The following is a 57,671-nucleotide window of genomic DNA, read 5'->3' on the forward strand; positions in this document are numbered from 1 at the left end:
TAAACAACGTCAGGAAGAATCCAATCGGCGTCCAGACACTATACCAGGTAGGCACCGTATCAATAGTGTTATATACGCGCACCATCATCCAGACAAAAACGACGCCCAGCACCATGGTGAGAACTAACCACAGATTGCGTAATGCTGGCGGCATTTTTTTCAACACCGCCAGTAGCCAGCCAAGACCACCAACGGCAAAGAAGAACGAGCCGCTGGCGATTTCGTTACTCAGCGCGGAAGAGCCGACACGGTTGAGGGAGTTAAACGCCCGCATCGGTGAGCCCAGGTGAAGCATGGAAGCAATAAAACCGATGCCCATCAATACCCACAGACCAAACATGCAGGCAATCACACGCTGTTGTGAATCAGGGCGTAAGTCCCCTTTCATCAGCGCCAGCGCCAGAACGATAAAGCCACCAACCACACACTGCCCGAAAACAGTGAAGATCATCAGCGGCCATTCATGCCATCCACTTCCCATCTTACACCTCCTTCGGATTAGCCAGATAACCCGTGGTGTCCCCGGTCGGGCGGCTATTGGCATTTGGTTTGATGACGATGCTCGGTTTGGTAAAGTGCGCGCCAGGTAATGGCGCAACCGCGGCCAGGGTGCCGTGTTTTTTACGCAGTTCCTCTATCGGGCCGAAGTCCAGCGCACGCAGCGGGCAGGATTCGACACAGATGGGTTTCTTACCCTCAGCAACGCGTTCATGACAGCCATCGCACTTGGTCATGTGCCCTTTGGCAGCATTGTATTGCGGTGCGCCATACGGGCAGGCCATGTGGCAATAGCGGCAACCAATGCACACATCTTCATCCACGACCACAAAACCATCTTCACGTTTGTGCATCGCGCCGCTTGGACACACCTTGGTACAGGCCGGGTCTTCACAGTGGTTACACGCAATGGAGAGGTAGTAGGCGAAAACGTTCTGGTGCCAGACACCGTTATCTTCCTGCCAGTCACCGCCGGCGTATTCGTAAATACGGCGGAAACTGACGTCCGGCGTTAAATTTTTGAAGTCTTTGCAGGCCAGTTCGCAAGTTTTGCAACCGGTGCAACGGCTGGAATCAATAAAAAATCCATACTGGGTTGTCATCGGTTACTCCTTACACCTTTTCAACCTGAACAAGGTTCGTATGTGATGGGTTCCCCTTAGCGAGAGGAGAAGGCCGCTGGGTGGTCAGCACGTTAATACAGCCGCCCTGATCCACACGTTTCACATCCGGGTCATACCAGGCGCCCTCACCCAGCGCTACAACGCCAGGCATCATACGCGGGGTAACTTTAGCCTCAATATGCACTTCGCCACGGTCGTTAAAGATACGTACCTTGTCACCGTTGTTAATACCGCGTCGTTGTGCATCCATCGGGTTAATCCACATTTCCTGGCGACAGGACGCTTTCAGAACGTCAACGTTGCCATAGGTCGAGTGGACACGAGATTTATAATGGAAGCCCGTTAATTGCAGAGGGAATTTTTCCACCAGTGGATCGTTTAAGCTTTCAAAGCCCGGTGTATAAATCGGTAATGGATCGATCACATCACCTTCCGGCAGTTCCCAGGTTGCGGCGATTTCTGCCAGCGCTTGAGAATAAATTTCAATCTTGCCTGACGGCGTGGTAAGCGGATTGGCTTTGGGGTCCTCACGAAACGCTTTATACGCCACGTGATGTCCTTCAGGATCACGCTGCTTAAAGATGCCCTGCTTACGGAACTCTTCAAATGTCGGCAGTTCCGGTATAGCCTTGCGCGACTGTTCATACAGATGACGCATCCACTCTTCCTGAGTACGGCCTTCCGTAAACTGTTGCTCGACGCCAAGGCGTTTCGCCAGCTCGCTGGTCATTTGGTAGATAGTCTTGCATTCAAAGCGCGGTTTGATCGCCTGATCGGTGAAAATCACGTAGGACATATTCCCGCAAGATGCATCCAGCGCGAAGTCCATCTGCTCAGAGGCCGTGCAGTCCGGCAGCAGAATATCGGCATATTTCGCCGAGGAGGTCATATGGCAGTCGATAACGACGATCATTTCACACTTCTTATCATCCTGCAGGATTTCATGCGTACGGTTGATATCAGAGTGCTGGTTAATCAGGCAGTTACCGGCATAGTTCCAGATCATCTTAATCGGAACATCGAGCTTATCCTTACCACGAACACCGTCGCGCAGCGCCGTCATTTCCGGACCACGCTCAATCGCATCCGTCCACATAAACATTGAGATGCTGGTTTCAACGGGGTTTTCCAGTGTTGGCATACGCTCAAACGGCAAATCGTATGATCCCTCACGTGCACCGCTATTGCCGCCGTTAATACCGACGTTGCCGGTCAGAATGGCCAACATCGAAATGGCACGGGTCGCAATCTCGCCGTTGGCGTGGCGCTGCGGTCCCCAGCCCTGGCTAATGTAGGCGGGTTTCGCGCTACCAATTTCACGCGCCAACTTAACAATTCGTTCAGCAGGAATACCGGTTATCTGCGCAGCCCATTCCGGGGTCTTCGCGATACCGTCTTTACCCTGACCGAGAATATACGCCTTATAGTGACCATTCTTCGGCGCTCCTGCCGGGAGGGTTTTTTCGTCATAGCCCACGCAGTACTTATCGAGGAACGGTTGATCAACCATATTCTCGCTGATCAGCACATAGGCAATACCGTTAACCAGTGCTGCATCTGTACCCGGTCGAATGGGGATCCATTCATCTTCGCGTCCCGCACCGGTATCCGTGTAGCGGGGATCGATGATGATCATGCGGGCATTCGATTTCTGCCGCGCCTGTTCAAGGTAATAGGTTACCCCACCACCGCTCATACGCGTTTCGCCAGGGTTATTACCAAACAAGACAACGAGCTTACTGTTTTCAATGTCAGACGGACTGTTACCGTCTGCCCATCCGCCATAGGTATAGTTCAGCCCAGCCGCGATTTGCGCAGAAGAATAATCCCCATAGTGGTTCAGGTAACCGCCGCAACAGTTCATTAAACGTGCTACCAGCGTTTTACCCGGCGGCCATGAGCGCGTCATCGTGCCGCCCAGCGTACCGGTCCCATAGTTAAGATAGATAGACTCGTTACCGTAGTCTTTAATCAGACGCTGCATATTGCTGGCGATGATATCGTAGGCTTCATCCCAACTGATGCGCTCAAATTTACCTTCACCACGTTTGCCGACACGCTTCATTGGGTATTTCAGACGATCGGGATTATAAACTCGACGACGCATGGACCGACCACGCAGGCAGGCACGAACCTGATGCAAGCCGTCATAGTTATCATCGCCCGTGTTGTCGGTCTCGACATATTTGATTTCACCGTCTACGACATGCATGCGCAGCGGACAACGGCTACCGCAGTTTACCGTACACGCACTCCAGATCACTTTCTCATTGACCGGTGACGGATTGATGGCATCTGCAGCGTTTGCAATACGGGTAAATGGCAGGGTAAACGCGCTACTGGCTACTGCCAGTCCGCCTATCGCCGTCGTTTTTACCAAACTGCGACGACTCACCTCAGCTGCCAGCACGGCATCGGGGATCTTAGTTTTCATAGTGGCTCACTCTGCTGCTCACAATAAACAAAAAGGGAATGTTCGTTGTATAGTCATTTATATATCGATACTATCGTTATACAGACCGTTATATAGCGAATTTATGCAAAGACAGAGATAAATACTGACTTTCATTCGAAGGCAGTATTACCACTAATGGAGTAAGGGTTATTGTCCGGCATCAAAGGGGCGTAAAAAAAGCGCCCTGAGGCGCTTTTTTAGCAAGGGAAAATGACTTAACCGATGAATTCCAGGCCATTCATGTACGGACGTAATACTTCCGGTACCTGAATACGGCCATCAGCTTGCTGGTAGTTTTCCATAACGGCAACCAGCGTACGTCCCACTGCCAGACCAGAACCGTTCAGCGTATGCACTAAACGTGTTTTCTTGTCAGATTTGCTACGGCAACGCGCCTGCATGCGGCGAGCCTGGAAATCCCACACGTTGGAGCAGGAGGAAATTTCACGATAGGTATTCTGTGCCGGGATCCACACTTCCAGATCGTAGGTTTTGCATGCGCCAAAGCCCATGTCACCAGTACACAGAACGATCTTACGGTACGGCAGGCCCAGCAGCTGAAGTACTTTTTCAGCATGACCGGTCATCTCTTCCAGCGCGTCCATAGAATCTTCAGGACGAACAATCTGCACCATCTCAACTTTGTCGAACTGGTGCATACGGATCAGACCGCGGGTATCACGACCGTAAGAACCGGCCTCAGAACGGAAGCATGGCGTATGCGCAGTCATTTTGATTGGCAACGCGTCTTCGTCAATGATTTCATCACGTACCAGGTTGGTCAGCGGAACTTCTGCCGTTGGGATCAGCGCATAGTTGCTGCTGTCGGCTTCTTCATCCAGCGGACGCGTATGGAACAGATCGCCAGCAAATTTCGGCAACTGACCGGTACCGTACAGCGTGTCATGGTTGACCAGATACGGAACGTAGTTTTCACTGTAGCCATGTTGTTCAGTATGCAGATCCAGCATGAACTGAGACAGCGCACGGTGCATACGCGCAATCTGCCCTTTCATGACAACAAAACGAGAGCCGGTCAGTTTAACCGCAGCGGCGAAATCAAGACCTGAGTGCATTTCACCCAGCGTCACGTGATCGCGCACGTCGAAATCGAACTCACGCGGGGTACCCCAGCGACTCACTTCAACGTTGTCATTCTCGTCTTTACCTACCGGAACGTCGTCCGCCGGCAGGTTAGGAATGGTCAGCGCAATGTCGCGGATCTCGGCCTGTAAGGTATCAAGTTCAGCTTTCGCGGCATCCAGCTCTTCGCCCAGTTTGTTCACTTCCAGACGTAAAGACTCGATATCTTCCCCGCGCGCTTTTGCCTGGCCGATGGATTTCGATCGAGAGTTACGCTCTGCCTGCAGGTTTTCAGTTTGTACCTGCAGAACTTTACGACGCTCTTCAAGAGCGCGCAGCTTATCTACATCCAGCTTAAAGCCCCGGCTTGCCAGTTTTTCTGCGACTGCGTCTGGCTCATTACGCAGCAGATTGGGATCGAGCATGCTTATCCTGTGCTTATCGAATTAAAATAGGAGAAAGTGACCACAGCCTGCGGTCACAGGGATACATTGACAACATTACCGCAACGATAACACTAACGGTAGCGTTTTATAGGGCTATTTTGATCCTGTCCGGCGAGCCAGGCGAGCTTTTCGCCAATCTTGCCTTCAAGACCTCTGTTTGTCGGGTGATAATAGCGCGTTTGTGCCATTTCCTGCGGGAAGTATTCTTCTCCGGCAGCGTAGGCATTTGGCTCATCATGGGCGTAGCGATATTCCTGGCCATAACCCATCTCTTTCATGAGCTTCGTCGGCGCGTTACGCAAGTGCACCGGTACGTCGTAATCGGGGCGTTCACGGGCATCAGCCAGGGCGGCTTTAAAGGCGGTGTATACCGCATTACTTTTCGGCGCGCAGGCCAGATAGACAATCGCCTGAGCAATAGCGCGTTCACCTTCCGCAGGACCTACGCGAGTAAAACAATCCCATGCAGAAATTGCCACTTGCATCGCACGAGGGTCGGCATTTCCCACATCTTCAGAGGCAATTGCCAAACAGCGACGGGCAACGTAGAGCGGGTCACCACCTGCGCTAATGATGCGCGCATACCAGTAAAGAGCCGCATCCGGTGCACTACCGCGGACCGACTTATGCAATGCTGAGATTAGGTCGTAAAAACGATCGCCTTTATTATCGAAACGCGCGCTACGTTCACCGGCAATCTCAGTCAGCAATGTCGCGTGTAAAACGCGTTTTCCGCTGTCATCCACTTCGGCCATGTCGGCCATCATTTCCAGCGTATTTAGCGCCCGCCGCGCATCACCGTTTACCAGTTCAGCAATCGCCCGACGCGTTTCGTTCGGCAAAACGATATCCTGACCGCCATAACCTCGAGCTTTATCTGACATCGCCTGATCCAGCACCAGCTCGATATCTTCGGTGGTCAATGATTTCAGTAAATAAACGCGCGCCCGCGACAGCAGCGCCGAGTTCAGCTCAAACGAGGGATTTTCGGTGGTCGCCCCAATAAACGTGATCGTGCCGTCTTCAATATGCGGAAGAAAAGCATCCTGCTGGCTTTTATTAAAGCGGTGAACTTCGTCCACGAACAGTATTGTGCGTCGGCCAGCATTACGGTTCTGACGCGCACGTTCAATCGCTTCGCGAATTTCCTTCACGCCCGAGGTGACGGCAGAAATACGTTCAACATCAGCGTTCGCATAACGGGCAATGACTTCGGCAAGGGTGGTTTTTCCCGTTCCTGGCGGACCCCATAAAATCATGGAGTGCAGGTGTCCGGCCTCGATGGCGCGCGGCAAGGGCTTACCCGCAGCCAGCAGATGTTGCTGGCCGATATACTGCGCTAAATTTTCTGGCCGCATACGTGCGGCCAGGGGTTGGAAGGTATTATCAGAAAAATCGAGCGACAGGTTGCCCACTCACGCGCCTCTACTTACGTTGATCGTCTACCGTTACGCCTTGTGGCGGGGTAAAGGTGAATTTTGATGGTTCGATCGCGCCGTTCTGCTGCGATTTCAGCTGGTAGCTACTACGCTGATCGTCCTGTTCAACGGCGCTAAACTGATGAATTGTTCCGTCGCGGCCAACATTGATGGTGAACTGCTTCAGGTTGCCGCTGCTGGTTTTGGGTGTCAGCACAAAATCATCGCCGTTTTGCTTAATATTGTACTGCTGCCAGTCGCTGGACTGGTTCCGCGCAATCAGCATAAACGGCGTGTTACCCGTGGCATCTTTCAGCCAGGTCGCCGTCGCCTGCTCAACAAATGGGTTGAAGAACCACAGTGTTTTACCATCAGAGACCAGAATGCTTTCGTCAGGCTGTGTCATATGCCAGTTAAACAGATTAGGACGTTTAACCCATAAATCCCCCTGGCCTTCCTGCACCGCTGCGCCGCTACCATCCGTTACCTTCTGGGTAAAACTGGCGTGGAAGCTGCTGACTTTATCCAGACGGCTTTTCAGGTCGCTGGCGGCGTCAGCCCAAACGCTGCTCACCACAAAGCTCGACAATAATGCACAGGTGATTGCGATTCTTTTCATCGTTATTCCTCAAAATACGTCACTCCCAACGGGGAGCTCCTTCTGCTATCCATTTCAGGCCAAAAATCAGCATGAGGAAAGTAGAAAATACTGAATTACTTAACTTTGCAATCAATCAAAGGGCGGTGGAGCCAGCACTTCACGATTGCCATTATGTCCCTGCTCGCTGACAATTCCCTGCGCTTCCATCTGTTCGATGATGCGCGCCGCACGGTTATAACCAATGCGGAACTGGCGCTGGACGCCGGAGATGGAAGCTTTGCGTTTCTGGGTAACAAAATTCACCGCCTGATCGAACAACGGATCCAGCTCTTCCCCACCGTCAAAACCACCGCCGCCACCTTCACTTTCGGTGTCCGAGGTGATGCCTTCCACGTACTGTGGACGGCCACGCGCTTTCCAGTCCTGGACGACCGCGTGAACCTCCTCATCGCGCACAAAAGCACCATGTACACGCACCGGAATCGTTGAGTTTGGCGCAGAATAGAGCATATCGCCCATGCCCAACAGGGATTCAGCACCACCCTGATCAAGAATGGTACGAGAGTCAATCTTACTCGAGACAGTAAACGCTATACGCGTCGGGATATTTGCTTTGATAAGCCCAGTGATAACATCAACCGACGGACGCTGGGTCGCCAGCACCAGGTGGATACCTGCCGCACGCGCTTTTTGCGCCAGACGGGCAATCAGTTCTTCCACTTTTTTACCGACAGTCATCATCAGATCAGCAAATTCATCGACCAGAACCACAATATACGGCTCTTTTTTCAGCACCGGATGAGTGACATCCATGCTATCGCCTGGTTTCCAGTACGGATCCGGGATTGGACGTCCCATACGATCTGCTTCCGCAATCTTCTCGTTGTAGCCCGCAAGGTTACGCACGCCCAGCGCCGACATCAGCTTATAGCGGCGTTCCATTTCATTAACGCTCCAGCGCAAGGCATTGGCTGCGTCTTTCATATCCGTAACAACTTCGGTCAACAGATGCGGGATACCTTCATAAACCGACAGCTCGAGCATTTTCGGGTCGATCATGATAAAGCGAACATCTTCCGGCTGCGCCTTGTAGAGCATGCTGAGGATCATGGCGTTGACCCCAACAGATTTACCTGACCCCGTAGTACCTGCCACCAACAGATGCGGCATCTTCGCCAAATCGGCAGTCACAGGTTCACCAGCAATGTCCTTGCCGAGAACGACAGTAAGCGGTGACGGATTATCACGGAATTTCGCGTTATCCAGTACTTCACGCAGATATACTGTCTGGCGTTTTTTGTTCGGCAACTCCAGTCCGACATACGGTTTACCCGGAATAACCTCCACCACACGAACTGCCGCGGTTGATAGCGAGCGCGCCAGATCTCGGGAAAGGTTAGAAATACGCGCAGCTTTAACACCCGGCGCCAGATTTAGCTCAAAACGGGTAATGACCGGTCCGGGCGAGTAGTTCACCACATCGGCTTTAATACGGAAATCGGCCAGACGCGCTTCCACCAGACGCGCCATTTGTTCCAACGCGAATGTATCTATTGGCTCAACTTCCACCGGTGGTGGGGTGAGCAGATCCAGCGATGGCAGCAGCGTCGTCGGACGCTGTACAGGGCGGCTGTCGCCATTACGCATCAACAACGGATGGATCAGGCTTTCCTGCGGCGGCGGTGTGACAGGCTGCGGCGGCTGCTGATAATGCTGCTGCGGCACGACAGGCTGCGGCGGCTGCTGGTAATGCTGCTGCGGCGCAACAGGCTGTGGCGGCTGCTGGTAATGCTGCTGCGGTGCGACAGGCTGTGGCGGCTGCTGGTAATGCTGCTGCGGTGCGACAGGCTGTGGCGGCTGCTGGTAATGCTGCTGCGGTGCAACAGGCTGTTGATACTGTGGCGCAGGTTCCGGCATCACGCTGGGGGTAAACAGCGGCTCATGCGGACCTTCATCCACTAACGCTTTCATTGGTGAGAATTCAAAATCATCAAGTGAGAATGGATTCGCCCCGGCAGGCTGTGCGCCGGAATAACGTTGCTGTTGGGAAGAAGCGAACTGACGCGCCAGTTCAGCTTCTGCAGCTGAATCTTCGTCATCAGCATGCGCTGTGTCATCCTGATACTCTTCACCATAGCGATGCTGCTGCGACTGGGCAAACTGACGCGCCAGTTCATCCTGCTGCATGGCATCAATTTCATCGTCACTGTATTGCACATCCGTATCAAGCTGCTCTTCGCGCGCTTTCTCTTCCGCCATACGTTGTGACGGCAACTTAATGCCATATGAAGCCAACTCCCGGCGTGTCGGGACACGCACACGATTAGGGCGCGGCAGTTGCGGGCCAATTCCCTCTTTCACCTGCGGACGCGACGCACCGCTCCCTGCAAGACTAAATACCGGTGCGGCAACGGCTGCACCAGCACCCAATGCAGCATTTTTCACCCCAGCAGCCAGCGGCGCTGCGGCAGCCACAGACTCAACGGGAGGTATGGATGCAGCGGGCATAGACGGTGCAACGGGTTTCACCCGCTCAGGCTCTTGTACGGGTTCTGGAATCGGTTGATACCAGGCAGCCAACTGCTCACGCTCACGCGCGCGTTTTTCTTCCACTTCTTCAAAATAGTAGAGCGGTGGACGTGCTGGTTTCACCTCTTCAACGACAGGTTCAGGCTCGGCAACCGGCGGCTGTTCCACCACGGGCTGCTGATGAACCACGGGTTGTTGCTGCACGATGTCTTGCTGATAGACAGGCTGCGGTTCAAGCGGCGCACCCTGCTGGTAAACCGGTTCTGGTTGCCAGGCGTGTTCCACCACCGGCTCAGGTGCTTGCCACGGCATTGCCGGTTGCGGCATCGTCGGCTGTTCATAGCCAGCTTCGGCAACTGGCGGTACAGAATATGGCATCTGCGGTTCAACCGGTGCAGATTGCTGCCAGGGTTCATAAGGCTGAACCGGAGGCTGCGCGTACTGAACGGGCTGTGGGTAACCTTCCGGCGCTGGCGCGATAACCGCTTCACCAGTTTGCGGAGCCGGTGCGGATTGCCATGCCACAGCGGGAGTGGGTTGCTCTAAAACGGTTCCCGGTACTGGCGCAGGTTGCAGCAGCGGGTCGACTGGCGCACTCCAGGCCTGAGTTGCCGCAGTGGCAGTGGCGGCCGCTGCCGCGGTGACCGGCTCAGTCACTGAATGGCCGTTTAATAGCGGATCGAATTCATCGTATTCAGGCAATGTGGCACGGTTGCCAGAGAACAACACATCGTCAGGATCGGCTACAACGCCACGCGCGCTGTATTCAATTTCGTCCTCATCATCCATGCGCTTGCCGGAGAACAGCGCGGCATCAGTGTGACGCCCAAGTGGATTGGTAAACTTCTCTGCCAGCCGTTTACGACGCGCTAACGCTCCGCGCAGAATACGTGCCCGTCGGGATTCATGCGGGGGACCATCACCGGCATCGACAGACTCTTCATCATCTTCATATTCTTCGTCATCGACCCAGGTATCATCGCGACGAGTACGATTGCTGGCAAATGTCAGGATATTCAGTAACCAACCACCCAGTTTCTCGGCAATGCTCACCCATGACCAGCCAGTAAACAGCGTTAAACCCGCAGCCCAGATACATAACAGCGCAAGCGTACCGCCACTGCTGTGCAGCAGGGGCTGCAGCGTAGTACTGAGCAGGCTGCCAATAACGCCGCCAGAGGCAAAATACCAGATGTCATCGGCATTGATTGCGGCAAGCCCGCAAGAGGTGAGGATCAGCGCCAGAACGCCAATAATACGCAGCGATACGGCGAAGTAATCGACGTATTCGTCGCTGGCCTGATGTCGCCAGGCAAACCAGCAGCCACCGACAATGATGACGGGAATGGTGTAGGCCATGACACCAAAAATGAAGAACAGCGTGTCCGCCAGCCATGCGCCGGGTATTCCACCCAGATTATGGATAGGCTCGTGCCATGCGGTTTGCGACCAACTGGGGTCCGAAGGGTTAAAACTGAGTAAGGCTGCCATCAACCAGACGGCAAAAAGGGCAATAAGAATCAGCAACGCTTCCAGAAGTCGGCGCCCGCTGCTTAACTTCGTCAATGTGACGTCTTTGTCTTCAGTGTATTCCTGGCTCAAAAACGGCTCTCCAGGTTTCAGGCTTTTCCTGCCCGATGCTAAAACGGACAACAGCACCGGGTTACCCCGGCACTGTTGCTGTATGGATTAACAGGAGTGTAATCAAACTGCGTCGATTTTGCACCTGTTCCGTGTTAGCGCGTCTTAATTACCAGACGATTGCTCTGTTTGACTTCTTCCATTACCACGTAAGTACGTGTGTCATTCACGCCAGGCAGACGCAGCAGGGTTTCCCCCAGCAGCTTACGGTATGCCGACATATCCGGTACGCGTGTTTTCAGCAGATAGTCGAAATCACCGGAAACCAAATGACACTCTTGAATTTCTTCAAGTTTTTGTACTGCAGTGTTAAATTGTTCAAACACATCCGGGGCGCCACGATTCAGAGTAATCTCAACAAAAACCAGAAGTGATGCATCCAGATAATGCGGGTTCAACAGCGCTGTATAGCCCTGAATAAAACCCTGTCTTTCCAACCGACGCACACGCTCAAGGCAGGGCGTTGGAGAAAGTCCCACTCGTTTTGAAAGCTCGACGTTAGAAATACGCCCATCCTTTTGCAGCTCATTAAGAATGTTACGATCGATACGGTCGAGATCTTTGCCAGGGCGCTTCTTACTATCTACCATTATTATTGTCTCTCTGTATTCCTTCCCTACTCCTGCCTGACTCTACTAACATCACTGTTCAGAGTCGCTACCCATCACAATAAACCGCAACCCAGAGGGATTTACGGTGCGCAATGCCTGGGTTTATGGTGAGAAGACCGTTGCCTGTCGGCGGCTATCGACATCACGAATGGCATCTGTCCACACCATGCGTAGATTTCACTAACCCGGTAAACATGGTATCTACATGCATGATTATGCAGCATATACATGACACAGTTTTTTTCTTCCTTGAATGTTTTCGCAAAACAGCAGGTGATTGTCAAAGCAAAACATCGATTTTTAGTACAACATGCCAGTTATTCATTGGGAGTGATGGAAAATCGTCATTTTATCACCTTATAACTGACCGATTTTAAGTAGAAATCATTATATCCCCGTCATAGTTCACGTCGCCTGTGCGTTGGCTTCACGCGGCCCCCCAACTCGAATAAATTAGGGAAGCGCGTTACCCTCAATTTTACCCATCATCGGTTTCCGCTATTACACATATTGTTAACAAAATCGCCATACTCTTTTTTTACGTCTGCAAATTCCCTACAATCCTGCCCATTGCCTACCAACAACTATGGGGATCTCATGGGCACGACCAAACACAGTAAACTTCTTATTCTGGGTTCAGGCCCTGCGGGCTACACCGCCGCCGTCTACGCTGCGCGCGCAAACCTGCAGCCGGTGCTGATTACCGGTATGGAAAAAGGCGGTCAGCTGACCACGACAACAGAAGTGGAGAACTGGCCTGGCGATCCAAACGATCTCACTGGCCCGCTGCTGATGGAGCGCATGCACGAGCACGCAACGAAATTTGAAACGGAGATCATCTTCGATCACATCAGTAAGGTTGATCTGCAAAACCGCCCTTTCCGTCTCACCGGAGACAGCGGCGAGTACACCTGTGACGCACTGATCATCGCCACTGGCGCTTCAGCACGTTATCTGGGCTTACCTTCAGAAGAAGCCTTCAAAGGCCGCGGCGTCTCCGCCTGCGCAACCTGCGACGGTTTCTTCTATCGTAACCAAAAAGTTGCGGTGATCGGCGGCGGCAACACCGCGGTGGAAGAAGCGTTGTACCTGGCGAATATCGCCTCCGAAGTTCACTTGATTCACCGCCGCGACAGTTTCCGTGCTGAGAAAATCCTCATCAAACGTTTGATGGATAAAGTTGAAAACGGCAACATCGTGCTGCACACGCATCGCACACTGGAAGAAGTGACTGGCGATCAAATGGGTGTCACCGGATTGCGTCTGCGCGATACGCAAAATACTGACAACGTTGAATCTCTCGACGTCGCCGGATTGTTTGTCGCCATCGGCCACAGCCCGAACACGGCTATTTTCGATGGTCAACTTGAACTGGAAAACGGCTATATCAAAGTTCAGTCCGGTATTCACGGCAATGCGACACAAACCAGCATTCCTGGTGTGTTCGCTGCCGGTGACGTGATGGACCATATTTATCGTCAGGCGATTACCTCAGCTGGCACAGGTTGTATGGCCGCCCTGGACGCTGAACGTTATCTCGACGGTCTGGCAGACGCCTGCAAATAGTTTTTACAAATCAGTAACAAAAGTAAAAAAGGCGACTATAAGTCGCCTTTATTTTTGCCCCGTTGTAACATTGTCCTGCCCAAAAATTCCAATAACTCACCTGCTAAGCGTGCAATGAATAAAACCCGTCAAAAAGAGCTTACCCGCTGGTTAAAACAGCAAAGTGTCATTTCTCAACGCTGGCTGAATATTTCACGCCTGTTGGGGTTCGTGAGTGGCCTGTTAATTGTCGCTCAGGCCTGGCTCATGGCTCGGATTCTGCAGCACATGATCATGGAAAATATTCCCCGTGAAGCGCTGCTGTTCCCTTTCGTCGTGCTGGTCTTGATTTTTATCCTGCGGGCGTGGGTTGTCTGGTTACGTGAGCGAATAGGGTTTCACGCGGGCCAACATATTCGTTTTGAGATTCGTCGTCAGGTTCTGGACCGTCTGCAACAGGCGGGGCCAGCATGGATACAGGGGAAGCCAGCCGGAAGCTGGGCCACGCTGATTCTGGAACAGATTGACGATATGCATGACTACTATGCGCGTTATTTGCCGCAAATGGCGCTTGCGGTATGCGTCCCGTTATTGATTGTGGCTGCCGTTTTCCCGTCAAACTGGGTTGCAGCCCTTATCCTGTTGGGAACCGCCCCACTGATCCCTCTGTTTATGGCGATGGTCGGTATGGGCGCTGCCGATGCCAACCGGCGTAACTTTCAGGCACTTGCCCGACTCAGCGGCCACTTCCTCGATCGCTTGCGCGGCATGGAAACACTGAGAATTTTCGGTCGCGGCGAAGCGGAGACGGAAAGCATTCGGGCTGCATCGCAGGATTTCCGTCAGCGCACAATGGAAGTGCTTCGCCTGGCATTCCTCTCTTCGGGCGTGCTGGAGTTTTTCACTTCGCTCTCCATTGCCCTGGTAGCCGTGTACTTCGGTTTTTCTTATCTTGGCGAGCTTGATTTCGGCCACTACGGAACCGGCGTCACGCTGGCGGCAGGTTTCCTGGCGCTGATTCTGGCACCGGAATTTTTCCAGCCGCTGCGCGATCTGGGGACGTTTTACCATGCCAAGGCGCAAGCGGTAGGCGCTGCCGACAGTCTGAAAACGTTCATGGAAACCCCGCTCGCGCATCCTGAGCGTGGCGATATTGAGCTGGCGACCAAAGACGCGGTTGCAATTGAAGCCGAAGATCTGATCATCACCTCACCCGAAGGCAAAATCCTGGCGGGTCCGCTTAACTTCTCCCTACCCGCAGGCCAGCGCGCGGTGTTGGTTGGGCGTAGTGGTTCCGGTAAGAGCTCGTTGCTGAATGTCCTGTCTGGTTTTCTCTCATATCAGGGCTCATTGCGAATTAATGGCTTTGAACTTCGTGACTTGTCGCCTGACGCCTGGCGTAAACAACTCTCATGGGTTGGGCAAAACCCGCAGCTTCCGGCAGCGACATTGCGCGAAAATGTGCTGCTGGCATGCCCTGATGCCAGCGAAGAACAGCTACAGGCCGCGCTCGATAGCGCCTGGGTCAGTGAATTTTTACCACTGCTTCCTCAGGGTGTGGATACCCCTGTGGGCGACCAGGCAGGTCGACTTTCTGTCGGGCAAGCGCAGCGTGTTGCCGTTGCCCGCGCCTTACTCAACCCGTGTCAGTTACTGCTGCTCGACGAACCCGCAGCCAGTCTGGATGCACACAGCGAACAACGTGTGATGCAGGCGTTAAATGCGGCATCGCGCCGCCAGACTACGCTGATGGTGACACACCAGCTGGAAGATCTTGCCGACTGGGACGCTATCTGGGTCATGCAAGACGGTCAGATTGTCGAACAAGGTACCTATGCGCAACTTAGCGCAGCCAACGGGGCTTTTGCGACATTACTGGCTCACCGTCAGGAGGACATCTAAATGCGCGCTTTGCTACCCTATCTGACGCTGTATAAACGTCATAAATGGATGTTAACACTGGGGATCGTTCTGGCGATCGTCACATTATTGGCAAGCATTGGTTTGCTGACGCTTTCAGGCTGGTTCCTGTCTGCTTCCGCCGTTGTCGGTGTCACCGGGATCTACAGTTTTAACTACATGCTCCCGGCAGCTGGCGTTCGCGGGGCGGCAATTACCCGAACCGCAGGTCGTTATTTCGAACGACTGGTCAGTCACGATGCGACGTTTCGTGTATTGCAGCATTTGCGTATTTACACCTTCAGCAAATTGCTGCCGCTCTCCCCTGCCGGGCTCGCCCGATACGGCCAGGGCGAACTGCTCAACCGCGTTGTGGCGGATGTCGACACGCTCGATCATCTCTATTTACGCGTGCTCTCCCCGCTGGTGGGTGCGTTTGTCGTTATTGTGGTGGTCACGCTAGGATTGAGCGTTCTCGATCTCACGCTCGCCATCACTCTTGGTGGTATTATGCTGCTGACTCTGTTCATCTTGCCCCCGTTGTTTTATCAGGCGGGTAAAAGCACCGGGCAGAACCTGACGCATTTGCGCGGACAATATCGTCAGCAGTTGACCTCCTGGTTACAGGGTCAGGCTGAGCTGACCATTTTTGGCGCCAGCGAACGCTATCGCACACAAATGGAAGCCACCGAATTACAGTGGCACGAAGCGCAGCGTCGTCAGTCCGAATTAACGGCCTTGTCTCAGGCTGTCATGCTACTGATTGGCGCTCTGGCTGTAGTGATGATGTTATGGATGGCTTCAGGTGGCGTAGGCGGAAACACACAACCTGGCGCACTGATAGCGTTGTTTGTGTTCTGCGCGCTGGCCGCTTTCGAAGCGCTGACCCCGGTTACCGGCGCATTTCAGCATCTCGGCCAGGTTATTGCCTCTGCGCTGCGCATCACCGAACTGACCGAACAGCAGCCGGAAGTCACCTTCCCGGATACGGAAGCTACTGTTTCAGAAAAGATTACTCTGACATTGCGTGAGGTGTCTTTCAGCTATCCTGGGCAAACGCAAAAAGCGCTGGACACCCTTTCTTTGCTCGCTAAACCCGGTGAACACATTGCGATTCTGGGTCGGACAGGCTGTGGGAAATCAACGTTACTGCAGTTATTGACCCGTGCATGGGATCCACAAAGCGGCGAAATTCTGATTAACGATCGTCCGATTTCAACGCTGAACGAAGCCGCATTGCGTCAATGCATCAGCGTCGTACCACAACGAGTGCATCTGTTCAGTGCGACATTGCGCGATAACCTGCTGCTGGCTGCGCCACACGCCAGCGATGAAGCGCTATCCGGGATGCTGGGTCGTGTCGGTCTGGAAAAACTGCTTGAAGGTGATGGTCTCAATGCCTGGCTGGGTGAAGGCGGTCGTCAGCTTTCAGGCGGAGAGCTACGCCGTTTGGCTATCGCGCGAGCCTTGCTGCACGATGCGCCGCTGATGCTTCTGGATGAACCGACTGAAGGTCTGGATGCGACAACGGAAAGCCAAATGCTTGAATTGATTAACGATGTGATGCGCAATAAAACCGTACTCATGGTCACACATCGCCTGCGCGGACTGTCGCGATTTAATCAAATAATAGTGATGGACAACGGACGCATAATTGAGCAAGGTAATCACGCAGATCTGTTAGCCAGGCAGGGGCGTTATTACCAGTTTAAGCAACGTCTGTAAGCTATTATTGAACGATCCAACTCGCGTAGTGGAGTTTCGCTGTCATGCGCCTGGTGCAACTGTCCCGCCATTCTATCGCCTTCCCCTCACCGGAAGGCGCTTTACGCGAGCCTAACGGTTTGTTGGCGCTGGGGGGCGATCTCAGCCCTGCGCGTCTGCTAATGGCCTACCAACGCGGTATTTTCCCGTGGTTTTCCCCTGGCGACCCTATCCTCTGGTGGTCGCCCGACCCACGCGCCATTCTTTGGCCTGACAAATTTCACGTAAGTCGCAGCATGAAGCGCTTTCATAAACACTCACCGTATCGCGTGACGCTTAATTACGCGTTTGGTCAGGTCATTGAAGGATGTGCAAACGACCGGGAAGAAGGCACCTGGATAACGCATGATGTCGTGGATGCCTATCATCGGCTGCATGAACTTGGACACGCGCACTCTATTGAAGTATGGCGGCAAAATGAATTAGTCGGCGGGATGTACGGCGTTGCGCAAGGTACCCTTTTTTGCGGTGAATCGATGTTCAGTCGCCAGGAAAATGCCTCCAAAACCGCACTGCTTGTTTTTTGCGCCGAATTTGTCCGTCAGGGCGGAAAATTAATCGATTGCCAGGTGTTAAATACCCATACCGCGTCACTGGGAGCCGTTGAGACTCCGCGCAGGGACTACCTTGAACATTTAAGCAGGCTACGCCAGCAGCGCCTACCGAGCCACTTCTGGGTGCCCAGGACGTTATTTTCGCCTCAGGAGTGAATGTTTTCGGCACATTTTTTGTCGGGGTGTTATAATTGGTGCCGCAGAGTCGGTTTAGCCCATTACCCCGCCGCCGTTAAGGAACAGTTCGCGTCAGGCAACGCCTATCGTTTATCTCATCGTTCCCTTACACGTTGCGCTTTTAGTGCGGCTTTGTTGTGTGCGGTTAGAGTAATGCGCCAAACCCGATTTGCTGCGTTTTAAACGCACAAATCTTTACTTATTAAAAGAACTTCGGCATTATCTTGCCGGTTCAAATTACGGTAGTGATACCCCAGAGGATTAGATGGCCAAAGAAGACAATATTGAAATGCAGGGTACCGTTCTCGATACGTTACCTAATACCATGTTCCGCGTAGAGTTAGAAAACGGTCACGTGGTTACTGCACACATCTCCGGTAAAATGCGTAAAAACTATATCCGCATCCTGACGGGCGACAAAGTGACTGTTGAACTAACCCCGTACGACCTGAGCAAAGGCCGCATTGTCTTCCGTAGTCGCTGATTGTTTTAACGCCCGAATGGCGTCCAGATAATAAAAGGTCGGTTTAACCGGCCTTTTTTGTTGGCTGATATTACGTATTTAATCCTCGTTCATTCGTGCATATTCTTCCGTGAGGAAATCCACCAATGCACGAACCGACGGCAATAACCCCCTGCGCGATGGAAAGACCGCGTGAATGATCTCTCGCTTTGGTTCCCAACCGTCCAGTAATGCCACCAGCTCGCCCGCCGCTATTTGCTCTTTTACCATCAATTGCGGGAGCTGTACGACCCCTACACCTGCCACTGCCGCTTCGCGTAAAGCCAGCATATCGGTGGTGATCATACGCGGTGTGAAATGCACCTCCGCACGCGCGCCCTGTGGGCCAAATAATTCCCAGCGATGCACATGCTTACCCGTGGCCAGGCTCAGACCAGGCCATCGGGTCAGCTCCGCTGGCGCATGTAAAGTGCCCATCTGCTCGATCAATAGCGGGCTGGCATACAGGCGATGCCCCCTGTCCGCCAGCACGCGCATCACCAGATCGCTATCCTCAAAAGGACGGGGTCTGACACGAATCGCGACATCAAGACGTTCACCTACCACGTCAACTCGACGATTTGTAGCCTCAAGCTGTACGGATACATCGGGATAACGTGCCATAAAACGGGCGAGCATGGCGCCGACATGCACGTGCAGTAAAGTGACCGGACAGGTCAGCTTCACAATACCTCGCGGCTCTACCTGCAACGCCGCAATGGCATCCTGCGCGGCCTGCGCTTCCACCAGCATAGCCTTACAGTGTTCGTAGAACGTTTGCCCAACTTCAGTAACATTAAACTGCCGGGTGGTGCGCTGAATCAACCGCACCCCCAGCCTCTCCTCCAGTTGTGCAATTCGACGGCTCAGTTTTGATTTCGGTTCATCGAGCGCCCGACCGGCCGCAGCGAATCCTCCTTCTTCAACGACGTGAACAAACCACGCGAAATCATTGAGATCCGGCTTAGTCATCTTATTGTCCTATTTATGAGACTGTGAAGGCTATTTTAGCTACTACTCAGTTCTGTGTCATGAATATAAGCTTATTCACATCAAGATAAAGTTACTGAGGAGATACATATGAAACAAGTAACAGGCGTCTACACCGCACCTCGCCCACACTGGGTTGGCGATGGATTCCCGGTTCGCTCGATGTTCTCTTACCAGTCTCATGCTGAACAGTTAAGTCCGTTCCTGCTGCTGGATTACGCCGGGCCACATACCTTTACCCCAGGTAATGAAAAACGTGGCGTGGGTGAACACCCTCACCGTGGTTTCGAAACGGTGACCATCGTTTACAGCGGTGAAGTTGAACATCGTGACTCAACCGGCCGCGGTGGGATTATCGGCCCAGGCGACGTGCAGTGGATGACTGCAGGTGCAGGCATTTTACACGAAGAATTCCATTCGCCGGAATTTACCCGGAAGGGTGGCGAGCTGGAAATGGTGCAACTTTGGGTCAACCTACCAGCGAAAGACAAAATGGCGGTACCCGGATATCAGGGCATTAGTAGTGATGTTATCCCTACTGTCGCGCTGCCAGATGACGCCGGCACTCTCCGTGTCATTGCGGGCAGCTATCAGGAGACAAAAGGTCCGGCACATACCTTCTCGCCGCTGAATGTCTGGGATATGCGTCTGCAGCGTAATCATCAGTTCACGCTGTCTCAGCCGGAAGGATGGAGCACCGCGCTGGTCGTACTGAAAGGCAACATCACCATAAACGGCACCACCCCCGTCAGCGAGGCACAGCTGGTGGTGTTAAGCCAGCAGGGTAAAACATTGCATATTGAAGCCAGCAGCGATGCCAGCGTCTTGCTGTTGTCAGGCGAACCGTTGAATGAGCCGATTGTGGGTTACGGTCCGTTTGTCATGAACACGAAACAAGAAATCGCTGAAGCCGTACGCGATTTTAACTCCGGCCGCTTTGGCCAAATCTGAATCAAAGGAGAATACTATGTCCAGTCCTGCAAACTTTAATGGTTCACGCCCGGTCATCGATGTAAATGATTCCGTTATGCTGCTTATCGATCACCAGAGCGGACTTTTCCAGACCGTAGGCGATATGCCAATGCCTGAACTGCGTGCACGTGCTGCCGCGCTGGCTAAAATGGCCTCTCTGGCGAAGATGCCGGTGATTACCACCGCATCAGTACCGCAGGGACCGAACGGCCCGTTGATCCCTGAGATCCACGCCAATGCGCCTCATGCTCAATACGTGGCGCGTAAAGGTGAAATCAACGCCTGGGATAACGAAGATTTTGTAAAAGCCGTGAAAGCGACCGGTCGTAAGACGCTGATTATCGCCGGTACCATCACCAGTGTTTGCATGGCTTTCCCGGCCATTAGTGCGGTTGCGGAAGGTTACAAAGTGTTCGCAGTTATCGATGCTTCCGGCACCTACAGTAAAATGGCGCAGGAAATTACCCTGGCACGTGTCGTTCAGGCAGGCGTAGTACCGATGGATACCGCCGCCGTTGCTTCTGAACTGCAGGGAACATGGAACCGTGAAGATGCCGCAGAGTGGGCAGAAGTGTACACGAAAGTGTTCCCGGCATATCAGCTGTTGATTGAGAGCTACAGCAAAGCCCAGGAAGTCGTCACCAACGGTGAAAAACTGGACTCTCAGCGCTAATCCTCTCCCCCACGCCTGTCCGGGTGGGGGAATATGTACATTGCGTAACCAAACGAATATGAACATGTAAATTCTGCTTGACCGTTTTAGCGCAACTCCCTATAGTAGCGCCCCGTTGCCCCCCATGTGGTCAGGCAGCAATACAATATGGTGAGGTGTCCGAGTGGCTGAAGGAGCACGCCTGGAAAGTGTGTATACGGCAACGTATCGGGGGTTCGAATCCCCCCCTCACCGCCATATTCGAGAAAGAGCTCGTACGCAAGTACGGGCTTTTTTTTCGCATATTGCACATCTGCGGGGGGATGAGAAACCCCCGACCGGGGTTCGACTACTGGCGCAGCCAGTTGGACAGACCGGGAACGCAGCTAACGGGCTGCCCCGTAGGGGCGAGCAAAGCGAGTCAATCCCCCCCTCACCGCCATATTCGAGAAAGAGCTCGTACGCAAGTACGTTTTTTTTTTCGCCTGTTGCATTTGCCGGATGCAGTGCAAGCACCTTATCCGGCCTACGAATAACCCCCAGCCTGAAGCGCCATCAGGCATGGCAGTTATTGTCGGCTGAGCAGCGTTAACACTTCATAATGCGCGGTGTGTGGGAACATATCGAAAAGCTGAACGCGTTCAATGCGATACCCTGGCAACTCGCGAATATCCTTCGCCATGGTTTGCGCATTACAGCTGGAATAAACAATAAAACGTGGTGCCATTTGGGAAAGAAAATCGCACAGCGGTTTGCCAATCCCGCGACGCGGCGGATTCACCAGCACCAGGTCCGGCACTTCCCCCTGAGCGGTAGCAAACTGAGTTGAGTCCAGCGCCTGAAAATGCAGATTCTGTAACCCAAGCTCTTGTGCCGACTGTTTCGCGCAGGCTATCGCCTCTGGCGCAATTTCAATCCCCGTCAGTTTCATCTGCGGCGTGGCGCAGTGCAGACCAAAACCCCCTACACCGCAAAACAGATCCCACATGTGATTAACAGGCAACTGACGCACCCAGTCACGGGCGGTGGCATATAAGCGCCCTGCCACGATCGGGTTAGTCTGGAAGAAGCTCTGCGGGCGGATCCACAGCGGTACATCGTTAAAACGTTCGGCCAGCGCCTGCTGTTCGGTCAGGAAGATTTCTGTCTCCCCTTCCATAATGGCCATATGCACAGGCTGGATATTGACGCTAATGACTTTTAGCTGCGGTAACTGTGCCTGCAGCCACGGTAGCGCCGTACGCAGCTGTGCCAGTTTCGCGTCAGAACGTAAAACAAAACGCAGCATCATGCCACCGTCAAACTGGCTTTCCGTTAACAGCAGATATTTAAGCTCACCCCGTTTGCGTACCACGTTGTAAGGCGTAAGCCCCGCGCGGGCAATAAACGGCTTTAGCGCGGTAAATACGGGCGCAAAAGAAGCGGGATACAGCGGACAATCGCACAAATCTTCAGGTGTACCGTCGCGATGCAGCATGCCCAGCAATGGTTTTTCCACGCTGCCACTGACCACCATTTTGGCTTTATTTCGAAACGCGTTTTCCGCACCACCGATCGGCGCACACCATTCTCCGACCGAAAAATCGGCCAGCAGATGCTGGAGATCGGCTGTTTTTGCAGAGAGTTGTTCGACGATGGGCTGCGTTATCCACTGACAAGAGCGGCAACGTTCGGCGTCATAAAGTGCGCACTGCATACAAAAACCTACAAATTAACAGGGGGCGAAGATTATATACCCGTCATACTTCAAGTTACAGGTGTGTTGGCTGTGCTCACTCACCCCAGTCACTTACTTATGTAAGCTCCTGGGGATTCATTCACTTGCCGCCTTCCTGTAACTCGAATTATTTAGGGTATGCGCGTTATTGCAAACGGAAGAACCGCCTGCTGGACGCAGGAATAAACAGCAGTAGCAACACCAGCATATCCGGCAATTTTTGCATCACCAGCGTATGCAGGATTTCACGTCTGGACTCCCCCGCAATACTGAACAGTTCCGGATATCCGTAGCCCAGCGAAGCCGCCCACAGATAAATGCTAGCGATAACCTGGGTCAGCAGGTAGATCCAGCGGGCCCAGTTTCGTCCTTTGACCAGCGAAAATGCGCAGTAAATTTCGACAAACAGCAGCACCAGGCTACCCAGAAACACCAGCGTCAAATTCCAGGTCTGCACACTGCGATGAATAAACTCACTGGTTCCACGAAAACCAAGCGTATTTAAAATCATCAACAGATCGAGACAGCGGATCATGATGATAGCCAGCGCCGCCACCTGCACTAAAGCAGGGACGTTTAAGCGAGCATGTGATGTGGATGATTTCTTAAAAAATCCCAACGCGTCGTCTTCCATGAAAACGGCGCAACCACCACAGCTGCGCCGTATAGACAGATTGGCAGATTTTAGTTTTTTCAGCCGCGTCTTGCACGTTGGATATCGCGTATCCGTTGTTTTTCTGTTCGCGCCATCAGATACCACGCGATAAATCCGATAATTCCTACCACGCCAAGGATCAGCGTCGCCAGTGCGTTGATCTCCGGATTAACCCCCATACGTACGCTGGAGAACACCAGCATTGGCAAGGTTGTCGCCCCAGGACCAGAGACAAAGCTGGCGATAACCAAATCATCCAGCGATAACGTAAAGGCCAGTAACCAACCGGAAATGACCGCCGGCATAATCATCGGCAGCGTAATGACGAAAAAGACCTTCAGCGGCGTCGCGCCAAGATCCATCGCCGCTTCCTCAATGGAGTGATCCAGTTCGCGCAAACGCGATGAAATCACCACCGCGACGTACGCCGTACAGAAGGTGACGTGCGCCAGCCAGATGGTCAACATACCGCGATCTGCCGGCCAGCCGATGGCGTGAGCCAACGCCACAAATAGCAGCAGCAGCGACAAACCGGTAATAACATCCGGCATGACCAGCGGCGCGGTGATCATAAAGGCGAAACCATTCGAACCACGAAAACGACCAAAGCGCACCATCACTACGGCAGCAATCGTACCAAGAATAGCTGCCATCGTCGCAGCACAGGCAGCAATCGTTAAACTCATGCCGACAGCACTCATCATTGCAGTATCGTGGAAAAGTTCACCGTACCAGCGTGTTGACCACCCCGCCCACACCGTCACCAGCTTGGAGCTGTTAAACGAATAGATAACTAACATCAGCATGGGGGCGTACAGGAACGTAAACCCCACGACCAGGATAAAGATCCGCCACGGCGAGCGAACGACCGGCAAGTTATTCATCCGTGTTCCCCCACGCTTTTTTGCTGATACTTATGAAACCACATGATTGGCACAATCAGTAACAGCAACATGATGATGGCAACCGCAGACGCCACCGGCCAGTCGCGGTTATTGAAAAACTCCTGCCATAGCACGCGGCCGATCATTATGCTGTCCGGCCCCCCAAGCAGTTCCGGAATAACAAATTCCCCTACCGCCGGGATAAACACCAGCATTGAACCAGCGATAATCCCCCCCTTGGTCAACGGCACAATCACGCTAAAAAAGGTTTTCAACGGCCGTGCACCCAGATCCAGCGCAGCTTCCACCAGCGAATAGTCAATGCGCGTCAGTGCGGTATAAATCGGCAGCACCATAAAGGGCAAATAGGCATAAACAATGCCGATATAAACCGCCAGGTTGGTATGCAGGATCGTCAATGGCTGATCGATAACGCCCAGCCACATCAGGAAGTTGTTCAGCACCCCGTTATTTTTCAGGATCCCCATCCAGGCATAGACGCGAATCAAGAAAGAGGTCCAGGAGGGCAGGATCACCAGTAACAGCAAAATATTGCGTGTAGAAGGCTTACTGTGTGCTACCGCCCACGCCAGTGGGTACCCCAATAACAGACAGCAGATCGTCGAAATCCCCGCGACCTGCAAAGACTGCAGGTAAGCATCGAAATAGAGCGGGTCGTCCGTCAGTTGTAGGAAGTTACCTAAATTGAGCGTAATAGATAGCTGACCATCGGCCCATGCCACAAGGTCAGTATACGGCGGTATCGCCCGGGCCATTTCTGACAGGCTTATCTTGAAGACAATCAGAAACGGCAATAAAAACAGGAGAACCAGCCACACATACGGCAGCGCGATCACCAGCTTGCGACCATGTTTCATTTGCAACTGCGACATATACAGCGTGAAACGGCTCGCTTTTTCGGCACGTGCCGGAGGTTCAAGTGTACTCATCTTTACTCCTTAAACCGTCAACACCACACAGCTGTCCGCATCCCAACACAAACGTACCTCGTCACCCCAGGTCGGTAGCCCCTTGCGATAGCGATGTTCGTTTTGCAGCTGGGCACTCAACATCTGGCCGCTTTTTAAACGCACGTGATACACAGACAAATCACCCAGGTAAGCAATATGCACCACCTCGCCCACCGCAAAGTTATAGCCATCCGGCGGAGGGGCATCACAGAGCATGATTTTTTCCGGACGAAGCGCGACATACACCGGTACGTTATCGACGATGGAAGTATCAGCATCCACTTTTAGCGGATGCACCAGCCCCGGAGAGTCAATCACCAGACCGTCCTCCTGACGCTCCTTTAGCAGCCCCTCAAAAACGTTTACCGAACCGATAAATTCAGCGCTGTAGCGGGTGGTCGGGTGCTCGTAGATCTCTTCCGGCTCGCCAATCTGCACAAATTTTCCGCGGTTCATGATGGCTATACGGCCCGCCATGGTCATGGCTTCTTCCTGGTCGTGCGTCACCATCACGCAGGTCACCCCTACACGTTCAAGGATATCAACCACTTCCAGCTGCATGCGGTCACGCAGTTTTTTATCCAGCGCGCCCATCGGTTCATCCAGTAGCAGCAACTTGGGGCGTTTGGCCAGGCTCCGGGCCAGTGCCACACGTTGACGCTGACCGCCTGAAAGCTGATGCGGCTTCCGTTTGGCGAACTCCTGCATGTGCACCAGTCCGAGCATTTCATTCACCCGGCTAGCGATTTCCGCTTTCGGTAGCTTGTCCTGCTTGAGTCCAAAGGCAATATTCTGTTCCACCGTCATGTGTGGAAACAGAGCGTAGGACTGAAACATCATATTAATTGGGCGCAGATAAGGTGGAACATGCGCCAGATCGACACCGTCCAGCATGATTTGCCCGGTAGTCGGCAACTCAAACCCCGCCAGCATGCGCAACAGGGTTGATTTACCACAACCGGACGCACCAAGCAGGGCAAATATTTCGCCTTTGTAGATAGTGAGATTGACGTCATCGACGGCGTGCTGACCGTCAAATGACTTCGTCAGGTTGCGAATTTCAAGCAGCGGGGTCAGCGCCTTGCGGATTTTCGCTTGTGGGCGTGGGGTTGCATCATTCACTCAAGTGCTCTCCGGCATAAAACAAAAAAACGGTGCAAATAACGCACCTTACTGGTGCGTATTGCCGGGTTTTGTGTGTTCGGGATCACGACATCCCCGGCAGGCACAAGCACCGCCGGGTCGTGTCCCGATCATCGGGTTATTTTCCGCTTTTCACCTTCGTCCAGGCACGGGTACGTACACGATCGATCTTCGGATCCTGCACTTTCAGTGTGAACAGTTTGGCGCGCACGTCCGCTGGTGGATAGATACCAGGGTTATCACGCACTTCCGGGCTGACCAGAGCCGTCGCTTCTTTGTTAGCATTGGCGTAGAACACGTGGTCGGAAATATGCGCAATCACATCAGGGCGCAGCAGGTAGTTGAGGAACTGGTAGGCTTCGTCTTTGTTTTTCGCATCTGCAGGCATCGCGAACACATCAAAGAACGCCATCGCCCCTTCTTTGGGAATCGAGAAGGAGATATTGACGCCATTTTTCGCTTCTTTTGCACGGTTTGCGGCCTGCCATACATCCCCTGCCCAGCCAATCGCGACACAGGTATCACCATTTGCCAGATCGTTAATGTATTGCGAAGAGTGGAAATAACGGATATTCGGACGCAGTTTCAACAGCAAATCGGTTGCCGGCCCGGTGTAATCATCCGCTTTGGTACTGTTTGGATCTTTACCCAAATAGTTCAGCACAGTAGCAAACACTTCTTCAGGCGCATCGAGGAAAGAGACACCACAGCTTTTGAGTTTTTCCAGATTCTCCGGTTTCAGGATCAAATCCCAGCTGTTAACCGGGGCATCCGCACCCAGCACCGCTTTAACTTTATCCACGTTGTAGCCAATACCGGTGGTTGCCCACATATACGGCATAGCAAACTTATTGTCTGGATCGTGTTTACCCACCAGTTTCAGCAGTTCAGGGTCGAGATTTTTCCAGCCAGGCAGTTTGCTCTTATCCAGGGGCTGGAAAACGCCCGCGGTCAGTTGCCGTTCGAGGAAACTGGCTGACGGAACAACGAGGTCAAAACCGGTGCTGCCAGCCATGAGCTTACCTTCCAGCACCTCATTGGAGTCAAATACATCATAAATGACTTTAATGCCGGTCTCTTTCTCAAAATTAGCCACCGTGTCCGGAGCAATATAGTCAGACCAGTTATAAATATGCAGTGTTTTTTGTTCAGCAGCGAGCGTGCCGGCAGAGACGGCCATCAGAGCACCTGCAACCAGGCCTGATAACCATTTTTTATTTAAGGCGGTCATAATCTCTTTCCTTCTGAAAGTCCGTTAACAAACGAACAAAAAAGTCACACTCTAATGATATGCAAGAAACGTGCATATTATTTCATGCGGCATCAATGAAAGAGAGGTCTCTCTCCCCGCCGCTATTGCTCGCTGATATCCGCTGACTCATTCAACATGCATACAGCTACAGATAGCTCATAATGGGCAAATTGAACGGTGACGTTTACAAGCCTTGCAAGAATAACTTTAGCCAGGATTCGAGGATATAGCCCAGATAAAAAAACGTCTTTTATCAATTTTTTATGCAGGTTTTGTCTATGACGTAAAGCGATAGAGACTGAATCGAAGTGAATAATTCTTTAAGAAAAGGTTAAATGCAGAATAAAAACATGAAATACGCAACCGCTCTGGCAGCGGCTGCGCTATAGATACCCAAAATCAGGAACGATTAGTGGAGGAAATGAACCTCTGCATTGCTGTTTTGCCCGTCTTCTTCGGCATTAAACAACAACTGATGTGCCCCGGCTTCAAGGATCACCATCGATATCTGTTCTTCGCTCTGACGCACAAAACATTCAAACTGTTCAAACGTCACACCCGGCATAACGGATAAAGACTGGCAAACCACCAGCTTTGGCAGATTATCATCCTGCATATCCAGAAAGGCTTTTACCGTCAGCGAGCTGGCATTGATAGCGGACAGATCGGCGGCCAGCGGCAGCAGTGCTGAAGGTCTGACTTCCGCCATCGCGGAAAACAGAATGACGTTATCCACCAGATCAATTTTTGCATCAAAAATGCCGTCGAAGTTCTGCATGTGCGGTAAATGCAGCGCCTGACAGGTATCACATTCAAAAAAACTCATGCCCAGGTCGTCGAGCCATTGACGCAACGTATCCAGAGTGGGAACGACCAGTGATGTCATAATAATGTGCGACCTCTGTTGATGAAAAAATTACCGGCACAGCTTACGCAAAAAGACCGTGTCATACCACGATCGCTATCGATATTGCGTTTAGCCGCCGATTTTAAGACAAAATTCAGGAGTAGCATGACGCTCGATCCACTGGATCATTCGCGCAGCAATATCTATCCCTGTGGTTTTCTCCACGCCTTCCAGCCCTGGAGAGGCGTTGACCTCCATAACCAGCGGTCCGCGTTCTGCACGCAGGATATCGACGCCAGCAACATCAAGCCCCATCGTGCGGGCCGCTTTAAGCGCAATGTCCCTTTCCTGCAGCGTGATATTGGCAATCGTAGCAACTCCGCCGCGATGCAAGTTAGAACGGAAATCGCCCTCTTTCGCCCGCCGCTCAATCGCCGCAACCACCTCATCGCCCACCACGAAACAGCGAATATCTCGCCCCTTCGCCTCTTTGATATATTCCTGGACCAGAATATGGGCATTCAGACCACGAAATGCATCCACTACGCTCTCTGCGGCCTGGCGCGTTTCGGCCAATACCACACCGATGCCTTGAGTCCCCTCCACCAGCTTCACCACCAGCGGCGCACCGCCGACCATATCAATCATATCGCTGGTATCGTCCGGCGAGTGGGCTATTCCGGTAATCGGCAGGTCAATACCCTGTCGCGCCAACAGTTGTAACGAGCGTAGCTTATCGCGTGCGCGGGTAATCGCTACTGACTCATTCAGCGGGTAGCTACCCAGCATCTCAAACTGACGTAATGCCGCCGTACCGTAGAAGGTAATGGCTGAGCCAACTCTTGGAATGACCGCGTCAAAATGGGGAAGCTGGCGGCCTTTATAATGGATAGAAGACGCTGCCGGGCTAATGTTCATATAACAAGAAAGAGGATCGATAACTTCAACCAGGTGACCGCGTTGCATCGCCGCTTCACGCAGGCGTTTGCAAGAATAGAGCGTTCCATCCCGGGACAAAATGGCAATTTTCACCCTGCACCTCTCTAAAAGACCTGGTAAAAGCTGGCGTATCATACACTGGGTTAAACTCTTTAGCGCGTCGCCCATCCCTGTTTATGTAAATATTCCAGGATAAAGGGACGGCTTTCTTTAATGATGGTGCGGCGAATATGATCGCTCCAGGTATCGCGACGCGTGTTGCTACCACGGGTCAGATAGTACTGCGCAAGCTGTTCATCATATTGCGACAAAACATCCTGATCGAGCGGCTGGTACTGGTTTTCATGCACCACCAGTGTAGCTGGCAGCCGTGGCTTGATGTCCGGGTTATCCGCAGGCCAGCCAAGACACAGGCCAAACAGCGGCAAAACATGCTTCGGCAGCGTCAGTAATTCCGTTACCGGCTCAATATTGTTGCGCAGACCGCCAATGAACACACCGCCAAGCCCCAGCGATTCCGCCGCTGTCAGCGCATTTTGCGCCATCATCGCCGTATCAACCACGCCAAGCAACAGTTGCTCTGCCAGCCCCAGTTGCGCATCGGGGCAAATCTGCAAATGGCGATTAAAATCAGCGCAAAAAACCCAGAACTCGGCGGCCTGTGCGACGTGCTTTTGTCCGCCGGATAAGGTCACCAGGGACGCACGCAGATTTTGATCGGTAATACGAATTATCGTCGTGCACTGCAAAAAACTTGAGCTTGATGTCCCTTGAGCGGCAGCAATAATCGCCTCACGCTGTGCGTCCGAAATACTTTCATCGGTGAAATGGCGAATGGACCGGTGGCTGCGAAGTAAATCAATGGTTGGAGTCATCTTTTTTTTCTCTGGCTGAATGGGAAGAAGCGTCGGGAGCACGCGACATCAGCTGCGGTGCCAACAGCTGCGCAATGCGCAACATCAATACCACCGCGGCGGGAAGCATCAACAGCACACCCAGAAATATCATTACCACACAGGCCAATGGCCCGTTTAGCGGTGCGGGTAAGGTGAGATAATCGTTAAGCGACAGCAGCACCAGCGATAACAAAACCATCCCGATGATTTCCAGAATCAATACGCTTTTGGGTAACACGCCCACTGTGCGCATAGGTGCCTCCCGATAAATGGCGCTTAGTGTAAAACGTTCCGACGGCCCATGTTTAACAAAAATGCGGTTTGAAAAACGAAGGCATAGACTAAGGATATCAAAGCAACAGGCTGAACCTGCTTTCCATCCGTCACAAATCGCGGCATCATAACAACATTCGCCATCCGGCCTGATAAGTTCGAGGAGATAGAGATGTTTGCCGTTATTTTTGGTCGCCCAGGGTGCCCGTATTGCGTGCGCGCAAAAGAATTAGCAGAAAAATTAAGCAATGAGCATGACGATTTTAACTTCCGCTACATTGATATCCATGCCGAAGGTATTACGAAAGCCGATCTGGAAAAAACGGTAGGTAAGCCAGTTGAGACCGTTCCGCAGATTTTCGTTGATCAACAACACATCGGCGGCTGCACGGATTTTGAAGCGTGGGCAAAAGAGAATATGAATCTGTTCGCCTGATAGCTGTTTCTACGCCCTCCGCTGGAGGGCGTCATCAGTTTTTTTTCCGCCGCTGATGCTGGTTGAATAAGCTACTGATAAATAAAAAACACAATGCCCCAAGCGCACACCAAAACACGGCACTGAACAGCCATGCCAGCTCTTGCCACAGCGAACGCGTTGGCATAAAAACGAACCGCATCAGTAACAAGCAGCACGGCGCTGCCAGTATTGCACCAAGAAGGGGTTTGAGCACCTCCCGACGGTGGGAGAAAAAGCTTGCCACAGCACCAGGTAGTATAAAAAACAACAACCCGACCTCAGGATGCCCAGCCGCTCTAAATGCGCCTTTCATATTCAGCGTCAATGAAAGACACACTACAATAAAGAGCACAAAGCAGCAGATCGCACCCGCCCAACTTTGCTTATGTTTCAATCGTTCCTCCTGACATCCTCTCTATCGAACACTCTTTTCGCCCGCAGGCGTCCAGTCAGATAAAGTTACTCGGCATTCCATGCCAAAAACACACCCACACGATTCTTATAGCCGTTGATACGTAATGAGATTAAACTAGCCGCATATATTGTCGTGCTGCATTATTTGGGGCTGTGTACGATGCTGTCGCCCCTTAATTTCTGGCAAAAACATTAGCGTAAATTGCCATTTCTTTCAATAGCTTACTAGTAAACAAGAAGTTAGCCTCCGTGAATATAAACGTCGCAGATTTGTTAAATGGGAATTACATCCTGTTATTATTTGTGGTCCTGGCTCTGGGCCTGTGTCTGGGTAAATTACGCCTGGGTTCAGTCCAACTCGGTAATTCCATTGGCGTTTTAGTGGTCTCCCTATTATTAGGTCAGCAGCACTTTAGTATTAACACTGACGCATTAAATCTTGGCTTTATGCTGTTTATTTTTTGTGTCGGGGTGGAAGCCGGTCCCAACTTTTTTTCGATTTTTTTTCGCGATGGGAAAAATTACCTGATGCTTGCACTGGTGATGGTCGGTAGCGCACTGCTGATCGCCCTGGGGCTGGGTAAGCTATTTGGCTGGGATATCGGCCTGACGGCAGGCATGTTGGCTGGTTCAATGACGTCTACGCCCGTTCTGGTCGGCGCGGGCGATACTTTGCGCCATTCAGGAATGGAAGGTACACAGCTATCCACCGCCCTTGATAACCTGAGCCTGGGTTACGCCCTCACCTATTTAATTGGGTTGGTCAGTCTGATTGTGGGTGCGCGCTATCTGCCAAAACTGCAGCATCAGGATCTGCAAACCAGCGCCCAACAAATTGCGCGTGAGCGCGGGCTGGACACTGACGCCAACCGTAAGGTTTATCTGCCGGTGATCCGCGCCTACCGTGTCGGCCCTGAGCTGGTTGCATGGGCTGATGGGAAAAATCTGCGCGAGCTGGGCATCTATCGCCAGACCGGTTGTTATATTGAACGCATCCGCCGCAACGGTATTTTGGCCAACCCGGACGGTGACGCAGTGCTGCAAATGGGCGATGAAATTGCCTTAGTGGGCTATCCGGATGCACATGCTCGCCTCGACCCCAGTTTCCGTAACGGTAAAGAGGTGTTCGATCGCGATCTGCTCGATATGCGTATCGTCACCGAAGAGATTGTGGTGAAAAACCACAATGCCGTAGGTCGTCGTCTGGCCCAGTTGAAGCTGACTGACCATGGCTGCTTCCTGAACCGCGTGATCCGCAGCCAGATCGAGATGCCCATTGACGACAACGTCGTACTTAACAAAGGCGATGTATTGCAGGTCAGTGGCGATGCGCGCCGTGTGAAAACCATTGCCGATCGTATCGGCTTCATTTCAATTCACAGCCAGGTGACCGATCTGCTGGCTTTCTGCGCGTTCTTTATTATTGGCCTGATGATCGGGATGATCACCTTCCAGTTCAGTAACTTCAGCTTCGGTATCGGCAACGCGGCCGGGTTGCTCTTTGCCGGAATTATGCTGGGCTTCCTGCGTGCTAACCATCCAACGTTTGGCTACATCCCACAAGGTGCGCTGAACATGGTCAAAGAGTTTGGCCTGATGGTCTTTATGGCTGGTGTCGGTTTAAGCGCAGGTAGCGGCATTGGTAATGGCCTCGGCGCAGTGGGTGGCCAGATGCTGATTTCAGGTCTGATTGTCAGCCTGGTTCCAGTGATCATCTGTTTCTTGTTTGGTGCTTATGTATTGCGCATGAACCGGGCCCTGCTGTTCGGGGCGATGATGGGGGCGCGTACCTGTGCGCCAGCAATGGAAATCATCAGTGATACCGCGCGTAGCAACATTCCGGCTTTAGGCTATGCAGGCACATACGCGATTGCTAACGTTCTGTTGACGCTGGCGGGGACACTCATCGTCATCATCTGGCCTGGCATCGGTTAGAACTGTTTTTTTGCTTTTAATGAAAATTTTTTGCAGGTAAGCAGAACTTTTCTTAAAGGCGTCAGTCATAACTATTGCCACTGCTTTTCTTTGATGTCCCCAATTTGTGGAGCCCATCAACCCCGCCGTTTTGGTTCAAGGTTGATGGGTTTTTTGTTGCCTGAAATTCAGTCCCCTTTCAATCAATCGCTTACTTCATGTGGGGCGACAGCGCTCCCTGAAGGGACTTTACGGCGGTATCGGCGTGACTCTGCATAAAAATGGAATGCCATTAATACGTGAAAACGACAACCTGGATGACCTGAACCACCGAAACACACCTTGCAGGTGTCAGAACTAAGGGCAAAAAGAACCGCAGCATTTTGATCAGCACAGAGCCAGAGGGTTCCTCTTGTGCTACCAGTTGTGCAGACAATCAAAAATGAGTCAGGGAATAATTGAATCATCTAGAGCGTGATCAATATCACATCATATTGGTTAGGAAATAATTGCCACTCACAATCCATAGAGACTGAAAAATGCAATTCAAAAAATTAATGATGATCGGCTTTACCGTGGCAGTTCTGGCGGCATGTACCACTGGTGAAAAGATTCACAATGTTCAGGTAGGTATGACAAAACAACAAGTAATTGATTTACTTGGAACCCCTGATGGTGATGCCGTTAAAGGTAGCAGCGAACAAATCCAGTACAGCAATCGGTTAGCATCTGGTTGGGGATGGGATAAAGGTGATTATTACGTTACCTTCGAAAACGGGAAAGTCGTTTCTTATGGAAGTGGTGAAATCCGTGGTGCAGGCGCTCCCGTCAAAGGTGTTGTGGTATTTTAATACGCGCACTCTTATGACATTAATTAGTTAAAACGTTAGTGGCGGCAGCGGTTGGCGATGCCCCGTAGTCGCCACCTACCCCCACCAAATTAACCTATTGATTATCTTGCAATTCATTGTTTTTACAAACTCGTTTACATGAATGTGTTTTTTGTTGCCTGCAATTTGCTATCACACCTTTCTCCCACGCAATTCCTCCCAAAATTTGCAGCATGCCGGTTATGGCGCATACTTTTTAATCGGTGCTTAAAGATGACGGGAGTTTACTATGTTGCTTGCTGGAAAGGTTGCGGTGATCTTCGGCGGCAGCGGGGCTATTGGTAGCGCGGTTGCGCAGGCCATGGCACGCGAAGGTGCCCATGTGTACCTGGGTGCGCGCGGTCAGGAAAAGCTTGATTGGGCGGCAAGTCGCCTGCGAATGGCGGGGGCTACTGTCGATACATTTATCACCGATGTGCTCGACGAGCACGACACCTCAACACAAGTTACCCGCCTGGTACAGCAAATCGGTGGAATTGATGTGGTGGTTAACGCGACCGGCTTTATGCATGAACAAGGCAAGCGCATCGACGCATTATCCCTCTCTGAGTTTATGAGCGGTATCACCCCTTTCCTTTCGGCGCAGTTCAATATCGCAAAAGCCGTAACGCCGCACATGGGCGGCAATCGAGCGGGCGTTATTCTCACCATCGTTGCTCCCGCAGCCCCGATGGCGATACCAGGGCATCTCGGCCATATTGTTGGCTGCGCAGGAACAGAAGCTTTTATTAAAGCGCTTGCCAGCGAGACGGGACCGATAAACATTCGCGTCGTCGGCGTGCGCTCGCATGCGATTGTGGACGCGGTAGCCGCCGGTTCCTATACCGGGGAGATTTTCACCGCTAAAGCGCAGTCAATGGGCTTAACCGTCGAACAATGGCTAGGCGGTGCAGCACAAAGCACCATGATTGGACGCCTGCCTACGCTTGCACAAATCGCTGAGGTTACAGCCTTTCTGGCTTCAGACCATGCCGGAGCAATGACCGCCACGGTGGTAAATATTACCGGGGGCGCAACCGTAAGCTAATTTACCCGCTCTTTCACGCCGTGCGCTGCAGCGAGCCTTTTTTTGCGCTCGGGCGGGAACACAATGCTATACCGCACATAATAACCAACGCGCTGACCAGATGATATGAATGCAGAGTGACGTGCACAAACATCACGCTAAATAATCCGCCACTCAATGGGATCAAGTGTGAATAGATCTCTCCGCGCGTTGCGCCAATGGCGCTAATCCCTTTGTTCCATAACAGATATGACAGCCAGGAAGGAAAGATAATAAGGTATGCCAGCCCAGTAATAACGCCTGTATTTGCATAGCTATTCCAGCCCGGCATACCATTGCGTATCAACGCCAGAGCCAGTACCGGAATAAGTATAATCGCACCTAACAGCGCGCTCACGGCGACAAAGGCGTTTCCCTTTACCTCAACCGGTTTAATGCGTAAAAAAGCGCAATAGACCGCCCAACTCAGCGCTGACCCCATCGTCCAGAAATCGCCCTGATTCAGGTGTTCAAACACCCGCGCATGCATCACATCACCCTGCGATACCAACCAGATAACGCCAACGGTACTGAGGATCACGCCGGCAATATTACGCGCAGAGATCCGCTCTCTAAAAAAGAATTTATTGATTAACAGGACGAGAGCCGGTGTGGTGGACATATAAATCGCCGCATTGAGCGACGTTGTATATTGCAGACCGATATACAACGTTAAGGGGAAAAGAACCTGGCCACATAACGCGAGGAACACGATAGTACCAAAGGATTTTCTCATCGCTGGCCACTGCACGGCGATCTGTCGGAAATAAAGCGCCAACAATAGCAATGCGGTAAATATCCAGCGCGCTGCAGATAAAACGATGGGATTAACGTCGGCAACCAGTATATGGCCGACCACATAGTTCCCACCCCAAAAACAGGCAGCCAGACTGAGTAAAAGATAGGGCATATTTGCGCCTTATTGTCAGTTGTACGGTATGACCACAAGGCTACGGCGGTGTCAGAATGAATGCTAATATAACGTTTTCATCCATGTGCATAGATTAAAACTATGAAATTCACGCTAAGGCAACTTGAGTTTTACATCGCACTTGCAGAAACATTACAAATTTCCAAAGCTGCTGCGCGCTGCCATATTTCTCAGTCATCAATGACCATTGCCATGCGGAATCTGGAAGAAGCATTAGACGTGCAGCTATTTGTACGTTACCCCAAAGGCGTGAAGCTCACCGCTGAGGGCGAGCGCTTTCTGGCACATGCCTGCAACATCATCAACAGCAGCCGCTCTGCCGTTGACGCTTTGCATGACCGGAGCGAAATTCTCACCGGTACAGTGCGCATAGGCATTGCCGAAACGCTCTCTGCCTATCTTATCCCGGATATACTCAACGATCTTGAACGACGCTTCCCACTGCTGGAGATCGTATTTCATGAGGCCACAGCACCAGAACTGGTACAGGCGCTACGGGCACAGAAAGTCGATTTTTGCCTGCTCCTGACCTCAAATATCAGCCACGACACCGATCTGGAAATCGAAACGTTCATTCGTTCACAACGCCGCCTGTGGACGTCTGTTGGACATCCGCTCCAGAGCCAGCCCTCGATCCACCTTACTGATGTCGTAAAGCAGCCGTTTTTACTGCTGGAAACCGATAAATACCCTGACGTGATCATCGATTACTGGCAGCAGCGTGGCTATACGCCCAATATCTGTTTTCGCAGCAACTCTTTTGAGGCAATAAGAAGCCTGGTCGCTAAAGGCAGAGGAATAACCATTTTATCTGATCTGGTTTATCGCCCGTGGTCGCTGGATGGCCTGCGCGTCATGCACAGAACAATTGATGATTTTATTACCTGGATGGACGTCGGGACGGTAAAAACAGCGGCTCAACCGCTGACAACAGAAGCGATGAAAGTCATCGATTTTTTACGTCAGGCGATTTCCCGCCTCGACAAGCCATTTTAATGATTTTACTTCGGCGGCACGCCAGCAATGCGTTCCACCATCGTCAGAATATCTGCTCGCGATAGCGGTTTTTTGTCCGTGACAAAATGCAGCGTCATGCCTTCAAGAAACGCATCCAGCGCGCGTGCGGTTACCGGCTCGAACCACTGTTCCAGCGTCTGCTGACTGCGTAACATCCAGTTTTGCATAACCGTCTTTAACGCCGGTTTACGACTGGCAAACGCATACAATTGGTACATGAGTTCCATATTGCCAGGCGTCGTGACCTGGGAGCTATAGATCATGTTGGTAATGGCATGGCAGGCCTGTGACGCATTTTCAACACCGGCAAAAAATGCCTGATATTGCACAGACATGGTGTCAGTAAAACGTGCGAATGCCTCCATTAAAAGCTCATCTATTCCCGAAAAGTAATAGGTCATTGAGCCCAGCGGCACCTCGGCAATCATGGCAATTTTCCGGTGTGTAACCCCATGAATACCATGGATTATAACCGCGTCCAGCGTGGCCTGAACTATTTTATCCCGTCGTTGTGGATCGTTCGCGCGTCGCACTGCATTACCTCTTCTTGCATTTATGTACAAATGTACACAACCTTGCTAATGTTGTCTTCTTCCCTCTTATCTTTGGCTCGAATTCATGACTGGCATCTCATCACGCAAAGCCTTAAGACGCCGTATGTGGGCGCTTTTCACGTTCTTCTTTTTACCAGGATTATTAATGGCTTCCTGGGCGACGCGTACCCCTGCCATCCGAGATATCCTCTCTATTTCCACCGCCGAAATGGGCGCGGTGTTGTTTGGACTCTCAATTGGCTCGATGAGCGGCATTCTTTGTTCGGCCTGGCTGGTGAAACGATTTGGCACACGAAACGTCATCCGCACCACCATGTCATGCGCGGTTCTGGGCATGACAATTCTCAGCCTCGCATTATGGTTGCATTCCGCCTGGCTGTTTGCGTTTGGTCTGGGCGTGTTTGGCGCCAGTTTTGGCGCGGCTGAGGTTGCAATCAACGTCGAAGGCGCAGCGGTTGAGCGTGAAATGAACAAAACTGTGCTGCCGATGATGCATGGTTTTTACAGCCTGGGAACGCTGGCTGGCGCCGGTGTTGGCATGGTACTTACCGCCGTCAACGTCCCCGCGACAGCACATATTCTGCTGGCGGCAATGGTGGCTGTTACCCCTATTTTTATCGCGATTAAGGCTATCCCCGACGGCACAGGTAAGAATGCGACTGACGGTTCGCACGCCGTTGAAAAAGGGTTGCCATTCTATCGCGATATCCAATTGCTGCTGATTGGCGTCGTGGTGCTGGCGATGGCGTTTGCCGAAGGTTCCGCCAACGACTGGCTGCCATTACTGATGGTTGATGGGCATGGATTTAGCCCGACATCCGGATCGCTGATTTATGCCGGCTTTACGCTCGGTATGACCGTCGGGCGCTTCACCGGTGGCTGGTTCATCGACCGCTACAGCCGTGTGGCAGTAGTACGCGCCAGTGCACTAATGGGCGCGCTCGGTATCAGCCTGATCATTTTTGTCGACAGCTCATGGGTGGCAGGCGTCTCGGTAATCCTTTGGGGGCTGGGGGCGTCTCTCGGCTTCCCGCTGACCATTTCAGCCGCCAGCGATACCGGTCCTGATGCGCCAACCCGCGTGAGCGTTGTTGCGACTACTGGCTATCTGGCATTCCTGGTCGGTCCGCCGCTGCTGGGTTATTTGGGGGAACACTATGGCCTGCGCAGCGCCATGCTGGTTGTGCTGGCGCTGGTGCTTGTTGCAGCCATCGTTGCGAAGGCTGTGGCTAAACCGGATGTCAAAAATACAACTGTGATGGAGAACGGCTAATGGGTATCAAGTTAATTGCAGTAGACATGGATGGCACGTTTTTAAGTGACCAAAAGACCTATAACCGCGAGCGGTTTATGGCGCAGTACCGTCAAATGAAAGCGCAGGGGATCCGCTTTGTGGTCGCCAGCGGCAATCAGTATTACCAGCTGATCTCTTTTTTCCCCGAACTGGCCGACGAAATCTCATTTGTAGCGGAAAACGGGGGCTGGGTGGTCAGCGAAGGGGAAGATATTTTTAACGGTGAGCTGGCAAAAGACGATTTCCAGACCATCGTGGAGCATTTGCTGACCCGCGCAGACATCGAGATTATCGCCTGCGGTAAAAACAGCGCCTACACCCTGAAGCAGTACAGCGATGAGCATAAATCCATCTCTGCCATGTATTATCACCGTCTTGAATTTGTCGATAACTTCGACAACATCAACGATGTATTCTTCAAATTTGGCCTGAATATCTCCGACGATCGCATTCCCCAGGTACAGGCAGATCTTCATCAGGCGATTGGCGACATAATGGTACCGGTACATACCGGATACGGCAGTATCGATTTAATTATTCCGGGTGTTCATAAAGCCAACGGTTTACGCCTGCTGCAACAACGCTGGAATATCAGCGACGATGAGGTCGTGGTATTTGGTGATGGTGGAAATGATATTGAGATGCTACGCCAGGCCGGATTTAGCTTCGCAATGGCCAACGCTCACGAACCTGTTGTTCAGGCAGCAAAATATCGTGCGGGTTCGAATAACGAAGAAGGCGTGCTGAATGTTATAGATCGCGTACTAAAAAATGAGGCGCCCTTTACTCGTTAACGCATCAGCACAGACGGCAACAACATGACGGCATGATCTATTCATAATCCGCCTCAAATTAACCCGCTGGATTATTAACTCCAGTGAATATTTCAGGCGAGCGAATTATGAAAAAAAGTGTACTGATGGCAACAGTGTTGCTGGGATTTGCAGGAACAGCATTTGCACAGAATGTTACCGTTGATGTGCCAAGCGGATACAAAGTGGTGGTCGTTCCTTCTTCCGTCAACGTTCCGCAGGCGGTCAGTGTCGCTACTGCCCCGCAAACGGTTTATGTTGCTCCGGCTGCCACTCCAGCCCCTGTTTACCGCGCACATCCGTATGCGCGTCATGTTGCCAGCGTAGGTGAAGGGATGGTCATCGAGCATCAGATTGACGACCATCACTAATGATTGCAAAGCCCGGAAACCGGGCTTTAACCTTCCCGGGAATTCCCTACCCGCTTATCTTGCAGAAAGATAACCATCAGAATCAGCCACAGCACACCGCTCGCCAGATTAAACAGACTGAACAAGCCGTTTCCACCCAGCAGATAAGCATGTTTGCTCAGCTCAATACCGACGGTAAAGATCAGCATTTGCAGCATACCCATTGCTGCTGAAACTGTCCCTTTGCTCATTTCACTGGCAAACAGCGTCAGGCGCACCAACCCGGCGTTCGCCACGCCAATGCCAAACGCATAAAGACTTAAACCTGCCGTCATCCACAGATACGCATGCGAAGAAACAACCGTGGCCGCGGCAGCAATGATCAATCCTACAGAGATTGGCCAGCCCCCCATGATAATCAACGAGCGCACCGTGCGGCGTGATGTCAGACGCGCCAGCACCAGGTTACCGGCAATCAGTGCGCCAAAAATCGGCACCTGCAGCAGGCCATATTCGTAGCTGCTGAGATGTTCGCCACTGATAATAATGATCGGGGACTGCGCAATCCACGCCAACAATGGCAGACTGACAAAGCCCAATGCCAGTGCGCCTGCAACGAAGCGCACATTCCTCAGCACCAGCTTATAATCTTTGCCCAACTCTTTGATGGAAAGCTTCTCGCCCAGTCGGGTAGCCGTTTCCGGCATCGCGCGCTGCAGGCCAAAAAAGGCGATTGCCGCCAGCGCGGCAAACAGCACAAACATGCCTTCCCACGGGAGGACATGTACCCAGGCGGCCCCAACCAACGGCCCCAAAAGCGGTGCAATCAATGCTACGTTTGCCATTAGCGCAGTGATTTTAATGCATACCGCTTCTTCAAAGGACTCCTGAATTGCGGCGTAACCTACCGCGCCAATAAAGCACAGGCTAATCCCCTGTAAAAAACGCAGGAAAGTAAATTGCTCAATATTTTGTGCAAACAGCGTTGCGAGGCAGGTCACAATGAACCAAACCACCCCGGTTAACATCACCGGACGCCGACCAACACGGTCCGACAGCGGCCCTAACAGCCACTGTAAAAACATGCCGCCTGCCAGATAAGCGGTCATGGACGTTGGAACCCAATCTAAACCGGCCTGATATTGCTCCACCACCGCCAACATTCCGGGTTGGATCATATCGTTACCGATATACGTAGAGAATTCGTAAAGCACCAGACAGAGAGGGAAAAGTAATGCCTGACGCCCCAAGCGGGCGCCTGAAGATAAACGGTTCTGCATGCAATCTCTTAACCAATGAAAAAACGCGCAAAGTGTAATAAATGCGCCGTACTGGTGATAGTGAATTATGTGATTTGAAAGCAAAATGCGCACATTTTTACACTCAATTGCACGATAGCTTTTTGTTTTAAGGTTAATTTAAGTTGAGGCCGCTATCATGCTCAATAAGCCTCATTAATTGTCTTAAAAAGAGTCAGTTAACAGACAAATAGGACAAGACCGCTTTTTATCGCCTGAAAGCAATTTTATGATCCCCAATATGGGCCTTTTTAACGATTACATTGAGTCTGGATGTTATGCTGGAAAATCTGAACAACTCGCTTTTTTATCTGATCAACGCCACGCCGGACTCTGCGCAATGGACGATCTCGCTCGCCATTTTTATTGCCAAAGATCTGATTAGCATCGTACCGCTACTGGCGATCGTTCTCTGGCTTTGGGGACCGCAAAACCGTGTGTTCATCCAGCGCCAGTTGGTCATAAAAATGGCGATTGCGCTGGCAGTCGGTCTGACCATTTCATGGCTCATGGGACATTTATTTCCTCACGACCGGCCATTCGTCAATCATATTGGCTACAACTTCCTGCACCATGCCGCAGATGACTCTTTCCCGAGCGACCATGGTACGGTTATCTTTACCTTCGCGTTGGCCTTCCTGTTCTGGCACCGCCTGTGGTCCGGAGCACTGTTGATGGTCGTCGCCGTGGCGATTGCCTGGTCGCGTGTTTACCTCGGCGTACACTGGCCGCTGGATATGCTGGGAGGGTTACTGGCCGGTCTGATCGGCTGCCTGAGCGCCCAGATGATCTGGCAACGATTCGGCACAATCCTGTACCACGGTTTGCAAACCTGCTATCGCACCTGCTTCGCCCTGCCTATTCGTAAAGGCTGGGTACGTGACTAACCCACGGTAAAGAGAGTAGTATTAAGCGCGAAACTGAGCACGTATTCTACTCTCCAGGGGAACTATGGAAACTCGACGCGACGAGCGTATTGGTCAATTACTGCAGGCGCTAAAACGCAGCGATAAATTACACCTTAAAGAAGCCGCGACACTGCTGGGTGTATCAGAAATGACCATTCGTCGCGATCTGAATAATAACACGGCCCCGGTCGTACTGCTTGGGGGCTATATTGTTCTGGAACCCCGTAGCGCCAGCCACTATTTAATCAGCGATCAAAAATCCCGCCTGGTTGATGAAAAACGCCGGGCAGCGCAGCAGGCAGCCAGCCTTGTCCAGGCGCATCAGACCGTTTTCTTCGACTGCGGAACAACAACGCCGTGGATCATTGAAGCGATCGATAATGAACTACCGTTCACCGCAATATGCTATTCACTGAATACGTTTCTGGTGTTGCAGGAGAAACCACAGTGCCGCGTCATTTTATGTGGCGGCGAATTCCATGCCAGTAATGCTATTTTCAAGCCACTCGATTTCCAGGAAACCCTGAATAACGTCTGCCCGGATATCGCTTTTTATTCCGCAGCTGGCGTACATATCGATAAAGGCGCAACCTGTTTTAACCTTGAGGAATTACCGGTTAAACACTGGGCGATGTCGATGGCGCAGTATCATGTTCTGGTGGTTGATCACAGCAAGTTTGGGAAGGTGCGTCCCGCAAGGATGGGCGAATTAAAACGCTTTGATACCATCATCAGCGATAACCGCCCGGACGATGAGTTTGTCGAGTATGCCAAAGCGCAGAATATCAAATTGATGTACTAAATTTGTGCCGGATGACGGTGCTATCACCTCGTCATCCGGCATCAGCAATTAAGAGAACCAGCCACCAAACCACTGGTGGAATTTCATCATAACGAAGTCCCACATCCGGCTAAAGAATCCCCCCTCTTCCACCGCTTCCATCACCATCAACGGACGCTGTTCAATAGATTTTCCGTTCAACTGGAAGTCGATTGTCCCCACAACCTGGCCTTTCTTCAGTGGCGCGGTCAGCTGTGGCTCTTTCAGGGTAAAGCTCGCCTTCAGGTTTTTCAGCTGACCGCGCGGAATGGTCACAGACCCACCTTCCCCGGCGCCCAGATTGACTTCACTCTTATCACCAAACCAGACACGTTGGGTCACAAAGGTGGCATCCGGTTTAATCGGCGTAACGGTTTCAAAGAAGCGGAAACCCCATGTCAGCAGCTTTTCGGATTCATTAAAGCGAATGCGATCGGTTTTTGCCCCCAGCACGACTGAGATCAAACGCATATCGCCCTGTGTCGCGGATGCAACCAGGTTATAACCGGCTCCCGCCGTGGTGCCCGTTTTCATACCATCCACATTCAGGTTGGTACTCCACAGCAGGCGGTTACGGTTTGGCTGGCGAATTTTATTAAAGGTAAACTCTTTCTCTTTATGGATGGCGTACTCTTCCGGCACATCGTGGATTAACGCTTTACCCAACAATGCCATATCACGCGCGGTACTGAACTGCCCCGCGGCATCCAGACCATGTACCGTCTGGAAGGTCGTGTTCGTCAGTCCCAGTTTTTGCGCATAGCCGTTCATCAAACCGATAAACGATTCCTGGCTTCCGGCAACATAATCAGCGAGCGCAATACAGGCATCATTACCAGACTGAATGATCACGCCTTTGTTCAGATCGGACACCGCAACCTGATCGCCAGGCTTGAGGAACATCACCGAAGAGCCGCGCAGGGCCGGATTCCCGGTCGCCCAGGCATCTTTCCCGACGGTAACCATGTCATTCAGATTAATTTTCCCGGCTTTTAGCGCCTGACCGACCACATAGCTGGTCATAATTTTGGTCAGACTGGCGGGGTCCAGTTTCTCATCGGCATTACCTTCCGCCAGCACTTTGCCGCTGGCGTAATCCATTAAGATCCACGCACGTGCGTCAACGCTCGGCGGGGCCGTTGGTTGTTCCGCCGCCTGTACGGTCGGCGCAAAAAGGATTAACAGTGCTGAACCTGCAGCAAGGCTGCGTAGGGAAGAGAAGTATTGCGTCATAAATGCCACCCGAGTATCCATTCCAAAAAACCACGTCATACCACACCGTGTTTACACAAAACCGGCCAAGTTGCCTCAGCCAACCATACAGAAAAGTTCTGATGGATGACGTGTAAAATAAGTGCGGTGAGTAATAACGCACTAACGAGCTTAAAGAAACCGTAAGTTGGTAAAGTTTTTAAAGTTTATGCAATAACGCTGCGCTGCGCTGCTCTCATCACGATTTTTTTGCGCCTTGTTGCGTAAATATTAGGTTTACCCCACCATGTGAGCGAGTCAGATAGAGAATGCAGCCATAACGCTGCTCAATTAATTTGCGGGGTTACTATGATTACACTGTGGGGTCGCAATAATTCGACCAACGTAAAAAAAGTATTGTGGACACTCGAAGAACTGGAACTGCCGTACAGCCAAATTCTGGCTGGCGGGCAGCATGGCGTAAATCATGACGCAGATTATCTGGCGATGAACCCTAACGGGCTGGTTCCACTGCTACGCGATGACGAAACAGACGTATTGCTGTGGGAATCCAATACCATTGTCCGCTACCTGGCGGCCCAGTACGGGCAAAAACGACTGTGGGTTGACGCCCCGGCGAAACGCGCAGAGGGTGAAAAATGGATGGACTGGGCTAACCAGACGCTGAGCCCTGCACATCGGGTTATCTTATTTGGTCTGGTCAGAACCCCTGCCGATCAACGCGACCAGGCAGCCATCGAGGCCGGTGCGAAGGTCTGCGATAACCTGTTTGCCATTCTCGACAACGCGCTGGCCGACCGGACGTGGTTCTCTGGCGCTGAATTTGGCACTGCGGACATCGCCGTCGCGCCGTTCATCTATAACCTGTTTAATGTCGGCCTGAGCTGGACGCCGCGCCCTCACCTGGAACGTTGGTATCATCAGCTCACCGAGCGCCCGGCATTCCAGAAAGTCGTGATGATCCCGGTCAGCTAATCCTGTCAGGGACTCACTTTCAGCAGTTCCCCGTCGGACTCGTCGGTTAAAACATACAAATAACCGTCTGGTCCGACGCGCACATCGCGGATTCGCTGTCCTCTGTCATGCAAAATACGCCCGTCTTCCGTCACTGTATTGCCTTTCACGCTTAACACAATCACCCCCTGTTCTTTCAGTGCGCCAATAAACAGTTTGTGTCGCCACTGTGGGAACGTATGGTGGTTATAAAAGGCCATCCCACTGACAGCTGGTGATTTTTCCCAGTAAAAGATAGGCTGCTCGGTGCCCGCCACAATTGAGCCTTTTGCTTCAGGGATGCTGAAACCACTGTAGTTAACGCCCCATGTCGCGATTGGCCATCCATAGTTTTTCCCTTTCTCGGGGATATTGATCTCATCTCCGCCACGCGGACCATGCTCGTTGATCCACAACGCATCGCTCCAGGGATTCATCGCCATCCCCTGCGGATTACGGATGCCATACGACCATATTTCAGCCCGCGCGCCAGTCTGGTTCGCAAACGGGTTATCCGGTGGAATTTTGCCCTCGTCTGTTAGTCGAACCACTTTGCCCTGTAATTTATCCAGCTCCTGAGCGGTTATGCGCTGGTTATTCTCGCCAAGGCCTATAAACAGATAACCTTTGCCATCAAATACCATACGCCCGCCAAAATGGTTCCCGGTTGATAACTTAGGCATTTGGCGGAACACCGTCTGAAAGCCCTGCAGGTGTTTACGATCGTCACTTAACCGCCCGTAGCCTACTGCTGTTCCGGCTTTCCCTTCACTGTCAGCTTCCGCAAAGCTAAGCCACACCCGCCGGGATTGGGCAAAATCCGGCGCTAACACCACATCGAGCAAGCCGCCCTGGCCATTCGCCCAAACCTTAGGTACGCCAGTCAGTGGATCGGAAAGCCCCTTATCGGGTTGCCAGAGCCGAAGCTGCCCTCCTCTGAGCGTAATCAGCATACTGCGATTATCCGGTAAAAAGGCCAGCGACCACGGGTGGTCGAGTTTGGTTTGCAGGACCTCCACCTTGACGGCAGTGGCATAGGGAGAAAGCAACGCCAATAAGGCAACACAGAGAAAGAATCGACGCATAGCACCTCCTTAATGGCTCTGCTTAAAGCGTAGCCAGCAAGGGGAATTATCCCGCTACTTTTACATAATCTTAATGAAAAGGGGGAGCGCCCTCCCCCTGGTTCAGATGTGTTCCAGCGTTGAATAAGCTTGCAAACTCTGGATACTCAGCGTCAGCGTTGTCAGGCAGTTTTCCAGTTTCTCTGCGTTAACGGCAATAAAGTTCGGACAATCATGATGTCCACTCATCAGACAAACAGCGGTGGCGGCTAACGCCCCTTCAGCACGACGCAGGGCATTCCACTCTTCCTGATCAAGATGCATACCGTGGAGCTGTGATTGATCGTGCAACTCGCGATTCAGTTCAAAAAAGCTATCACGCAGACGATCGCTCTCGCTGACTGACATATAGCCTTTCGCTTTTCTCAACAGCAGATAAGCGGCAAGATCGATACGGGCGTTTATCAATTTGTTGAGAAGATCGGTTCTCAGTCTGTCAACAACCATACCTTGTTCCTCCTCTTTCCAACCATGGTGCAACTTAATAGTATGGTTGTTTTTTGCACAAATTGATGCTCTATATCAATAAAGCCTAATTAATTAACATAATTTACAATGTTACAACTTTCGGCCTGATGCAGGTGTTGCGCTTACGCAAAACATCGCGTTTCTGGCATACCGAACATTTTTTGCTATACCTGAAGTGATTATTGCCATCGCGCTGATTATGAGGGATTTATGTCAAAAGCAAGTGATGCAGAAAAAATACGCACACTATCCAAAATCGATCTGAATTTGCTGACAATTTTCTGTTTGATCTATAGCGTGGGTAGTATTTCCAGAGTCGCTGACATGCTGAACATTTCACCTTCCGCCGTCAGCCAGTCCCTACGAAAACTGCGAGAAATGATGGGAGATAATCTCTTCGTCCGTAGCGGAAATGCACTGTTACCGACCGTCTACTCCGATGAACTTTATGACAATACGATCCCAATTATCGACAAGCTATCGACGCTGATGCCGCTTTCCTCTCCGGCGGCGAAAAAAAGGCTAACGCTGTATACCGAGTCATTTATTTCCCCGATTGTTATTCCCGATGTCACAGCCAGAATAATCAATACCGATGCGGATATCAGCCTCCTGCACCTCACCGCTGATTTAAACGAGCAGAGCATTGTTGAGTTATTAAACATGCGCCAGGCCGATGTGGTGTTTTCAACATTTTCCGTTGAATCAGGAAATATCACCTGCCAGAAAATATCTGATATGCGGCTGGTCCTTGTCGCTTCACAGAATAATGCGTTATACGGAAATGCAATTACAGAGGAGCAGTTCAGAAGTGCCAACCTGGTGGGCTACAATACCAGGAATGAAAAAATAATTTACCACCGGAGTATTGTGGATAAAAAATTCAGAACCGGTGAACGTTGTCTGCTGACCTCTTCTTTTACGACAATACTGACTATTGTGTCCACAACCCAATGCTTAGGGGTGATCCCGGAAAAGGTATTTGAAACACATGCGCATCTGTATGGTCTTAAAAAGATAAACACACCATTTCCATTACCGCAATTTAGTGTGTTTTCTTCTTCACGCAAAGATGGTGCAGCCCATGAAATACTGCCACCCATTCTGGCTGATTTACAAACAACCTCCCGGTGATAAAATCCCGGGAGGTCAGATGCCACCATTAAAAACTACACGCGGATTTTAGCGATACGCCAGATATGGTCAGCATATTCCTGTACCGTTCTGTCTGACGAGAAATACCCCATATTGGCAATATTATGCATCGTCTTTGTGGTCCACTCGCGGGGATAACGATATAACTCATCTACCGAATCCTGGCAGTCCACATAGCTGCGGTAATCCGCTAATACCTGATAGTAGTCGCCAAAGTTGATTAACGAATCCAGCACATCTTTGTAGCGTCCGGGCTCTTGTGGGCTGAACACACCCGTACCCATTTGCGTCAGTGCCTGATGTAACTCCGCATCGTTTTCAAAAATACAGCGCGGGTCATAGCCATCGCGACGCAGCGCATCAACCTCACTCGCCGTATTGCCAAAGATAAAGATGTTATCTTCCCCAACGAATTCACGCATTTCTATATTAGCGCCATCCAGCGTACCGATTGTGAGCGCCCCATTCAGCCCAAACTTCATGTTGCTGGTACCGGATGCTTCCGTCCCGGCCAGGGATATTTGTTCAGAAAGATCGGCTGCCGGAATGATCATTTGCGCCAGGCTGACGCTGTAATCCGGGATAAACACCACCTTCAGCTTGCCGCCGATTTGCGGATCGTTATTCACTAATCTCGCCACATCATTAATTAAGCGAATGATCTGTTTCGCCATGTGATAGGACGATGCCGCTTTTCCCGCAAAGATATTCACACGCGGCACCCAGTTGGCATCCGGTGCAGCTTTAATGCGGTTGTAGCGAGTAATGACATGGAGCACATTCAGTAACTGCCGCTTATATTCATGAATACGCTTTACCTGCACATCAAACAACGCGCCAGAATCCACCACCACCCCATACTGTGTTGCAATATGGTGCGCCAGTCGCTGCTTGTTTGCACGTTTCGCTCGATGTACCGCCTCATTCACCGACGGATAATCAATATACTGCTTCAACTCGCCCAACTGCATTAACCTGGTCCGCCAGCTATCACCGATATTCTCATCCAGCACTTTTGCAAGCGGAGGATTAGCCAGCGCCAGCCAGCGGCGAGCCGTGACGCCATTGGTCACATTAGTGAAACGCAGCGGAAAGATGCGTGCAAAGTCAGCAAACAGCGATTCCGTCATCAATTTGGAATGGAGTGCCGACACGCCGTTTACCTTATGACTGACCACGACGGCCAGCCAGGCCATGCGCACCACGCGACCATGAGATTCATCAATGAGCGATACGCGTTTCAACAGCTCGCTGTCATCACGATATCGCTCCTGCAACGTCTTCAGAAAACGATCGTTAATGTCGAAAATAATCTGCAAGTGACGCGGCAAAATTCGACTCAGCATCTCGACCGGCCATGTCTCCAGCGCCTCGCTCATCAGCGTGTGATTGGTGTATGAAAAAATCTGACAGGTCACATCAAACGCGTTATCCCAACTGAACTGGTGATGGTCAATCAGCAGACGCATCAGTTCCGGAATCGCCAATACCGGGTGAGTATCATTGAGGTGAATCGCAATTTTATCCGCCAGATTATCGTAAGTCCGGTGTAACTGGTAATGGCGGCTCAGGATATCCTGAATCGTTGCCGAGGCCAGAAAATAAGCCTGCCGCAAGCGCAGTTCTCGTCCGGCATCGGTGGAGTCATCCGGATACAGGACCCGTGAAATCCGATCAAAGTGGTATTTATTTTCCACTTCAGTGGCAAAGTCATCATGTGGATTTAATTTCCCGGCATTGACCTCACTATTCACCTGCACATTCCACAGCCGCAGCGTATTCGTCGTGTCGGTCGCATAGCCGGGAATAATCTGGTCATGTGCGACAGCCAGAATATCCTCGGTTTCAATCCAGCGGGCTTTATTCCCCTCCAGTTGCACGCGTCCGCCAAAACGCACTTTATAATGCGTATTATGACGTTTGAACTCCCATGGGTTCCCATATTCCAGCCAGTAGTCCAGAGACTCTTTTTGAACGCCATCAATGATATTTTGTTTAAACATGCCGTAATTGTAGCGAATACCGTAACCGCACCCAGGTAAGCCCAGAGTCGCCAGCGAATCAAGGAAACAGGCCGCCAGACGACCCAGGCCGCCATTTCCGAGCCCAGGGTCATTCTCCTCGTCGATCAACTCTTCCAGATCCAGCCCCATGGCCTCCAGCGCGCTCCGGACTTCATCATATAAGCCCAAAGACAGTAGCGCATTGGAGAGCGTGCGGCCGATGAGAAACTCCATCGACAGATAATAAACCTGGCGGGCATCCTGAGAGAATTGTGCCCGATTAGAGCGGTGCCACCGCTCAACCATTCGATCGCGTACAGCATATAACGTCGCATTCAACCACTCCCGTTTCGTGGCAATGGCGGGATCTTTACCAATAGTAAATAAAAGCTTATTAGCAATATCATCTCTCAGCTTATCAACATCAGAATCCGGGGCGACCGGCAGCGGTGAAATATACATATAGGCATTACCTTTCATAATATTGTAGGATACGTAACAGACAGGTGAATTATTTAAAATCTGCTTTGCGAGCGTCAGTTTTATTTCGAATGACTTCATGACTGGCGAGAAAACTTAATTCCGACATTAATACCCGCCAACTCAGCCCCGTAGCCAGAGAGATATAATATAAACTCACTCCGTTTGCATACAGTGTTTTAGCCATTTCAAGTTTCGACTTCAAAACAATCTCTTTCAAAATAAACCTCATTAATAACGCTCGACGAGATAAAATTTACGATAATAAGTTTCCATAGCCAAGAAGCGGCACTTAAAGCCGGAATTAGACTCGCTAAACACCTTTCACTAACAGAAACACGCAATGGGTATTCTCTGCGTATTATGCCGATCAGATATAGATGTCGTGTGAAGGCATCTGTATAATCCCCCGATTACGAGCAATGTACAGTATAAGAAAATGGCAAAAATTGGTTTTATATCACTAGGTTGTCCGAAAAACCTCGTCGATTCTGAGCGCATCCTGACCGAACTTCGTACCGAAGGCTATGATGTTGTGCCAAGTTACGACGATGCGGATATGGTCATCGTTAACACCTGCGGCTTTATCGACAGCGCCGTTCAGGAGTCACTGGAAGCCATTGGCGAAGCGCTGAACGAAAACGGCAAAGTGATCGTCACTGGCTGTCTGGGCGCCAAAGTCGATCAGATCCGTGAAGTCCACCCGAAGGTGCTGGAAATTACCGGACCGCACAGCTATGAACAGGTTCTGGAGCACGTGCATCACTACGTGCCGAAGCCGAAGCACAACCCGTTCCAGAGTCTGGTTCCAGAGCAGGGTGTCAAACTGACCCCGCGCCATTATGCCTATTTGAAGATTTCTGAAGGCTGTAATCACCGCTGCACATTCTGCATTATTCCATCCATGCGTGGCGATCTGGTGAGCCGTCCGATTGGCGACGTTCTAAGCGAGGCTAAACGTCTGGTCGATGCGGGCGTGAAAGAGATTCTGGTGATCTCCCAGGATACTTCTGCTTACGGTGTGGATGTGAAGCATCGTACCGGTTTCCATAACGGCGAGCCGGTTAAAACCAGCATGGTTGACCTGTGCGAACAGTTGTCAAAACTGGGCATCTGGACCCGTCTGCACTACGTCTATCCGTATCCGCACGTCGATGATGTGATCCCGCTGATGGCGGAAGGGAAAATCCTGCCGTATCTGGATATCCCACTGCAGCACGCCAGCCCGCGTATTCTGAAACTCATGAAACGCCCTGGTTCTGTGGACCGACAGCTGGCACGTATTAAACAGTGGCGTGAAATCTGCCCTGAACTGACCCTGCGTTCAACGTTTATTGTTGGCTTCCCGGGCGAAACCGAAGAAGACTTCCAGATGCTGCTCGACTTCCTGAAAGAAGCGCGTCTGGACCGCGTCGGCTGCTTTAAATACAGCCCGGTAGAAGGTGCAGGAGCCAACGATCTGCCAGATCAAATCCCGGAAGAGGTAAAAGAAGAACGCTGGAACCGCTTTATGCAGCTGCAGCAGCAGATCTCTGCTGAACGTTTGCAGGAGAAAGTCGGCCGCGAGATTCTGGTCATCGTTGATGAAGTTGACGAAGAAGGCGCGATTGGTCGAAGTATGGCTGATGCCCCTGAAATCGACGGTGCGGTATATCTGAATGGCGAAACCAACGTGAAGCCTGGCGACATCCTCCGCGTGAAAGTCGAAAACGCAGATGAATACGATCTGTGGGGCACGCGCGTTTAAATAGCGTAACCCAACGTAGGCCGGATAAGGCATTTATGCCACATCCGGCAATGCCTGATGGCGACGCTGAAGCGTCTTATCAGGCCTGCGGTTTACCCTTTAATCTTCGGGTCCAGCGCGTCGCGCAGGCCGTCTCCCAGTAAGTTAAACGCCAGCACCGTCAGGAATATCGCCACCGCCGGGAAAATCGCCACGTGCGGCGCGATCACCATATCAGCCCGCGCTTCATTGAGCATGGCCCCCCACTCTGGCGTCGGCGGCTGCGCGCCTAAACCGAGGAAGGACAGACTTGCGGCAGAAATGATTGACGTCCCGATACGCATGGTGAAAAAAACCACGATTGAAGAGACCGTACCCGGCAAAATATGGTTAAAGATAATGGTCGCGTCGCTGGCACCAATGCTGCGTGCTGACTCAATAAATGTCTGTTGCTTAAGCACCAACGTATTGCCACGAACCAGTCGCGCAAAAGCCGGAATGGAAAACACCGCAACCGCAATGATCACATTCGCAATCCCACTTCCCAGCACCGCCACCACAGCTATTGCCAGCAAAATCCCTGGAAAGGCAAACAGTACGTCACAGATACGCATAATCAGCCGATCCCACCAGCCTTCGTAATACCCGGCCAGCAGCCCCAGCACCGTGCCAATCGCCGCGCCAATAAAGACGGCAAAGACCCCGGCCGCCAGCGAAATTTGTGCGCCAACCAGTACGCGGCTAAAAATATCCCTGCCTAACGAATCCACGCCAAACCAGTGCAGCATCGACGGTCCGTCATTCAGCCGGTCGTAATCGAAGTAGTTTTCAGCATCAAATGGCGTCAGCCAACGGGCAAAGATGGCCACCAGGATCAGGGCCAGCACAAATAACCCCGCGATCATCGCAACATGTTGACGACGAAAACGACGCCAGAACTCATGCCACGGCGTACGTATTTGATCTGGCTTAACGAGGGGCATCGCATTTAAAATCGCCTGTCGGCGCCAGTTAAAAAATCGCATCCTTACTTGTACCTGATAGCCGGATTAATGGCGGCATAGAGCACATCCACCACTAAGTTGATAAGAATAAATTCCAGGGAAAACAACAGCACTTCGGCCTGGATCACCGGATAGTCACGCATTTCAACTGAGTCGACCAACAAGCGCCCAAGTCCAGGCCAGTTGAATACCTTCTCAACCACAATCGAGCCACCCAGCAAAAAGCCAAACTGCAGCCCCATCATCGTGACAACCGGGATCATCGCGTTCCGCAGACCATGTTTTAGCACCACCCAGGTTTCGCTCACCCCCTTCGCCCGCGCGGTGCGCATATAGTCCTCGCTAAGCACATCGACAAACGAGGCGCGGGTAAAACGGGCGAGTACCGCGGCCACCGCCGCCCCTAGCGTGATTGAAGGGAGAATGTAGTGCAACCAGGTATCCGCGCCTACGGTCGGTAGCCAACCCAACTCAACGGAAAAGATCTGCATTAACAGCATACCAAGCGCAAAGGCCGGGAAAGAGATCCCAGTGACCGCCAGCGTCATACTCAACCTGTCAGGCCAGCGGTTGCGCCAAACGGCGGCAATGATCCCCGCCGTCATACCAAACAAAACCGCCCACGCCATGCTGGCGATCGTCAGCCACAGCGACGGCATAAAACGGCTGGCAATCTCGTCGGCAACCGGACGGCGAGAAACCATCGAGGTACCGAAATCGCCTTGTAATACGTTGGTCATGTAATGCCAGAACTGAACGTGCAGCGGCTGATCCAGGCCCAACTGCCGACGTACCAACTCAATCACCTCTGCATCGGCCTCCGGCCCGGCAATAAGCCGCGCCGGATCGCCGGGTAGCAAGTGAACAAATAAAAACACCAGCACCGCCACAATTAACAGCGTCGGAATCAACCCCAGCAGGCGCTTGAAAACATAGTTGAGCATCAGACTCCCTTCGCCGGCCCCGTCCATGCAGGGCCGAATGAATAGCTTATTTCAAATCCGCGTCATCAAAACTAAACCCGGTGTCGGGCATGATCCAGAATCCGGTCAAATTCGTACTGTGCGCCGAGATCAGTTTCTCCACCACCAGCGGGATCCATGGCGACTCTTTCCAGATAATATCCTGCGCGTCTTTGTACAACTGCGCTTTTTGCGCCGGATCGTTAGTCTGCAATGCCGCCGTTAAATCATTGTCCACCTGCTTGTTACTGTAGAACGCGGTATTAAACAAGGTTGGCGGCCAGTTTTGTGACGCAAACAGCGGCGACAGCGCCCAGTCCGCTTCGCCCGTAGACGCCGACCAGCCGGTGTAGAACATCCGTACCCCGCTTTCTTTCTGCGCCTTGCCCTCGACTTCTGCGGCCCGCTGCCCGGCATCCATCGCCGTGACCTGAGCCTTCACGCCCACCTGCGCCAGCTGCTGCTGGGTAAATTGCAGCACTTTCTGCGCGGTGCTGTGGTTATGGGATGACCACAGCGTGGTGGTAAAGCCGTTGGGATAACCCGCTTCTTTCAGCAATTCGCGTGCTTTTGCCGGGTCGTAAGGCCACGGCGTGTAGCTTTGCGCATAGGCTATCGATGGCGGAAGAACGCCAGTTGCCGGCGTGGCATAGCCCGCAAACGCCACTTTCACCAACGCCTGACGGTTGATGGCATAATTCAACGCCTCGCGCACCTTCGGATTATCGAACGGTTTTTGCGTGACGTTCATGCTGATATAACGCTGCATAATAGACGGGCTGGCGACCAGTTCCAGGTTTTTATTCTTCGCCAGTAACGCTGCCTGCTCGTACGGAATGGGGAAAGCAAACTGCGCTTCCCCGGTTTGCAGCATTGCCGCACGCGTATTGTTGTCCGCTACCGGACGCCAGGTAATCGTATCCAGCTTTGGCAACCCTTGCTGCCAGTAGCCCGCGAACTTCTTAACTTTGACAAAGTCGGTCTGATTCCAGGTTTCAAGCTGGTACGGCCCCGTCCCTACCGGATGGAAGCCTATCTCTTTCCCGTATTTCTCCAGCGCGGCCGGAGATATCATCGCCGTAGCCGGATGCGCCAGAATATTGATAAAGGCAGAGAATGGCTGCTTCAGCGTAATCTTCACCGTAGCGGGATCAACCACCTCGGTTTTATCGATATTCTTATACAGGTTATAGCGTTTAAGGTGATTTTCCGGATTGCTGGCGCGATCGAGGTTGGCTTTTACCGCAGCCGCATTGAAGTCAGTCCCATCCTGAAACTTCACGCCCTGTCGCAGTTTAACGGTGTACGTCAGGCCATCATCAGAAACGGTATAGCTTTCCGCCAACACATTTTTCAGCTTCATCTCTTTATCAAGGCCGAACAGTCCCTGGTAAAACGACTTGGCTACCGCCTGCGACAACGTGTCGTTGGCATCATAAGGGTCGAGGGTAGTGAAATTAGACCCTACCGCAACCACCACATCTTTGGCAGCCCAGGACGGGGATGCAGCCAGCGCAGAGGCGACCCCCAGAGCAACCAGCCATTTACGGGCAACAATTTTTGTCATGTTATTCTCCTTAACCCCTGCCTGCCTGTCATAAACGCGAAAGCGCATTTTCCGCTGGCGCACGCGCAACATAATGCCCCGGTTCCACTAACTGTAGTGAAACCGGGGGGATCTCTTCACCGCGTTTGCGGATATTACTGGGGATATCATCCGACAACAGCACGCGCTGTGGCCTTTGATGCGATGGATCGGCAACCGGGACTGCCGCCATCAGTTTTCGCGTGTAGGGATGCTGTGGATTCTCAAACACCGCCCGTCGGGTGCCGATCTCAACAATCTGCCCCAGGTACATTACCGCCACGCGGTGACTAATCCGCTCCACCACCGCCATATCGTGGGAAATAAACAGGTACGCAATACCCATTTCCCGCTGTAGGTCGAGCAACAGATTAATAATTTGCCCGCGAATCGAGACATCCAGTGCCGAGACGGACTCATCGGCAATGATCACTTTTGGATTGAGCGCCAACGCCCGGGCTATACAGATACGTTGCCGCTGACCGCCGGAAAATTCGTGCGGATAGCGCCAGGCGTGCTCAGGCAGCAACCCGACACGCTCCAGCAACCACGCGACCCGTTTTGTCGCTGCATCACCTTGTAACAAACCGTGCACCCGCAATGGCTCTAAGATGGAATATCCCACCGTCTGGCGCGGGTCGAGCGACGCATAAGGGTCCTGGAAGATAAACTGGATATCCCGACGCAGCGGCTGCAACTTGCTGGCAGCCAGGGTATCAATGCGTTGTCCATTGAAGAAAATCTCCCCACGCTGGGACTCCACCAGACGCAACAATGCCCGCCCGGTCGTTGATTTACCGCAACCCGACTCGCCAACCAGTGAAAGCGTTTCACCGGGCCAGAGATCAAAACTGACGTTTTCCACCGCATGCACCTCGCGGGTCACGCGATTAAGGATGCCGCTACGCAGGGGAAAACGTGTCACCAGGTTGCGAACCCGCAGAATCGGCTCTCCCTCAACCACCGTGTCCTGCTCGGTTTGAGGTTCAACATGATGAGGATCGTGCAAAGAAATAAGCGGGAAGCGTCGCGGAAGGTCATGCCCGCGCATCTCCCCAAGTTGCGGCACAGCCGCCAACAGCGCTTGAGTGTAAGGATGCTGCGGAGCATGAAAAATGTGCTCAACGCTGCCCGTTTCGACCGCTTCGCCCTGGTACATCACCAGCACTCGGTCAGCAATATCTGCCACCACGCCCATATCGTGGGTGATAAAAATGACGCCCATCGACATCTCTTGCTGCAGCACTTTTATCAGTTGCAGGATCTGCGCCTGAATAGTGACGTCCAGCGCCGTTGTCGGCTCGTCAGCAATCAACACCGCCGGTCGGCATGATAGCGCCATGGCAATCATCACCCGCTGGCGCATTCCGCCAGAAAGCTGATGTGGATAGCGCGATAAAATGGCCGTCGATTCGGGGATGCGAACCTGGTCAAGCATGCGCTTGGCTTCCACCATTGCCTCTTCGCGACTGGCCCCCTGGTGAAGGCGAATGGACTCAGCGATCTGCTCGCCGACGGTAAACACCGGGTTGAGCGACGTCATCGGCTCCTGAAAAATCATCGCGATATCCGCGCCGCGCACATGACGCATCTGGGCTGCGCTCTGCTCGCCAAGTTCAATCACCTGCCGATTGCGCCGCCGTAACAACATCGCATCACAGCTTACCTCGCCGCCCGCCTGTTCAATCAGACGCATCAGCGACAAGGCCGTTACCGAT

The 57,671-nt window shown here is 52.1% G+C and carries 52 protein-coding genes and 1 tRNA gene (2 of these 53 running past the window's edge); 21 read left to right on the top strand and 32 right to left on the bottom strand.

From position 1 onward, the window contains the following. From HV261_RS17915 to lrp, 8 genes are all read right to left on the bottom strand, one after another. Positions 1-481 carry the 5' portion of a dimethyl sulfoxide reductase anchor subunit family protein gene (locus tag HV261_RS17915; RefSeq protein ID WP_202039028.1) on the bottom strand. It extends 383 nt beyond the left edge of the window, so the window shows 481 of its 864 coding nt (coding positions 1-481); it begins with the start codon at positions 479-481; its stop codon lies off the left edge, out of view. Position 482: 1 nt separating this feature from the next. After that, a complete protein-coding gene (locus HV261_RS17920) occupies positions 483-1,100 on the bottom strand; it encodes a DMSO/selenate family reductase complex B subunit (protein WP_005123570.1) in 618 nt (205 codons plus the stop codon). Between the two features lie 10 nt (positions 1,101-1,110). Then, positions 1,111-3,555, bottom strand: a complete 2,445-nt coding sequence (dmsA, locus tag HV261_RS17925) for a dimethylsulfoxide reductase subunit A (RefSeq protein ID WP_202039029.1) — start codon at positions 3,553-3,555, stop codon at positions 1,111-1,113. 236 nt (positions 3,556-3,791) lie between these two features. Beyond that, positions 3,792-5,084 (bottom strand): serine--tRNA ligase, encoded by a 1,293-nt coding sequence (serS, locus tag HV261_RS17930; RefSeq protein WP_137383501.1) that lies wholly within the window; start codon positions 5,082-5,084, stop codon positions 3,792-3,794. 92 nt (positions 5,085-5,176) lie between these two features. Continuing rightward, positions 5,177-6,520 carry a replication-associated recombination protein RarA gene (rarA, locus tag HV261_RS17935; RefSeq protein WP_137383502.1) on the bottom strand — a complete coding sequence of 448 codons (1,344 nt, stop codon included), beginning with the start codon at positions 6,518-6,520 and terminating at the stop codon, positions 5,177-5,179. Between the two features lie 10 nt (positions 6,521-6,530). Then, the gene (lolA, locus tag HV261_RS17940) at positions 6,531-7,142 is read right to left on the bottom strand and encodes an outer membrane lipoprotein periplasmic chaperone LolA (RefSeq protein ID WP_040233939.1); all 612 of its coding nucleotides are present in this window, start codon (positions 7,140-7,142) and stop codon (positions 6,531-6,533) included. 111 nt (positions 7,143-7,253) lie between these two features. Next, positions 7,254-11,255 carry a DNA translocase FtsK gene (ftsK, locus tag HV261_RS17945; RefSeq protein WP_202039030.1) on the bottom strand — a complete coding sequence of 1,334 codons (4,002 nt, stop codon included), beginning with the start codon at positions 11,253-11,255 and terminating at the stop codon, positions 7,254-7,256. A gap of 134 nt (positions 11,256-11,389) precedes the next feature. Further along, positions 11,390-11,884, bottom strand: a complete 495-nt coding sequence (gene lrp / locus HV261_RS17950; RefSeq protein WP_000228473.1) for a leucine-responsive transcriptional regulator Lrp — start codon at positions 11,882-11,884, stop codon at positions 11,390-11,392. Between the two features lie 618 nt (positions 11,885-12,502). Between lrp and trxB the strand changes: the two genes are divergently transcribed. From trxB to infA, 5 genes are all read left to right on the top strand, one after another. After that, entirely contained in the window at positions 12,503-13,471 is a 969-nt protein-coding gene (gene trxB, locus HV261_RS17955; protein ID WP_005123580.1) for a thioredoxin-disulfide reductase, read from the top strand. A gap of 114 nt (positions 13,472-13,585) precedes the next feature. Further along, the gene (gene cydD, locus HV261_RS17960; RefSeq protein WP_202039031.1) at positions 13,586-15,352 is read left to right on the top strand and encodes a heme ABC transporter permease/ATP-binding protein CydD; all 1,767 of its coding nucleotides are present in this window, start codon (positions 13,586-13,588) and stop codon (positions 15,350-15,352) included. Continuing rightward, entirely contained in the window at positions 15,353-17,074 is a 1,722-nt protein-coding gene (gene cydC / locus HV261_RS17965; RefSeq protein WP_202039032.1) for a heme ABC transporter ATP-binding protein/permease CydC, read from the top strand. Positions 17,075-17,118: 44 nt separating this feature from the next. After that, positions 17,119-17,823, top strand: a complete 705-nt coding sequence (aat, locus tag HV261_RS17970; protein ID WP_202039033.1) for a leucyl/phenylalanyl-tRNA--protein transferase — start codon at positions 17,119-17,121, stop codon at positions 17,821-17,823. A gap of 286 nt (positions 17,824-18,109) precedes the next feature. Beyond that, positions 18,110-18,328 (top strand): translation initiation factor IF-1, encoded by a 219-nt coding sequence (infA, locus tag HV261_RS17975; RefSeq protein WP_002211347.1) that lies wholly within the window; start codon positions 18,110-18,112, stop codon positions 18,326-18,328. A 78-nt stretch (positions 18,329-18,406) separates the two neighbouring features. Here infA and HV261_RS17980 read toward each other — a convergent pair whose 3' ends face one another. Next, positions 18,407-19,318, bottom strand: coding sequence for a LysR family transcriptional regulator (locus HV261_RS17980; RefSeq protein ID WP_202039034.1), 912 nt, complete (start codon positions 19,316-19,318; stop codon positions 18,407-18,409). A gap of 108 nt (positions 19,319-19,426) precedes the next feature. Between HV261_RS17980 and HV261_RS17985 the strand changes: the two genes are divergently transcribed. The 3 genes from HV261_RS17985 to HV261_RS17995 all read left to right on the top strand — a co-directional run bounded on the left by HV261_RS17985 (position 19,427) and on the right by HV261_RS17995 (position 21,218). Next, complete coding sequence (locus tag HV261_RS17985; RefSeq protein ID WP_202039035.1) at positions 19,427-20,287, top strand: pirin family protein; 861 nt, start codon at positions 19,427-19,429, stop codon at positions 20,285-20,287. 16 nt (positions 20,288-20,303) lie between these two features. Further along, entirely contained in the window at positions 20,304-20,981 is a 678-nt protein-coding gene (locus HV261_RS17990) for an isochorismatase family protein (protein WP_061067608.1), read from the top strand. 149 nt (positions 20,982-21,130) lie between these two features. Beyond that, positions 21,131-21,218, top strand: a tRNA-Ser gene (locus tag HV261_RS17995). A 310-nt stretch (positions 21,219-21,528) separates the two neighbouring features. Here HV261_RS17995 and rlmC read toward each other — a convergent pair. The 10 genes from rlmC to HV261_RS18045 all read right to left on the bottom strand — a co-directional run bounded on the left by rlmC (position 21,529) and on the right by HV261_RS18045 (position 30,517). Further along, a complete protein-coding gene (gene rlmC, locus HV261_RS18000) occupies positions 21,529-22,656 on the bottom strand; it encodes a 23S rRNA (uracil(747)-C(5))-methyltransferase RlmC (RefSeq protein WP_202039036.1) in 1,128 nt (375 codons plus the stop codon). Positions 22,657-22,822: 166 nt separating this feature from the next. Continuing rightward, complete coding sequence (locus tag HV261_RS18005; RefSeq protein ID WP_202039037.1) at positions 22,823-23,311, bottom strand: YbjO family protein; 489 nt, start codon at positions 23,309-23,311, stop codon at positions 22,823-22,825. A gap of 59 nt (positions 23,312-23,370) precedes the next feature. Further along, a complete protein-coding gene (potI, locus tag HV261_RS18010) occupies positions 23,371-24,216 on the bottom strand; it encodes a putrescine ABC transporter permease PotI (protein WP_048212155.1) in 846 nt (281 codons plus the stop codon). Next, positions 24,213-25,166 (bottom strand): putrescine ABC transporter permease PotH, encoded by a 954-nt coding sequence (gene potH / locus HV261_RS18015; protein ID WP_005123598.1) that lies wholly within the window; start codon positions 25,164-25,166, stop codon positions 24,213-24,215. Before potH ends, potI begins: the two co-directional genes overlap by 4 nt. Positions 25,167-25,175: 9 nt before the next feature. Beyond that, positions 25,176-26,309, bottom strand: a complete 1,134-nt coding sequence (gene potG, locus HV261_RS18020; RefSeq protein ID WP_061067606.1) for a putrescine ABC transporter ATP-binding subunit PotG — start codon at positions 26,307-26,309, stop codon at positions 25,176-25,178. A 139-nt stretch (positions 26,310-26,448) separates the two neighbouring features. Beyond that, complete coding sequence (potF, locus tag HV261_RS18025) at positions 26,449-27,561, bottom strand: spermidine/putrescine ABC transporter substrate-binding protein PotF (protein WP_137384281.1); 1,113 nt, start codon at positions 27,559-27,561, stop codon at positions 26,449-26,451. Positions 27,562-27,991: 430 nt separating this feature from the next. Then, positions 27,992-28,468, bottom strand: coding sequence for a type III secretion system chaperone family protein (locus HV261_RS18030; protein WP_202039038.1), 477 nt, complete (start codon positions 28,466-28,468; stop codon positions 27,992-27,994). 90 nt (positions 28,469-28,558) lie between these two features. Then, on the bottom strand, positions 28,559-29,461 hold the full coding sequence (rimK, locus tag HV261_RS18035) for a 30S ribosomal protein S6--L-glutamate ligase (protein ID WP_202039039.1): 903 nt from the start codon (positions 29,459-29,461) through the stop codon (positions 28,559-28,561). 59 nt (positions 29,462-29,520) lie between these two features. Continuing rightward, a complete protein-coding gene (nfsA, locus tag HV261_RS18040) occupies positions 29,521-30,243 on the bottom strand; it encodes a nitroreductase NfsA (protein WP_202039040.1) in 723 nt (240 codons plus the stop codon). Next, positions 30,227-30,517, bottom strand: a complete 291-nt coding sequence (locus HV261_RS18045; RefSeq protein ID WP_202039041.1) for a DUF1418 family protein — start codon at positions 30,515-30,517, stop codon at positions 30,227-30,229. Before HV261_RS18045 ends, nfsA begins: the two co-directional genes overlap by 17 nt. 192 nt (positions 30,518-30,709) lie before the next feature. Between HV261_RS18045 and HV261_RS18050 the strand changes: the two genes are divergently transcribed. Next, complete coding sequence (locus tag HV261_RS18050; RefSeq protein ID WP_005123606.1) at positions 30,710-30,973, top strand: GrxA family glutaredoxin; 264 nt, start codon at positions 30,710-30,712, stop codon at positions 30,971-30,973. Between the two features lie 34 nt (positions 30,974-31,007). On the opposite strand, the gene ybjM is transcribed toward HV261_RS18050, so the two are convergent. Then, positions 31,008-31,388: an inner membrane protein YbjM gene (gene ybjM / locus HV261_RS18055; RefSeq protein WP_202039042.1), complete on the bottom strand. Its 381-nt coding sequence runs from the start codon at positions 31,386-31,388 to the stop codon at positions 31,008-31,010. A gap of 269 nt (positions 31,389-31,657) precedes the next feature. Here ybjM and HV261_RS18060 point away from each other — a divergent pair, with 269 nt between their 5' ends. From HV261_RS18060 to HV261_RS18070, 3 genes are all read left to right on the top strand, one after another. After that, the gene (locus HV261_RS18060) at positions 31,658-33,343 is read left to right on the top strand and encodes an aspartate:alanine antiporter (protein WP_040233921.1); all 1,686 of its coding nucleotides are present in this window, start codon (positions 31,658-31,660) and stop codon (positions 33,341-33,343) included. A gap of 518 nt (positions 33,344-33,861) precedes the next feature. Continuing rightward, positions 33,862-34,173 (top strand): outer membrane protein assembly factor BamE domain-containing protein, encoded by a 312-nt coding sequence (gene bamE, locus HV261_RS18065; protein WP_202039043.1) that lies wholly within the window; start codon positions 33,862-33,864, stop codon positions 34,171-34,173. A 268-nt stretch (positions 34,174-34,441) separates the two neighbouring features. Further along, positions 34,442-35,239: an SDR family NAD(P)-dependent oxidoreductase gene (locus HV261_RS18070; RefSeq protein WP_202039044.1), complete on the top strand. Its 798-nt coding sequence runs from the start codon at positions 34,442-34,444 to the stop codon at positions 35,237-35,239. A gap of 13 nt (positions 35,240-35,252) precedes the next feature. Here HV261_RS18070 and HV261_RS18075 read toward each other — a convergent pair whose 3' ends face one another. Next, positions 35,253-36,167 (bottom strand): DMT family transporter, encoded by a 915-nt coding sequence (locus HV261_RS18075; protein ID WP_202039045.1) that lies wholly within the window; start codon positions 36,165-36,167, stop codon positions 35,253-35,255. A 102-nt stretch (positions 36,168-36,269) separates the two neighbouring features. Here HV261_RS18075 and HV261_RS18080 point away from each other — a divergent pair, with 102 nt between their 5' ends. Beyond that, a complete protein-coding gene (locus tag HV261_RS18080; RefSeq protein WP_202039046.1) occupies positions 36,270-37,184 on the top strand; it encodes a LysR family transcriptional regulator in 915 nt (304 codons plus the stop codon). A 5-nt stretch (positions 37,185-37,189) separates the two neighbouring features. On the opposite strand, the gene HV261_RS18085 is transcribed toward HV261_RS18080, so the two are convergent. Next, positions 37,190-37,738, bottom strand: coding sequence for a TetR/AcrR family transcriptional regulator (locus HV261_RS18085; RefSeq protein WP_202039047.1), 549 nt, complete (start codon positions 37,736-37,738; stop codon positions 37,190-37,192). 85 nt (positions 37,739-37,823) lie between these two features. Between HV261_RS18085 and HV261_RS18090 the strand changes: the two genes are divergently transcribed. From HV261_RS18090 to HV261_RS18100, 3 genes are all read left to right on the top strand, one after another. Continuing rightward, positions 37,824-39,032, top strand: coding sequence for an MFS transporter (locus tag HV261_RS18090; protein ID WP_202039048.1), 1,209 nt, complete (start codon positions 37,824-37,826; stop codon positions 39,030-39,032). Beyond that, complete coding sequence (locus tag HV261_RS18095) at positions 39,032-39,847, top strand: Cof-type HAD-IIB family hydrolase (RefSeq protein WP_202039049.1); 816 nt, start codon at positions 39,032-39,034, stop codon at positions 39,845-39,847. Before HV261_RS18090 ends, HV261_RS18095 begins: the two co-directional genes overlap by 1 nt. A gap of 107 nt (positions 39,848-39,954) precedes the next feature. Beyond that, on the top strand, positions 39,955-40,236 hold the full coding sequence (locus tag HV261_RS18100) for a hypothetical protein (RefSeq protein ID WP_048212166.1): 282 nt from the start codon (positions 39,955-39,957) through the stop codon (positions 40,234-40,236). A 26-nt stretch (positions 40,237-40,262) separates the two neighbouring features. On the opposite strand, the gene HV261_RS18105 is transcribed toward HV261_RS18100, so the two are convergent. Next, positions 40,263-41,495 carry an MFS transporter gene (locus HV261_RS18105; RefSeq protein WP_202039050.1) on the bottom strand — a complete coding sequence of 411 codons (1,233 nt, stop codon included), beginning with the start codon at positions 41,493-41,495 and terminating at the stop codon, positions 40,263-40,265. A gap of 296 nt (positions 41,496-41,791) precedes the next feature. On the opposite strand from HV261_RS18105, the gene ybjG reads away from it, so the two are divergent. Next, positions 41,792-42,400 carry an undecaprenyl-diphosphate phosphatase gene (ybjG, locus tag HV261_RS18110; protein ID WP_202039051.1) on the top strand — a complete coding sequence of 203 codons (609 nt, stop codon included), beginning with the start codon at positions 41,792-41,794 and terminating at the stop codon, positions 42,398-42,400. A gap of 64 nt (positions 42,401-42,464) precedes the next feature. Then, positions 42,465-43,223: a DNA-binding transcriptional repressor DeoR gene (deoR, locus tag HV261_RS18115; RefSeq protein ID WP_137384293.1), complete on the top strand. Its 759-nt coding sequence runs from the start codon at positions 42,465-42,467 to the stop codon at positions 43,221-43,223. A 48-nt stretch (positions 43,224-43,271) separates the two neighbouring features. On the opposite strand, the gene dacC is transcribed toward deoR, so the two are convergent. Then, on the bottom strand, positions 43,272-44,474 hold the full coding sequence (gene dacC / locus HV261_RS18120) for a serine-type D-Ala-D-Ala carboxypeptidase (protein ID WP_202039719.1): 1,203 nt from the start codon (positions 44,472-44,474) through the stop codon (positions 43,272-43,274). Between the two features lie 327 nt (positions 44,475-44,801). Here dacC and HV261_RS18125 point away from each other — a divergent pair, with 327 nt between their 5' ends. After that, a complete protein-coding gene (locus HV261_RS18125) occupies positions 44,802-45,428 on the top strand; it encodes a glutathione S-transferase family protein (protein WP_202039052.1) in 627 nt (208 codons plus the stop codon). A 5-nt stretch (positions 45,429-45,433) separates the two neighbouring features. On the opposite strand, the gene HV261_RS18130 is transcribed toward HV261_RS18125, so the two are convergent. Both HV261_RS18130 and bssR read right to left on the bottom strand, forming a co-directional pair. Next, complete coding sequence (locus HV261_RS18130; RefSeq protein WP_202039053.1) at positions 45,434-46,531, bottom strand: PQQ-dependent sugar dehydrogenase; 1,098 nt, start codon at positions 46,529-46,531, stop codon at positions 45,434-45,436. Positions 46,532-46,633: 102 nt separating this feature from the next. Further along, the gene (gene bssR, locus HV261_RS18135; RefSeq protein WP_202039054.1) at positions 46,634-47,017 is read right to left on the bottom strand and encodes a biofilm formation regulator BssR; all 384 of its coding nucleotides are present in this window, start codon (positions 47,015-47,017) and stop codon (positions 46,634-46,636) included. 231 nt (positions 47,018-47,248) lie between these two features. Between bssR and HV261_RS18140 the strand changes: the two genes are divergently transcribed. Beyond that, entirely contained in the window at positions 47,249-48,172 is a 924-nt protein-coding gene (locus tag HV261_RS18140) for a LysR family transcriptional regulator (RefSeq protein ID WP_202039055.1), read from the top strand. A gap of 35 nt (positions 48,173-48,207) precedes the next feature. Here the strand turns inward: HV261_RS18140 and glgP are convergent, their stop codons facing one another. Beyond that, positions 48,208-50,658: a glycogen phosphorylase gene (glgP, locus tag HV261_RS18145; protein ID WP_202039056.1), complete on the bottom strand. Its 2,451-nt coding sequence runs from the start codon at positions 50,656-50,658 to the stop codon at positions 48,208-48,210. A 49-nt stretch (positions 50,659-50,707) separates the two neighbouring features. Continuing rightward, entirely contained in the window at positions 50,708-50,896 is a 189-nt protein-coding gene (locus tag HV261_RS18150; protein ID WP_326929161.1) for a glycine cleavage system protein T, read from the bottom strand. Positions 50,897-51,115: 219 nt separating this feature from the next. Here HV261_RS18150 and rimO point away from each other — a divergent pair, with 219 nt between their 5' ends. Next, positions 51,116-52,423: a 30S ribosomal protein S12 methylthiotransferase RimO gene (rimO, locus tag HV261_RS18155; protein ID WP_137384300.1), complete on the top strand. Its 1,308-nt coding sequence runs from the start codon at positions 51,116-51,118 to the stop codon at positions 52,421-52,423. A 92-nt stretch (positions 52,424-52,515) separates the two neighbouring features. Here the strand turns inward: rimO and gsiD are convergent, their stop codons facing one another. The 4 genes in view from gsiD to gsiA are tightly spaced (at most 46 nt apart) and all read right to left on the bottom strand, a layout consistent with a single transcriptional unit that may run on beyond the window. Further along, positions 52,516-53,427 carry a glutathione ABC transporter permease GsiD gene (gene gsiD, locus HV261_RS18160; protein WP_137384301.1) on the bottom strand — a complete coding sequence of 304 codons (912 nt, stop codon included), beginning with the start codon at positions 53,425-53,427 and terminating at the stop codon, positions 52,516-52,518. Between the two features lie 2 nt (positions 53,428-53,429). Then, on the bottom strand, positions 53,430-54,350 hold the full coding sequence (gsiC, locus tag HV261_RS18165; RefSeq protein ID WP_137384302.1) for a glutathione ABC transporter permease GsiC: 921 nt from the start codon (positions 54,348-54,350) through the stop codon (positions 53,430-53,432). A gap of 46 nt (positions 54,351-54,396) precedes the next feature. Continuing rightward, positions 54,397-55,935 carry a glutathione ABC transporter substrate-binding protein GsiB gene (gsiB, locus tag HV261_RS18170; RefSeq protein WP_202039058.1) on the bottom strand — a complete coding sequence of 513 codons (1,539 nt, stop codon included), beginning with the start codon at positions 55,933-55,935 and terminating at the stop codon, positions 54,397-54,399. Positions 55,936-55,963: 28 nt separating this feature from the next. Continuing rightward, positions 55,964-57,671, bottom strand: partial view of a glutathione ABC transporter ATP-binding protein GsiA gene (gsiA, locus tag HV261_RS18175; RefSeq protein WP_202039059.1) — the 3' portion only. The gene runs 164 nt beyond the window's last position; the window shows 1,708 of its 1,872 coding nt (coding positions 165-1,872); its start codon lies off the right edge, out of view; its stop codon occupies positions 55,964-55,966.

This window comes from Citrobacter sp. RHBSTW-00671 (genome assembly GCF_014103415.1).
GTDB lineage: Bacteria > Pseudomonadota > Gammaproteobacteria > Enterobacterales > Enterobacteriaceae > Citrobacter.

Coding starts and splice junctions, on each gene's coding strand:
- HV261_RS17920 (WP_005123570.1), bottom strand. CDS start 1,100: ATGACAACCCAGTATGGATTTTTTATTGATTCCAGCCGTTGCACCGGT.
- dmsA (WP_202039029.1), bottom strand. CDS start 3,555: ATGAAAACTAAGATCCCCGATGCCGTGCTGGCAGCTGAGGTGAGTCGT.
- serS (WP_137383501.1), bottom strand. CDS start 5,084: ATGCTCGATCCCAATCTGCTGCGTAATGAGCCAGACGCAGTCGCAGAA.
- lolA (WP_040233939.1), bottom strand. CDS start 7,142: ATGAAAAGAATCGCAATCACCTGTGCATTATTGTCGAGCTTTGTGGTG.
- lrp (WP_000228473.1), bottom strand. CDS start 11,884: ATGGTAGATAGTAAGAAGCGCCCTGGCAAAGATCTCGACCGTATCGAT.
- trxB (WP_005123580.1), top strand. CDS start 12,503: ATGGGCACGACCAAACACAGTAAACTTCTTATTCTGGGTTCAGGCCCT.
- cydD (WP_202039031.1), top strand. CDS start 13,586: ATGAATAAAACCCGTCAAAAAGAGCTTACCCGCTGGTTAAAACAGCAA.
- cydC (WP_202039032.1), top strand. CDS start 15,353: ATGCGCGCTTTGCTACCCTATCTGACGCTGTATAAACGTCATAAATGG.
- aat (WP_202039033.1), top strand. CDS start 17,119: ATGCGCCTGGTGCAACTGTCCCGCCATTCTATCGCCTTCCCCTCACCG.
- infA (WP_002211347.1), top strand. CDS start 18,110: ATGGCCAAAGAAGACAATATTGAAATGCAGGGTACCGTTCTCGATACG.
- HV261_RS17980 (WP_202039034.1), bottom strand. CDS start 19,318: ATGACTAAGCCGGATCTCAATGATTTCGCGTGGTTTGTTCACGTCGTT.
- HV261_RS17985 (WP_202039035.1), top strand. CDS start 19,427: ATGAAACAAGTAACAGGCGTCTACACCGCACCTCGCCCACACTGGGTT.
- HV261_RS17990 (WP_061067608.1), top strand. CDS start 20,304: ATGTCCAGTCCTGCAAACTTTAATGGTTCACGCCCGGTCATCGATGTA.
- rlmC (WP_202039036.1), bottom strand. CDS start 22,656: ATGCAGTGCGCACTTTATGACGCCGAACGTTGCCGCTCTTGTCAGTGG.
- HV261_RS18005 (WP_202039037.1), bottom strand. CDS start 23,311: ATGGAAGACGACGCGTTGGGATTTTTTAAGAAATCATCCACATCACAT.
- potI (WP_048212155.1), bottom strand. CDS start 24,216: ATGAATAACTTGCCGGTCGTTCGCTCGCCGTGGCGGATCTTTATCCTG.
- potH (WP_005123598.1), bottom strand. CDS start 25,166: ATGAGTACACTTGAACCTCCGGCACGTGCCGAAAAAGCGAGCCGTTTC.
- potF (WP_137384281.1), bottom strand. CDS start 27,561: ATGACCGCCTTAAATAAAAAATGGTTATCAGGCCTGGTTGCAGGTGCT.
- HV261_RS18030 (WP_202039038.1), bottom strand. CDS start 28,468: ATGACATCACTGGTCGTTCCCACTCTGGATACGTTGCGTCAATGGCTC.
- nfsA (WP_202039040.1), bottom strand. CDS start 30,243: ATGACTCCAACCATTGATTTACTTCGCAGCCACCGGTCCATTCGCCAT.
- HV261_RS18045 (WP_202039041.1), bottom strand. CDS start 30,517: ATGCGCACAGTGGGCGTGTTACCCAAAAGCGTATTGATTCTGGAAATC.
- HV261_RS18050 (WP_005123606.1), top strand. CDS start 30,710: ATGTTTGCCGTTATTTTTGGTCGCCCAGGGTGCCCGTATTGCGTGCGC.
- bamE (WP_202039043.1), top strand. CDS start 33,862: ATGCAATTCAAAAAATTAATGATGATCGGCTTTACCGTGGCAGTTCTG.
- HV261_RS18070 (WP_202039044.1), top strand. CDS start 34,442: ATGTTGCTTGCTGGAAAGGTTGCGGTGATCTTCGGCGGCAGCGGGGCT.
- HV261_RS18075 (WP_202039045.1), bottom strand. CDS start 36,167: ATGCCCTATCTTTTACTCAGTCTGGCTGCCTGTTTTTGGGGTGGGAAC.
- HV261_RS18080 (WP_202039046.1), top strand. CDS start 36,270: ATGAAATTCACGCTAAGGCAACTTGAGTTTTACATCGCACTTGCAGAA.
- HV261_RS18090 (WP_202039048.1), top strand. CDS start 37,824: ATGACTGGCATCTCATCACGCAAAGCCTTAAGACGCCGTATGTGGGCG.
- HV261_RS18095 (WP_202039049.1), top strand. CDS start 39,032: ATGGGTATCAAGTTAATTGCAGTAGACATGGATGGCACGTTTTTAAGT.
- HV261_RS18100 (WP_048212166.1), top strand. CDS start 39,955: ATGAAAAAAAGTGTACTGATGGCAACAGTGTTGCTGGGATTTGCAGGA.
- HV261_RS18105 (WP_202039050.1), bottom strand. CDS start 41,495: ATGCAGAACCGTTTATCTTCAGGCGCCCGCTTGGGGCGTCAGGCATTA.
- ybjG (WP_202039051.1), top strand. CDS start 41,792: ATGCTGGAAAATCTGAACAACTCGCTTTTTTATCTGATCAACGCCACG.
- deoR (WP_137384293.1), top strand. CDS start 42,465: ATGGAAACTCGACGCGACGAGCGTATTGGTCAATTACTGCAGGCGCTA.
- dacC (WP_202039719.1), bottom strand. CDS start 44,474: ATGACGCAATACTTCTCTTCCCTACGCAGCCTTGCTGCAGGTTCAGCA.
- HV261_RS18125 (WP_202039052.1), top strand. CDS start 44,802: ATGATTACACTGTGGGGTCGCAATAATTCGACCAACGTAAAAAAAGTA.
- HV261_RS18130 (WP_202039053.1), bottom strand. CDS start 46,531: ATGCGTCGATTCTTTCTCTGTGTTGCCTTATTGGCGTTGCTTTCTCCC.
- bssR (WP_202039054.1), bottom strand. CDS start 47,017: ATGGTTGTTGACAGACTGAGAACCGATCTTCTCAACAAATTGATAAAC.
- HV261_RS18140 (WP_202039055.1), top strand. CDS start 47,249: ATGTCAAAAGCAAGTGATGCAGAAAAAATACGCACACTATCCAAAATC.
- glgP (WP_202039056.1), bottom strand. CDS start 50,658: ATGTATATTTCACCGCTGCCGGTCGCCCCGGATTCTGATGTTGATAAG.
- rimO (WP_137384300.1), top strand. CDS start 51,116: ATGGCAAAAATTGGTTTTATATCACTAGGTTGTCCGAAAAACCTCGTC.
- gsiD (WP_137384301.1), bottom strand. CDS start 53,427: ATGCGATTTTTTAACTGGCGCCGACAGGCGATTTTAAATGCGATGCCC.
- gsiC (WP_137384302.1), bottom strand. CDS start 54,350: ATGCTCAACTATGTTTTCAAGCGCCTGCTGGGGTTGATTCCGACGCTG.
- gsiB (WP_202039058.1), bottom strand. CDS start 55,935: ATGACAAAAATTGTTGCCCGTAAATGGCTGGTTGCTCTGGGGGTCGCC.